Below are 55759 nucleotides of genomic sequence, written 5' to 3' on the forward strand. Positions count from 1 at the left end.
CAAGCGTTTGGTGTCTGCCCGGGGGGTCGACGTCTGTGCCACCAGAAGTGTGGTGGTCATACGATCCCCTCAATCGTCGAAAAGTCCCACACACCACCCCCCCCCGCCCGCGGTGAGCCCGGGCGGGCCGCGATTGGTTGTCGTACTTACTTGACCTCGTATACCCAGATTAGCGATGTGGTGAGTTCACCCTTCGGTGTCCACGAGTACTTGCGGGCAAGACCTGTGCCGTTGTACTTGCTGATGTACTCGAGCAACTTGGGACGGGTGTTGTTGCCCTCTTCGATGCCCTTCATCATGATCGCCGCGATGTCGTACGCCTCGACCGAGTACACGCCCGGCGGCTGGTTGAACGCTGCCTTGTAGTCCGAAGCGAACTTGTCGGGAGCGGGACCACACGGGCACGAGAGCAGCGCGCCCTTGGCAGAATCGCCGGCCTGCGCGGTGAACTGCGGATCGTTCGCACCATCACCCGAGACGAACAGAACATTCGAGTCAGCCGACTTGAGCTGCTGCGCGAGCGGCGCGGCCTCCGCGTAGTAGCCCGCGTAGAAGACCGCATCCGGCTGTGCCGCAGTGACTTTCGAGATGATGGCGGAGAAGTCGCGCTCACCCTTCTTGACGTCACCCGAGCAGTCGGCGTCCGCGGCGGAGCCGAGTGCGCCGGTAACGGCCTTCGCCAAGCCCGCGCCGTAGTCTGTGTCGTCCTTGATGACGCAGACCTTCTTCTTGCCCTTTGCCCCGGTCAGGTACTTCGCGACGGCGGGGCCCTGAATGTCGTCGTTGGCGAGGCCGCGGTAGAAGGTCTTCCAACCATTGTCGGTGAGTGTCGGGTTGGTGGCCGAAGCGGTCACCGAGACGAGTCCTGCCTGGTTGAAGATGCCGCCGGTCGCCTTGGTCTCACCGGAGAACGCGGGACCGATCAATCCGATGATCGAGTCGTCGTTGGTGATGGTCGGTGCAACCTGTGTTGCCTTCTGCGGGTCACCTTCGGTGTCGAAACGCTTGAGGGTGATCTTGCAGTCGGGGTTGGCCTTGTTGTGCTGGTCGACGGCGAGCTGCGCACCGTCGACGATGTTGATACCGAGCGCCGCGTCAGCCCCGGTCAGTGCACCCGCCATTGCGATGGTCGCCGGGTCGCATTTCTGTCCACTCGGCGATGCCGGATCGAGAGCTTCCGCATCCGACGCCTTCGGCTGTTCCTTGCCCTCCGTATCGATCTGGGCGAGAGCCGAAATGGTGAGCCCCGACCCCGCTGATGCCGACCCACTCGATGACGAATCCGAGTCGGTGGACTTACTGCTACATGCCGAAACGGCGAGCACAGCGGCCAGCGTCGCCCCTAGCGCTGCGGTCGTCACGCGACGATGCATCTTTACTACCTCTCGTCCAGCCACCCGACCCCCTGTGGCCGGGAGGTCTACTGAGGAGACCTTGAGAAAACATAGACCGAGATACGAGATCGCGTGCGGCAATGAAAGAGAAATCCGCTAGTCACCGTCGACGCGTTTTCACAGATTTAACGCGGCCGACTTGAGGGTCAGTCTGTGGGTCCCAACGTTTCGACGACGACCTGCGCGACGGCCTTCATCGTGGTACGGCGATCCATCGCCGCGCGCTGAATCCACTTGAACGCCTCTGGTTCTGACAATGACTGCTTCTCCATGAGCAAACCCTTCGCGCGCTCGACCAGTTTTCGCGTTTCGAGTCGGTCCTGCATTGTCGCAACTTCTTTTTCGAGCATCTTCAGTTCGTGATAGCGACTTACAGCAACCTCCATGGCTGGAACAAGATCGGCTTTGGAGAACGGTTTCACCAAGTACGCCATCGCGCCGGCATCCCGAGCTCTCTCGATGAAGTCGCGCTGACTGAAGGCCGTCAACATCACCACGGGCGCCAACCGCTTCTGTGCGATCTCGGTGGCGGCGTCGATCCCGTCGCGCACCGGCATCTTGATATCCATGATGACGAGATCAGGCGAGAGCTTCTCGGTGAGATCGACAGCCGCCTGCCCGTTGGGCGCCTCGCCCACCACGTCGTAGCCCTCCTCGCGCAGCATCTCGATGAGGTCCATCCGGATCAGCGAGTCGTCCTCGGCGACGAGCACCTTGTGTGCAGTCTGCTTGTCCTCGGCCTGGGCCGGAACATTCTCAACCACAGTCACCAATCCCTCCTCCACGTCGAGTTGACCAGAGCGGTCACAACCGGCCGCATCCACACGCTCACGGCCAGCACCAATGCTCCGAAGAGTACCGGCTCACGCGGCTTCCGGCCGATCATCTACAGTTGTCTGTTGCAGCCGCTCGCGGCGGCAGATGCCCTCGTAGCCCAATTGGCAGAGGCAACGGATTCAAAACCCGTCCAGTGTGAGTTCGAGTCTCACCGAGGGCACCACGAAACCCCTGTTCATCAGGGGTTTATTCGTTTCTATGGCTGGTCTCATTGTTGTGCAGCAGCATCCGGCGCCTTAGCCGCTGTCTGATCCAGATCCTCCAGAAGCTGATTGAGACGGGACGCGGCCACGATCGCTTCGCCGCGGGAACTGTCCGGCTCCACGTTCAGCCTGGCGAGCAGTGCGATGACGGGGATGTGGGCGGGGTCGACCGCCGACTCCCCTTCGCCACCGAGGACCGCGCGAGTCACCCTGGCCCGCTCCCGGATTCGGTCCAGTGCCGCATGGACGTCGGTGGCGTCGGTGATCTGATGCTGCTCGCCCACAGTGGTGAGTCCAGTGGCAACGCAGGCGAGGGCGCCGTCCAGGGCGTCGAAGTACTTGGCGATGGAATCGATGAGCATGGGCCGCGAATTGATTGAGAGAATCAAGTAGGCGCACACCACCCCGATCAGGGAGCCCGCCACCGTCTCCTCGATGCGAACGACGAGCAGCCGCATGTCGAAGACACCCAGCAGATCGAACAGTGCAGCGATCATCACGGTGATGAACACCACCAGGTAGGTGTATCGGACCGAGCCGAAGCAACTTGCGAGGAAGACGCAGAGCACGCCGAGGATCAGTTCGGGGATCACGTGATGGTTCACGGCCACCACCACGAGCGCCCCGATCACGACTCCCAGCACAGTGCCGACGATCCGGTCCATCGCGCGAGTCAGCACAGCGGCGCGCGTGCTGGCCTTCATGAAGACGATGAACGCGGTCAGACGGCCCAGTACCAGCGCGAAGCAGCAATCATCTCGCCTACGACGGAAGCCAGTGCGGTGGCGAACATCACCTGAACAGCCAGCCGCGACGTGGGCTCCCAGTCGCGCCAGGGCTGCAGTTTCCAGGGCTGCAGTTTCCATGGCGGTGGCGAGATCCCGAGGGAGGCCAACCCGGGACGTCGCAGGTGGTGCTCCCGATGGACGTCGGCGGGGTCGGTAGGGGGAACCAAGTCCGGTTCGCCAGTCGAAACGATGAGTTCATTCAGCGCATGCCACATACGTACGCAGCGCGAGATCTCCAGGGTGACCAGTCCGCCCGCCTCGCGGATGTCGACGATGGCCTCGATTCGTTTTGCCCGACGTGCCGCGGCGCGGCTTGCTTCGACGTCGATGTCCTTGGCCAGCACGGTGTGCAGATCGGTGATCGCGGCGTCGAGCAATGCGTTTCGTGGGAGTACGCCGTCGTCTGTCGGCGACGCGTTGTCGAAGCGGTCGGCAACGAGCTGATTGCACACCTGCTCCACCGAGATCTGTGCATCCACCACCAGGTCGGCAAGAGTCTCTGGTTCGCAATCCAGATGACGATGCGTGTCGAACCGTGACTGCCAGTTGTTGATCGCGAGCGACATTCCACCGAGCCGGGCGAGGTCGCGCTCGATATGCGGGCGAACGGACCGGCTGGTGGCGCGCTGTGCGGCGAGCAGGGCGGTGTCGGCCGCGCTGCGACACTCCCTGAGCAGCAACGCGATCTGACGCTGCGGCCGCTCACGAAGCGCCACCACACGCAGAAGTATCCCGGCGCACACGGTGAGGGCGATCACCGGCCACAGGACGGGCAGCTGGCTCTGGTCCAGGCGTAGCAACAGAGTGAGGAAGTACGGAAAGAAGGCTGCGAATCCCAGCGCTCCACCCCGTGGACCGAATCGTCGAACCCACACCGCGAGGCCTGACACCGCGACGAAAGCCACAACCGCCGCGAAACGGTACGGCTCGAGCAGCGCGGCAAGCGTCGCAAAAAACAGCGCGACGATGAGTTGAAGACACGCGGTCACAAGTCGCGCCCGGGGAGTGGGGTCCTTGGTCGAGACGTGGCCGAGGAAACTCACGTATCCGCCGATGCCGTACTCCTCGAGCACGCGTCGACCAATACTCGCGAGAACCTGGAGAATTCGCTACGGCTGTTGGCCGAACGGGGAATCAGCTCCACCCAGATGGTCGTCGTCACGAACAATTCCACGTGCGCGCAGCGCATCGCTGAGCCGAGAGTTGGGCATTCCGGGGGCGATCGTCGTCGGTTCACCCACCGCCTGGTATTACCTCCCGTCAGGCTTCCTCCGGGAGTTCGCCGCAACCGTGGTGCATTACCGCAGACAGAATCTGATCATCTGTGCCGCCATTTCCGGGTTGTGGTTGGCCGCGGCGGCGGTTGCACTGATCATCAGCGCGCGCGAGGAATTCGCCGACGACCAGCCGGTGCCACCCGCCGCGCTGGAATTCGTACACAGCTTCGACAGACTCGCGGCCCGAGGTGCGTTAACACCCGACGAAAGCGACTTTTCCGACGGTCGTGCCGTAGCCTCGCACATGTGACCCACAACACGGCGACGCTCTAGATGTCCGATTCTTCCCCGGACTCCTACCGGATCAGTCGGCGTCAGTTGTTGGGTGCGTCTGGTCTCGCCACGGTGGTTCTCGCGTTGTCGCGCACACCTGCGGCACGCGCCGCGCCGTCCCCGCCCGACGGCTATCTCGACATGCCGCCCATCGCAAGACAGGTACTCGGGGGGCTGCGCATATCGTCGCGCGACGCGCTCCGTGGCGTATCGGTCATGGTGATGCCGGGTGACGACCGATACTCGAAGCAGCAGGGCGTCACCGGCCGCGGCCCCGGCGCGATGTCTGACGGCGCCGCCGACGAGTTCGTCGGTCTGGTCGACCGTTTCCTGCCGCAAGGGGACGAGCTTCTCCGGCCACTGGCGGTGGCTCTCTCGGTGACGCTCACCGACCTGGCCGTCACACCGATGCGGCTTCCCGACGACCAGGTGGCCTCGGCGGTCGACCGCGCGCTCGGCGTCAGCGACAACGACCGCACCTTCCCGTTGTCCCTGATCGCCGGACTGGTCATGGATGTCGCAGCGCTACTCGTCGGCGCACCGCTTGCAGGTCCGTTTGCCTCACCCTTCGCCAACGCCGATTTTCACACGAAAGCCCGTGCCTTCCAGTTGGTCGAACAACCTGCTGCCGATCTACTCGCCGTCTTCGACAACGCGCTGCCGCAACCGCTTCGCGGGTCAGGTGCGGGCCTGTTGCGCTTCGTCGGGGGGATCCTGCTCGACGGTTCCGCGTTCACCGTGTGGAGCGAGCATCGGCTCTACGACTACACCTCGCGACGTCTGTCTCGGCGTCCCGTCAGTTGGAACATCACCGGATACCGGCCCGACGGACTGGTCGACGGCAACGACGATTTTATCGGCTATTACAAGGGATTCGAGGAGTTCTGAGTGCGTGACGTCATTGTGATCGGCGCTGGTGGGGGCGGCCCGGTGGTCGCTGCCGAACTCGCCGGACAGGGCCTCGACGTGTTGCTGCTCGAGGGTGGTCCGCGCCATGCGAACCCCGCCAAACAGTGGTCGCATCTCGAGTTCGACGCCAATGGCCCGACGGCTGGTTTCCTCCGCTTCGGACCGGGCGACCGGTCCACACCGTACTGGCATCGCGAGTGGGCACAGAACAGCTTCGTCTGGGAATTGGGTGGTGTGGGCGGCACCACTCAGCACTTCTTCGGTAACAGTCCACGGCCGTATCCCGATGTGTTCGCCGGCTACCGCGGTGCCGACGCCGCCTTGTACGACACCGCCCATCGCTTCCCCTTCACCTACCGCGAACTCGTTCCGTATCTCGAGTGGGTGGAAGCGACCTTGCCGGTCAAGCCTGCCCCGATGGGGACCAAGGAGGCGGTCTTCTTCCGAGGCTGCGAAGGCTTGGGGTTGCCGCTGCAACGATCACGGGACACGACTCGCGCAGCCTTTCGGCCGCAGCCGAACTGTATTTTGCACCCAACCGGAAATGCCGGCCGCACAACAGATTCCAACCTTCTCGTCTACCCGCAGGCGACTGGTTGCACATTCTGTGGCCACTGTTTTCAGGGCTGCTACCAACCAGCCCGCGCACCCCGGAACCTCTTCGCCCGCCGATCCACCGACAACAGTTACGTTCCGCTTGGCCTCGCCGCCGATGCGGTTCGCCGGGGCGGCAAGCCCATGGAGCTGCGTGCGGAGTCATTCGTCGAGCAGATTCACACAGAGGAGCGCCGCGGACGTGTCCGCGCCACCGGAGTGACATGGCGAGACAACGTCACTGGCGTGCGACATCGTGAAGACGCGGAGGTCGTGGTGATGGCCGGTGGTGCCACCGAGAGCCCGCGGCTGTGGTTCAACAGTGGATTGCCGAACCCGAACGGCTGGGTGGGTCGCGGACACACGGACCACTGGTTCGACTGGGTGGTGGGCCTTTTCGATGAGGACACCGGCAACACGCGGGGTGCCAATTCTTGTGCACGGGTCGAGTTCCCCGGATATGGATGCTTGGAGAACTCCGGCGTCACCCCGGCGATCCAGGCATTCACGATGACGTTGTCCAACAGCGGTATTCGCGGCCAGTACACCAACGGCCGTGGGATGCGGGGCGCGTGGGACGGCCCCACTGGACGACTGGCCGGCGACGAACTCCGCGACTTCATGGCCCACGGAATCGATCGGATGCTGAACGTCCTGTGTATCACCGACGACCACGTCGAGCCCGATTGTCGAATAGTGCCTTCACTTTTCCCGGCCGACTCCCACGGCGCTGTCGCGAAAGTCGACATCGACATTCGCAAACGGTCGGCTCCGACCCGGCGCAACCGCGAGTACATCACGACGAAGGCGGCGCAACTCCTACGGAAAGCCGGTGCACGAAAGGTGTATCGGCTGGACTGGGCTCCCCTGCTCCTCCACGTGCACTCGTCGATGCGCATGGGCGAGTCTGCCCGCAACTCCGTGACCCGCCCCAGCGGTGAGGCGCGATTCGTCGACCGGGTATTCATCGCGGACAACTCCGTTCTCGCCAACTCTCTCGGCGGACCCAACCCCACCCTGACCACCCAGGCGCTCGCCACTCGAACCGCGGAGAAGATCATGGCTACCTACTTCGGAGGCGACCCTTGGGTAGCCACTGGCGAACCGATCGCGACCACCGACGACCGGATCACGAAGCGGATGATCGAACTCGGGCTCTGACCCCTACTGCTCTGTCTCGATCAAGGCGGGCGTCTCGATCAAGGCGGGCGTCTCGATCAAGGCGGGCGTCTCGATCGAGGCGGGCGTCGCGGCCAGGTCGGCAAACACCTCGACGTTGTGCGCCAGCAGACCTGGGCCGCGCGCACGATTCATGACACCCTCCACCGTGTTTGAACTGCAGGAACACTCGAATCTGAACCTTGTCCGGCAAACACGACATGTCGCCCAAGCCGCACGTCTGATAGTCTCGCCGTGTCCATTCCGATATCAAAGCGTTACCAACCCCAGAGCGGACGTATAGCAGTGCCTCACCACCGATTGACCGACCGTGACTCGATCCCGAACGCGACGCGTGCGGTCTTTGACTCGCCACCTCGCGCCAGCCGTGGTCAGCACCGCGCAGCTTCCAACAATGCGCACACCCTCAAGCTGAAGACCGCGACCGTCGCCGCGATCACCGGAGTGATCGGCCTCGGTTCCGTTGGCGCAGCGCAGGCTGCCGCAAAGCCGGCTCCCAAGCCCGCAGCACCAACCGTGGCGTTGCCGGAGAACATCAAGCTGCCGGAGAACATCAAGCTTCCACCCCAGCTAGAGGAACTCACCCGCAACGCGTTGCCCCCGAATGCACAGGTCCCAGGCAAGAAGCGTGCCGTTGCACCCACCTCCGGCACCGTGACCTCCGGGTACGGCTCACGGTGGGGGTCGCATCACTACGGCGTCGACATTGCCAACCGCGTCGGCACGCCGATCCACGCCGTCACCGACGGCACCGTCCTCGAATCGGGGCCGGCGTCGGGCTTCGGGATGTGGGTTCGTGTTCGCCAGGACGACGGCACGACCGGCGTCTACGGACACGTGAACGAGAGCTTCGTCAAGGCGGGCCAGAAGGTCCACGTCGGCCAGACGATCGCCACCGTCGGCAACCGTGGACAGTCCACCGGACCCCACCTGCATTACGAGGTCTGGGACAAGAGCGGACAAAAGATCAACCCACAGGTGTGGCTGGCATCGCGCGGAGTAAACCCCTGACTTGCCGGAGCAGTATTCTCGACGATGTGCGCAGATCGGCGCACATCGTCGCAGCCCCCTGGAGATTGCCATGGGATTCGTCTTCTTCACACTGCTCGTCGTTGCCGGCGTGATTGGGCTCATCTACAAGCTCAAGCACGACAAGCCACAGGATCACGACGGGATGATCAGCTACGACGGAACGGGATCGAACCCTTCAAATTCGTGCAACGACTGATCACTTCGCGGGCGCACACTCTGCACCTGAGATGAGTCCCGAGGCACCTGAGATGAGCCGTTAGACGTGATCACTTTCCGACCGCGGCCGGGTCTTCGCTGCCCAACTCGGCGCCGGGTACTGTCGGAAGTCGTTGAGCGACAACAAGTCCGAGCAGCGCCAAGAAGGCGGCCAGCAGGATAGCCATCTTGATTGCCTCCAGCTGCGCGTCGACGTAGTCGTCGACAAGTGTCGACACCTCGCCGGCAGGGATACCGTGCTCCTGAGCGACCACCTCGAGCTGGTCTCGACCCAGGATTTCGACGCCGTTCGACGTCGCGTCGCTGATCTGACTCTTTGTCTGCGCCGAAATCGTCGAGTCTGCCTGAGCTGCCGTGTTGAAACCTGAACTCAGCGCGGCAACAAGTAGCGCACCGAGCAGCGCTACGCCCACCGATGTCCCGATGTTCTGGGCCGTGCCCTGCAATCCGCCCGCCTCACCACGATCACGATTGCCCACCGACGACATGATCACATTGCCGAGTTGTGCTGCTATGAAACCGAATCCGGCACCGAAGATAGCCATGCCGACGGCGAACACAACACTGTTGAGCTCGGGGTCGATGGTGGTCACCAGAAGTACACAACCGACGATCACGAGTACCAGACCGATTCTGACCATCCGCCGCGGCGACTGCGTCGCAGCCAGTTTCGGGCTCGCGAATGCCGCGATCAACATGGCCACCGACATGGGTGCGAGCTTCACTCCCGTCTCGAACGCGTTCATCTGCAGTGCGTACTGCAGGTAGATCGGAATGATGAAGAACATCCCGCCGATGATGGTCTGCTGCGCGAGCAGCATGATCAATCCGTTGCGCAGCTGCAGTTTTCGAAGCAACGCGGGGTGAAGGAGCGGCGTGCCGCCGCGTTCGATGACACGACGCTCCCAGGACACAAGACCGATGAGCACAAAGACGCCGAGCGCAATCATGAACGGCACCACCGAGAAACCGAACGGTGTCACTCTCACGTCGCCGATCGTCAGTGCGCCTCGCGGCCTGATGAAGCCCCAGGTGCCTGCCTGCAGCAGCGCGATCACGATGAGCCCGAGTCCCGCTACCGACAACGCGGTTCCGACCCAGTCCATCCCCCCGGGCTCAGCCTTCTCGTCGTCGGCGATGGCACGCACCGCAAGCACGACGAGGATGCACACGACGGTCTCCGCGGCGAACACCACCCGCCAGGTGAGTGCTTCGGTCACCCATCCGCCGATCAACGGACCGGCCGCCGCGCCGGCTGCGGCGATACCACCGAGTGCGCTGTAGGCCGTCGCGCGATCGCGACCCGAATAGTTCGACGCCGTCAACGAGATGATCGCAGGCATCACCATGACCGCGCCGGCTCCCTCGACAAAGGACCATCCGAACAACAGCATGCCGATGTTCTGGCTGAATGCTGTGATCAGCGAACCGATTCCGTACACGATGAGCCCGATGGCGAAAACCTTCCGCCTGCCGAACATATCGCCGAGGCGACCGCCGAAGAGCATGAACGATCCCATGACCAGGGTGTACAGCGTGATCGCGAGCTGGACCTGAGTCAACGTCGTGCCGAGGTCGGCGACGACCTGCGACACCGACACGTTCATGACCGTGGTGTCGAGCACCATGATGAACTGTGCAGCGCTGAGTATGAGGAGGACCCTCCACCGTCGCATGGCAGCACGATACGCGGAACACCCTGGCCGCACGCGGTTTCTGCCCGGCAGCGGAGGCAAACTCTACTGATCGGTCGACAGCCACGAACTCAGGCCGCGCCGAGTACCGACAGCGAGTACCCCTCGATGAGGGTGGCCAGACTGGACACCGTTAGATTTGGCCTCAGCACGGCTAACCATTGAGGAGACGCCCACCGGCGGCGGAACAGTCGCGAGCAACGTCACGTCAGCCGAGTTGAGCCCACACGAGGTAGCCACGATGAATCCCCACCGACTGACCGTGAACTGCTCGATGCTGTTCACTGACCTTCCGCTGCTGCGTCGACCGCAGGCTGCGCGAGATGCGGGCTTCGACGCCGTCGAATTCTGGTGGCCATTCGACGACGCCGTCCCTGCCGATCGAGAGGTCGACGAGTTCGTGACGGCAATCGACGACGCCGGGGTACGTCTCACCCACCTGAACCTCGCCGCGGGTGACCTCGCGGCGGGCGAGCGCGGGCTGCTGTCGCATCCGCCCAGGACAAGCGAGTTCGTCGACAGCGTCGACGTTGCGGTCGGCATCGGCGCACGACTGCGCACCGTGGGTTTCAATGCGCTCTACGGCAACCGCATGGCAGGACTCGATGTGGCCGAACAAGGCTCACTGGCAGTCGACAACCTTGCCGTCGCGGCTCGTGCCGCTGCGACGATCGGCGCACAGATCCTCCTCGAACCACTCAGCGCGATCCCGGACTATCCGCTCCGCCTCGCCGACGATGCGCTCGCAGTGTCCGACGCCGTTCGACGCGAGCACAGGATGGACAACGTCGCACTCCTCGCCGATCTGTATCACCTGTCGACGAATGGCGACGATCTCGACCACGTGCTCTCGCGCCACACCGGCCGGATCGGCCATGTGCAGATCGCCGACACCCCTGGCCGTGGCGAACCAGGCACGGGCACAATGGAGTTCGCGCGATATCTGGACACGCTCGACGAAGCCGGATACCAGGGATGGATCAGTCTCGAGTATCGACAGACACTGGCCGACCCGTTCGCGTGGCTCGGGTCTTTCACCAACGGCGCACACTGAGACACGGCATTCATATCACCGCACCACGGAGGAGCACCCTCATGGCAACCATCGCGTTCATCGGACTCGGCGTGATGGGCAGTCCAATGTCGATCAATACGGTTCGCGCCGGGCATCGCGTCGTCGGCTTCAACCGCACAGCGTCGAAGGCCGCGGCACTCATCGACGCCGGTGGAACCGCGGCACAGTCCATAGCGGAAGCGGTCGCCGATGCCGACATCGTTGCCACCGTGCTCCCCGACTCCCCCGATGTCGAGCACGCGCTGACTGGGCCCGATGGCGTTTTCACGCATGCCCTGCCGGGCACGGTCATCGTCGACTTCTCGACCATCAGACCCGACGTCGCGGTCCGGTTGTCCGACGAGGCCTCCGCCAGCGGCTACTCGTTCCCCGACGCACCGGTGTCGGGCGGCGAAGAAGGCGCGGTCAATGCGACTCTGTCGATCATGGCCGGCGGCTCGGAGGAGGCATTCGATGCCGCATCACCACTGTTTCATGCTGTCGGTTCGACCGTCGTACTCGTAGGGCCAAGCGGCAGTGGACAATTGGTCAAAGCGGCCAACCAACTGATCGTGGCCGCCAATATCGCCGCACTCGCCGAGGCACTCGTCTACCTTGAGGCCAACGGGGTACAGACCACCGCAGCGGTCGACGTCCTCGGCGGAGGACTCGCGGGGTCGACTGTGCTCGACCACAAGGCACACCGGATGATCGACAGAGACTTCACACCGGGAGCACGAATCGACCTGCACCACAAGGATCTCGGGATCGTCACCGCTTCCGCTCGTGAGGCAGGATTGGCTCTTCCGATCGGCTCCCTCGTCGCGACGCTCATGGCGTCGGCGCGGGCCAACGGCGACGGCAACCTCGATCACGCCGCGCTGTTTCGGACGGTCGAGCGACTGTCGGGCAGGCTCGACCAGCCGTAATGGTCTAGCCCGCGCTGCTGCCCCGCCCTGCTGTCCCCCGCCCGGCTGCAGAGTGCCGCGTTCGAGGCCGAGCTCGTTCTCCATCGCGCGCCGAACGAGACGTCCCCTGTCGGGAGCGCCCGCGTAGTGCACCAGTGCGTGCGAGTTGACGCCGTCGATCATTCCGAGGAATTGCCACGCGACGTCGGCCGCATCGTCGGTGACGAACTCACCCGCGTCGACACCCTCGATGATGAGTTCGGACACCAGTGACTGCCAACGACCCATCACCTCCCGAACTGCTGCGGCGAGAGGGTGATTCATCCTGCCGAGGCTGAAGGCGTCGGCCCAGACAATCGTGACGTCGTCGCGGCCAGGCTCGGTCAGCGTCGTAATCAAGTTCCTCAGCTTCGACGTCGCGTTCGGATCGTCGGCAATGAGTTCGGTGATCTCGTCGACCTCGGCGCTGGTGATTGCCTCGAATGTCGACGCGACGAGCTCGTCCATACTCGGCTCGTAATGCGCGACGAGCGCAGGCGCAACGCCTGCCTGTGCGCCGACAGACCTCAACGTCAGCCCCGGAAGCCCATCGACACGAGCGACCTGACACGCGGCGGAGCGGATTTCGTCGGCCCGTTCCTCAGGCGACTTGCGGGGTGCGCGCGTCCGACTCTTCGAGACCATCACTCAGCGATCATCGTGCCTGGCCATCATGGAGTCAACCGCTATTGATCGCAGGATCAATAATTTGCACGTCCCACTTGACGACCCGACTCGCACCCTTTACCGTTCTAGTTATTGATTGCTCGATCAATAACGAAAGGCTCTGATATGTCCTGGACAATGCCCGCCGAGACGGCCCCCCACGAGCGTGTGTGGATGGCGTTTCCACGGACCAACACCACCCTCGCCGAGAGCGCGGCCGACGCCGAGACCGCGTACGCCGCGTGGAGCGAGGTTGCCAACACGGTCGCGCAGTTCGAGAAGGTCATCATGGTCGTCGACCCGACCGAGACGACGCGTGCGCGCGCCCAGCTCTCGGAGGAGATCGAGATCGTCGAAGCACCGCTCGACGACTCGTGGATGCGCGACATCGGACCAACCTTCGTCATCGACGACGCCGGCCAACTCGGCGCTGTCACATGGACGTTCAACGGCTGGGGCGCACAAGAGTGGGCCGAGTGGACCAACGATCGTCAGATCGGGCGCGTGGTCGCGGGCCGGGCAGGTGTCCCCGTTTTCAGCTCGATGCTCGTCCAGGAGGGTGGCGCCATCCACGTCGACGGCGAGGGCACCGTACTCGTCACCGAGACCGTCCAACTCGACCCACACCGAAACCCCTACGCCACGCGCGAGACGATCGAAGCCGAGCTCGAGCGCACGATCGGCGCACGGAAGGTCATCTGGCTCCCCCGCGGTCTGACCCGCGACTACGAGCGGTTCGGCACACGCGGTCATGTCGACATGGTCGCGACGATCCCCTCCCCCGGAACGCTGCTGCTGCACCACCAGCCGAATCCCGACCATCCCGACCACGCAGTCACCAAGGGCTTGCGCGAGTTCTTCGAAGGCACCACCGACGCAGCCGGACGATCGTGGCACATCGTCGATCTGCCCGCTCCTGACACGATCCGGGACTCCGAGGGCTTCGTCGACTACAGCTACATCAATCACCTCGTAGTCAACGGTGGTGTCGTCGCTTGTGGTTACGGTGAACCGGAGGCCGACGCGCGCGCGGCCGAGATCCTGGCGTCGGTCTACCCCGGCCGGCGCGTGGTGACCATCGACGCGCGCGAAATCCTGGCACGCGGTGGTGGAATCCACTGCATCACCCAGCAACAACCGGCCGTCGGCGTTTTGTCATGACCTCCTCGGCGCAGACCCCACCACTGGTGGAGGCATCGATAGCCGAGCTGAGTGCCGCGCTGGAATCAGGCGCGGTCAGCAGCGTCGAACTCGTCTGCGGGTATCTGAATCGCATCGGTCGATACGATCGACATGGGTTGACGCTCAACGCGATTCCCGTCCTCAACCCGACGATGTTCGACGAAGCGCGTGCATCGGACGAACGCCGTGCCCGTGGTGAGGCGTACGGGCCGTTCGACGGCATCCCGTACACCGCGAAGGACAGTTACCGGGTGAAGGGCCTCACCGTGGCGTCGGGGTCGCCGGCGTTCGCACATCTCGTCGCGGGCTCAGACGCGTTCGCCGTCGAACGTCTGCGAACTGCCGGAGCCATTTGCCTCGGCCTCACCAACATGCCTCCGATGGCCAATGGCGGTATGCAGCGGGGCGTTTACGGGAGGGCCGAGAGTCCTTACAACAGTAGCTATCTCGCGGCCGCGTACCTGTCCGGCTCGTCGAACGGTTCCGGTGCGTCGACTGCTGCGAGCCTGGCGGCTTTCGGCCTCGGCGAGGAGACGTGGTCGAGTGGCCGCTCCCCCGCGTCGAACAACGCGCTCGTCGCGTACACGCCGTCGCGCGGTGTGATCTCGGTGCGTGGCAACTGGCCGTTGACGCCGACAATGGATGTCGTTGTGCCACATACACGTACGGTCGACGACATGCTCGCACTGCTCGATGTTCTCGTCGCCGATGACGCGGACACCCGAGGCGATTTCTGGCGCACGCAGCCGTGGGTGGAGTTGCCCGCGGCGTCGTCGGTGCGGCCAGAGTCGTATCTGGACCTCCGCGATGACAATGCCCTGCGGGGCAAGCGTTTCGGCATACCCCGAGTCATCTTGGGCGACGACCCCGACGCAGGCTGGCCGATCACACCACGACCCTCGGTCATCGAGCTGTGGAACCGCGCGCGGGAAGACCTGGAGGCAGCGGGCGCCGAAGTGGTCGACGTCGACTTCCCCGCCCTGACCAACTACGAACTCGACCGACCCGACGCCCGCGACGGCTATGCCCGCGGAATCCTGCCGGAGGGATTCTTCGACGCCGAGATGTGGGACCTCACCGTCTGGTCGTGGAACGACTTCTTGCAGGCCAACGGCGACCCCGCACTGAACCGCCTCGCCGACGTCGACGGGTCGTTGATCTTCCCGCTGCCCGACGGCGCGATTCCCGATGAGCTGCACGGGTATTACGCGCGGTACAACCTGGACATCAGCGAGTACCCAGAGCGCGCCGCACGCGGAATCCCAACGCTCGAGGAGATTCCGGATCTGGCCGAGGGCGTCCGCGGGCTCGAGGAACTGCGTCGTGTCGACTTGGAGGAGTGGCTCGACGAACTCGGCCTCGACGCGCTGGTGTTCCCTTCTGCGCTCGACGTCGGACCTGCAGACGCCGACATCAATGCGGCATCGCACGAACGTGCCATGGCAAACGGGGTATGGGTGTCGACCGGCAACACCATGATCCGTCACTACGGCATTCCGACTGTCAACGTCACGATGGGCGCGATGAGTGACATCGGAATGCCCGTGAACCTGACATTCGCCGGGCGCGCCTACGACGACAACGCACTTCTCGCCTACGGCTGGGCCTACGAGCACGCCTCTCGACGCCGCACCGCTCCGCCGTCGACGCCGGAGCTGCCACCGCTGAGACGCCCAGGCGTCGTGTCCGACGGCGACGTCCCCGCGCTCGAACTGACAGCGTCCGCTCGACGCGATGCGCAGGTGGCCGTCATCGAGGTCTCGGGCTCGTCCGACGCCGACCTGCTGCAGGTCTTCGTCGACGGAGATGCTGTTCCGGTCGACCGCGAGGGATCGAGCTTCACAGCCTCGATCGAGATTCCCGCGGCTGAGCTCACGCGACAACACTCCGCGTGGCGCATCCCGTACGGCGCACTCGTGACGGCGATCGCGACGTCATCGAACGGCGCTGCCAACGCCGAATATGTGACCGTGGACGGCATCTGACCACACTCCGTCTATCCGGACGCTATTCGAACCTGCCTCGAGCAACCACGTCTGCCCCGCCACCGGGGTGTGGTGGCGGGGTGTAGACGGGTTGCGGCACAACCGGATTCGACGACTCGCCCAGTTCGTCGGGCCAGCGTGTCGGCCGGGTCGGCACACCGGTCAGTTCACGCGGTGGTCAGGCGGCGTCGGCCAGCGGTGGGTCGGCGCCTCCTGGTGGGTCGATGCCGCCGAGCCACCAGGGGCTGGCTGGTGGGGCTGGACCTGTTGGCGCGTCTGGGTCTGTGGGCGAGTCGGGGTCGGGTGGATCAGCGAGGTTCCATTGGATGTCGACGCGCGGGCTAAGGCGCAGGGTATCGCTCAAGGGCAGTGCGCCCACCAGAGCGAGCTCGACCCGCCCGCGGGGCGGGTCCGGCATTGAGGGCGGAGGCACAATCGCGGTAACAGTTGTGTCTGTGGCGATTCCGCTACCGGCCGCGCGTGCTGCGGCGGCGGCCTCGTTGCTGATGTGCTCGGCGGCGAGGTAGTCGTGGAAATCGGCTCTGACGTCGGCGATGCGGTTGATGCGTTCGGGATTCTCGGGCATACCGGGCTTGGCGTTCAATCGCCACGCAACACGCCCGGTATCGGGTCCGTCGGTGATCATGCGGGTGGTGAACTGGCCAGGCTTTTTACCGACCCGCCGATTGTGCACATCACACGCCGGCACCAACTGGTCGATATCGGTCAACCCGCCGTCGGCCCAGTCCTTGGCGGCGTGATGCATCTGCACCCTGCTCGCGGGCTGATTACACCCCGGTGCCGAACACATTTTCCCGCCCGCCGAGGCAAACGACGCCAACCGCTGCCCCAACGACGCGATCCGCTTCGACCGACCCAAATACAACGGGATGCTGGTGTGGTCACCGAACACCGCCAAATACTGACTCGCACCGGCGGAAGCGGCCATCTCGATCACATCGTCGATCGGGAGGAGCGTTCCGGACGTGGTTTGCGCGATCCCTGCTTGTGCTTCCAACTCGTGCAGGCTGGTGGTGACGATCACCTGGATCGGTAATCCCCGATGGGTGTTGCCGAGCATGCCGGATTCCAACACTTGCCCGAGTAGGGCGGAGAAGGCGTCGTGGTTGCGTTGGGCGGGTGAGCGTTGATCCCGCAGCGCTGCCGCCGCGACCTGTTCAGCATTGGCGGTGGTGATCGGCCCGACGGGCGAATCGGGGTCGTCGGGGTTGTTCATGCCGGGTTTGGCCCACGAGTCCAACACGGTATCGAGCCGTGCGCGGGCGATCGGATCCAAATCGGCGGTCAACCGCGACATCAACTGTGCGTTTTGCCGGTTCACCCACAAGCGTCGTCGTCGTTTGCGGTCTTTCGGGTTGGTGAGTGTTCCATCCGGGTCGAGATGGGCGAGTAGCCGTGAACCGAGGTTGGTGATTTCGGCGGGCGTGAACTCGGTCGCGTAGCCGGCCATCTGTGCTTCGGCGGCAGCTTTCGTCTCCGCCGAAATGTCGGCGGGGATCGCCTCCAACACTTCGAGTACCGCGCGGACGTGTGCGCCGGCGACGCGCCCTTCCACGACGTAGCCGGCCAACGTGGGACACGCGGGTAATAGGCGGTCACCGCAGATGGTGGTGAATGAGCCGGTCGCCGCGATCACCCGGTACCGGGCTGCCGGATCACCGATATGCAGGCGCTGGCCCATGAAGTTGCGAATGTCGCGGAAACCCAACGAGTGGGGCAGGTCGCGGTCGGACGCTTCCACGATCAAGCGGTCGGTGACCGCGCCGGCCGTCCGCAGTGCTAGCCGTTCGGCCTCGACGGTGGCTTCGACGAGCACGTCGTCGGACACCAACGACACATCCACCGTCGCCAACTCATCCAACACCGCAGCCAGGCGTGACAGTTTCTCGGCGACCACCGCATCCGCAGACCCCACCGCCGCCGTGGCCAAAGCCGAAGGCGCACGGCCGTTTCCGCCGTCGCTGCTGTTGCGTTTGCTGTTCACGTGCCGCCACCCCCGCCCCAACGTCGTGTCGAATATGTGTTCTACACTACCCGACAATGCGGGCACCGTCGAGGAAAAATCGAAGAAACTTTCGAGCCATCGAAACCGATGACGCCAGGCTGATCGACCAGTTGTCGGCGATTCGGACTCACGCAGAATCCGCGGTACCGATTCAGGGGCTCAACTTCAGGCGCTCAACAAATCGCGCGTTACCTGCAGCTGGCCCAGGTGCTGGGCAAGCTCGTGTACGACATGCAGCACAACCCACTGCGGCGTGACGGTGTCGAGGTCGACACTCGCGCGTGTTCCGCGTGCATCGCGGCCCGCAATTCCGTTGCGCAACATACGCGTCGCCCACACGTCCATGTCGGCGCGGACCTGCGCGATGCGCACGACGAGATCGTCGCGCGTTCCGGTGGCCTCGAACTCCCCCGACCGATCACGGGGCAGGTCCAATCCGCAGCCGAATGTTCCCAGCCACCAGCGGGTCATCTCGATGCAGTGGTGGACAATCGCGTACGGCGCGTTGGAGCCTGCGACCGGCAGTCTGCTGTTGAGGTCGGCGTCGGCCACGCCGTCGAGCGTGGCGAGAATGCCGTCCCAGCATCGATCAGCGGTGTCACGAGCGGCCTCAAACCAGAGATCCATCGCTACAGCGTGTCACGTTCGAATCATCGTGACCTTGCAGGAACCGCCATCTCGGCGCAGTAACGAACTTCGACCCTCGTCGACGAATCCTCGTCAAGAGCGTCACATGTCGACATAGTGGAGTGTGGAGTCCCCAACCGAGTGACTCCCAACGAGGAAAGGGTTTACCCATGGCACTCGACGACGACGACATCACCACCTCCAGCCCAGGGGGCGAAGGTCCTGCCGATGGCGGCTCGAATCCCGGCGGACACGACGGCGGCGCAGACGGCACCGCCTCACCCGGCGAAGGACCAGCCGACGGCGGCTCCAACCCCGGCGGACACGACGGCGGCGCAGACGGCACCGCCTCACCCGGCGAAGGACCAGCCGACGGCGGCTCCAACCCCGATGGGCACGACGGCGGCGCAGACGGCACCGCCTGAGTGACGACAATGCTGAGCCGCTGCATCGCCATCGACCCCGACACGTTCGCGCGTGATCACTGGGGTCGGCGTCCTCTGCTCAGCAGATCGGACGCGCTCCCCCGCGACTTCGACGACCTTCTCTCGCCGCGCAGCGTCGACGAGTTGATCGCCGAGCGCGGGGTGCGTGCACCGTTCATCCGGATGGCCAAGGAAGGCGGCCTGGTAGGCAAAGAGAACTACCTCGGGCCGGCCGGTTTCGGTGCGGAGATGCCCGATCAGGTCGATTCGGCAAAAGTGCTGGCGCAGTTCGCCTCTGGTGCGACGATCGTTCTACAGGGGTTGCACCGACTGTGGCCGCCCATCATCGACTTTGTGCGCGGGATGGTCGACGACCTCGGACACCCGGTACAGGCCAACGCCTACATCACCCCACCCGCAAACCGCGGTTTCGATCCCCACTACGACGTGCACGACGTCTTCGTACTGCAGATCTCCGGCAGCAAGCATTGGCGGGTTCACTCCCCGGTTCACACCGATCCCCTCGCCGACCAACCCTGGACCGACCACCGCGATGCCATCGAGGCGCGCAGTCATGAGGAGCCGGTGATCGACACCGTCCTCGAACCCGGCGACGCCCTGTACCTTCCGCGCGGATGGCTCCATTCGGCAGAAGCTCTCGGCCACACGTCGATTCATCTCACGGTCGGGGTATCGGCTGTCACTGCCTTCGATCTGGTCCGGGCGGTCGTCGACCAACTCGGGACAGTCGAATCGCTACGCGCCGCGCTGCCGATGGGTACCGACTTCACCGATCCCGACGAGTCAGCGGCGCTGGCAGCCAAGACAATTGATGCCGTCATCGACGTATTGCAGGCCAACACAACAGATCTGGCCGAAAGCACCGCTGCACGGTTGTCGACGATCCACGCCGAGCGAACCCGACCCGCGGCAGTTCGACCGCTCGCCACACTCGACGCAGTCAACTCACTCTCCGAACACACGACGGTGAGTCGACGCCACGGCCTCGTCGTCGAAGTCCGTCGTGCGTTGCAACGTACCGAAATTCGCCTTCCCGATCGGACCATCAGCTTCCCCGACTACTGCACAGAGGCACTCGAGGCCGCAGTATCCGGAGCCACCGTCACCGCGGGTGAACTACCGGGACTCGACGCCGCCGACAGCCTCGTGCTGATTCGCAGACTGCTTCGTGAGGGCGTCGTCGTTCTCGAGAGTGGATCGGTTCCAACCGGATGACCCGTCGTCCTCCGTGTAGCGTGCAATCCGCGGAGCGCGGTGATCCGATCTACGGCACAGCCTCGGCGGGAACGTTGTGGGTCCTGCTCGAACTCGGTGGTGCGTGGGGACATTCGGCGTTCCTGCAATCGCCGTCCATCATCGACCCCGACCTCGGTCTGAGCATCGTGCGTCGGGTCGAGAAGCAGCGCATGCGGATTGTCGCGATTCGACGACCGGGACGCCGACCGCAAGCACCACGGTGGCGTTGGTTCATCGTGGACTCCACGCCGGGAGCAGAAAGCGTGCACGCTGGCGAAGTCGACGGTCCCGCAGGCTATCTCGACCTCGCGCTCGACGGGTCCGACGGTGCTCCATCGACCGAACCTCTCGTCGCAGTGTGCGCGCACGGTAAGCATGACCAGTGCTGTGCAGTTCGGGGTCGGGCCGCGACAGCATCGATCGCGTCGGCGTATCCGGAGTGGACGTGGGAGTGTTCACACCTCGGTGGTGACCGCTTCGCCGCGACAGGGCTGATCCTTCCGCATGGTCTCTGTTACGGACGACTCGACACCGCCGTCGACCCAGCGTCCATCGTCGAGCTGTACACCCAAGGGCGCCTTGTGGATTCACTGCTGCGTGGACGTACGTCACTCCCCCACGCCGTGCAGGCCGCACAGCACTTCGCCCGTGTCGAGACCGGAGATGACCGCATCGACTCGTTCGCGCCGATCGACGTCACACACGTCGATGGGCGGATCCGCGTCCGTCTGACGGGCCACGTCGGCCCCGTCGACGTGGTGCTCGGTGAGGAGTTCTCCGAGCCGCTGTTTTCGATGTGTCAAGCGAATGTCGCTGGACGCGTACGGCAGTTCACGCTGGACTCCATCGCCTTCGGACAGGTCGCCGCGACCTGACCGTGACCCTGTATCGATCGGTGGTCGGCGACGTATCGAGCACGCGTCACCCACGTCGACGAGCGCCGTCGGCGTCGGTGAGCGCGCATGCTCGACTCATGGGAATCAACAAGAACGACACCGTCGAATGGAATACGTCCCAGGGACCGACGCATGGGCACGCGAAGGAAAAGCGCACATCGCCATTCACCTTCGACGGTCAGAAGTTCAATGCAAGCGACGACGACCCGTACTGGATTGTCGAATCGTCGAAGACCGGATCGCAGGCCGCACACAAGGAGTCGTCGCTCACCAAGAAGTGAGTGATTCGTACCCACATTCTCGACAGGTCACATATTTTCGAAGGCCCGACCGAGTTCGGCACCGACGTCGATGATGCGAGCAGCTTTGACCTCGGGCTTGTCGATCTCTTCCGCCACGTGCTGGGCGACAAAGCGCTTGATTTCGGTGTCGACCTGACCGACGGCACGAATGAATTCGCCACGCAGGTTGTGTGACGCGACGCCCACGATCACGTCTTTCGGCCGCGGCGGAGTGACGTCGATCCGCAACTCCAGCGGCTCGGCGGCACGAACGGTCAACGGAAGTGTGATCAGCCCGTCGACGTCGTACTTGATGCGATCGACTCGCAGATCCACGACGAGACCGATGGTCAGCATGATCTCAACGGTGAACGTGATCAGTTCGCCGACATTGCGCGCGATACGCGGCTCGCCGATCTCGACGTGCGCGGTCACGCGAGCGAGCCCACCGGGGCCGGACGGGATGGGCCCGACGTCGAAAGATCCACCCGTAATGGAGGAGAACGCCGACCCCACCCGCTCTTCGGTCACGGCGACCTCGAAGAACCGGCGGCCGAACTCTTCGTACGTCAGCTGCGTCATCCCCTTCATCGTGCCATTTCATCGATCGTCATAGAACACGTTCGCCTCGATCCGGCGCGGCGAGTCGTACCCTCGGGACATGTCTTTTCAGGGCTTCCCCGAGGCCGCCCTCGATTTCTACGACGACCTCGAGGTCGACAACAGCAAGGCTTTCTGGGAACAACACAAGCAGACATATCAGAGCGCTGTGGCCGCACCGATGCGTGAGCTGACCGACGCACTTGCCGACGAGTTCGGTGAAGCGAAGCTGTTCCGCCCCTACCGCGACGTCCGGTTCTCGAAAGACAAGTCGCCCTACAAGACCCACCAGGGTGCCTACGTTGCCGTGGCACCGGCGACCGGCTACTACGTGCAGATCGGTGCACCGGGCGTCATGGTGGGTGCCGGCTTCTACGACGCTTCCGCCGAGCGATTGTCCGCGATGCGCACAGCCATCGACGATGATCGACGTGGCCGCGAACTCGAACAGATCGTCGCCGACCTCACCGCGACCGGCTGGGAGGTGGGCGGAGGTCGTCTCAAAACCGCACCACGAGGCTGGGACCCGGGACACCCGCGCATCGAACTGCTGCGACACAAGACGTTCACCGTGTCACACCCCTACGGGTTCGACGCGGTGATCCATACGCCGGAGTTGGTCGACCGCGTGCGGGACGACTGGCGAACGACGGCGTCGTTGATCGACTGGCTCACCCGACACGCTCTTGCGTGACCGCTGGTTGACGCTTACCGCGGAGAAGCGACGCCGTGGCAGCGCAGATCGACAACACGATGGACACACAGAACACGACGACCAGTCCGTCGTGGAACGGCCCGGAGAGCAGTTCCGGGAAGAAGGTATGGCCGGTGAGGGTCGCACGTTGTCCGTCGGTGACCTGGGTGAGCACACCGGTCCCTGCGAGAAGGTGCTCGATCGGGTTGACGCCGAGCAGCGCCGAGAACAGCGACGCGACGGGTGGAAGCTCCGCGACGTCCGTCGCCACTCCCGCCGGAACTCCCTGCCCCTGCAACCCCGTGGACAACGCATCCGGCAGCGTCGCCGAGAGTCCGACGATCATCAGCGAGAAGGACACACCGATCGACAGCGCGGTACCCGTGTTCTGGAATGTCGCGCGCATCCCGGACGCCACGCCACGGTAGCGAGCCGGAACGCTGCTCATGATCGACGACGTGTTGGGCGCGGTGAACATGCCTGTACCTATCCCGTTCAGAGCGATCAACAGCGCAAACGCCCAGTAAGGGAACATGATCGGCAAGAACAACAAGCCGACGAAGCTCGCCCCGAACAACACCATGCCGACCGTCGCGAAGCCGCGGGCACCGAACCGGTCGCTCATCGCACCGGTCAACGGACCCGAGATGAAGAAGCCGATTGTCAAGGGCAGCATGAAGATTCCCGCCCACAGAGGTGTGTCGGCGTAGTCGTATCCGTGGACCGGCAACCAGATCCCCTGGAGCCAGATGATCAACACGAACTGCAGGCCGCCCTGCGCCAACGAGGCACACAGTGCCGCACCGTTTCCGGCGACGAACGGTCGGATTCGAAACAGTGAGAGTTCGATCATCGGTTCGGCGACACGACGTTCGACGATCACGAATCCGACGAGCAGCAGCACTCCTGCGACGAGCAGACCCACCACGACCGGGTTGGTCCATCCCATCGTGTGACCGCCGTAGGGCTGTAGGCCTATCGTGATGGCGATCAGCAACGACGACAGTCCGATCGCGAAGCTCCCGTTGCCCAGCCAGTCGATCCTTCCGGGATGGCGTTCGCCGCTGTCACGAAGTTTGCGGTAGGCCCACACGGTGAAGAACAGGCCGACGGGCACGTTGACCCAGAAGACCGCCCGCCAATCCCACGCTGCAAGCAGACCTCCGAGAACCAGCCCGGTGAGCTGCCCCGCCAGTGCAGCAACCTGATTGAGCCCCAGCGCGAACCCGCGTCTGTCGGGAGGGAACGCGTCGGTCAGGATGGCCGCTGAGTTTCCGGTCAGCATCGAGCCGCCGAGGGCCTGCAACACCCGCCACCCGATCAGCCAGATCGCTGCGTTCGCTGCGTGAAAGGGGTCGAACGACAACAGGATCGACGCGACGGTGAACACCGCGAATCCCATGTTGTAGATGCGGACGCGGCCGAACATATCGCCCAGCCGACCCAGCGTGGTCACGGCGACAGCCTGGACGAGCCGGTAGCCCATGATCATCCACAGCAGGAACCCGATGTTGGCAGGTGCGAGCGGGTCGAGGCCGATGCCCCTGAAGATCGCGGGTAGGGAGATGATGACGATCGAGCCGTCGAGAGCCGACATGAACACGGCCGCAGTCGTATTCGAGAGCGCCACCCATCGGTATCGCGAGTCGGGTTCTTGCTCTACCGGCGTTAGGGTCGTCGACGCCGCGCTCACAGCGCGTCCGCGAGCCGGTCGAGTAGCGGCATGACGTCTCGGAGTTGCGCGATCTCGTCGTCGTCGAGCACCTGGCCCATCGCCTCCGCGATCGCTCGCGTCCGTTGACCGCGACGACCACGCAGCGCCTCGGCCCCAGCATCGGTCAATGCCAGCACGATTCGTCGTCCATCTTCGGGATCTGTTGCGCGACTGACAAACCCACGCCCCTGCAGCCCAGACACAGTGACACCCATCGACTGTGGGCTGACGTTCTCGCGGCGCGCCAGTTGCGCCGCCGTCGCCGGACCTTCCCGCTCGAGACGCGCGAGCACAGCCGTTTCGGGAGCGCTCGGATCGTCGGTCGCACGATGCTGCCGCAGTCTGCGCAACAGCGATCCGAGGATGATCCGGAACTCGGCCGCCACCTCGACTGTGGCATCGTCGAGGGTCGCCGACTGCGTGGTGGCATCGCGTTCAGGCATAATCATCAATCTATATTGATCAATTCAGGTTGATCAATTGCCACAAATGCGACCAGGCGGGTGCTCGTGCGCTGACCAGCGCCTATGTGCACGGCTTGTATGCACCGGTTCTCCCGGACGCACTGCAGGGGCCAAGCTGCGCTACTCGACCGTCCCGTCGACGTAGACCCAGGAGCCGTCGAATCGGCTGAATGTCGAGAGTTCGTGCATCTGCCCTCGACGTCCATCGGCCCGATAGAACGCCGTGAATTCGACCGTGCCTGTCGTATCGAAAGGACCGCCGCCGTTCACCGATTCGATGTCGAGACGCAGCCACCGCATGCCGTCATCGAGTTCCAGGTCGCCCGGTCGGGTGTCGGGATGCCAGCTGCGCAGCAGGTGATTTCGGTCGCCGACGGCGAACGCGGTGAATCGGGATCGCATCAACGCTTCGGCAGTCGGGGCACGACGCTCTCCGCGCAGGATCGGCCCGCAGCACTCGGCGAAGGTCAGACCGGTTCCGCACGGGCAGCGCGCATCGTCGTCGATCATCGTGCTCATGGCGGCCCAGCATATGCGGCCACGACCAATGGTCCCAGCCGACTGCCAGCGTCCGCCCATCACGGTGGCAGCGTCGGCGACTGTGATGGTGACATGACAACGATCACTCACCAACCATCAGTCATCCGCACCGCGCACGCCGACACCGTCGTGCTGATCATGGACGGCAGCGTTCGAGCTCACTCGCTCGCCCGACAGATTCTCGATCGGGGGAAGAACCTCGCCATCGCAGGGACCCGTGGTCACGATCTCGTCCCCTACGTCGATGCGGCCGTGCGCGATCGGGTCGTGACGGTCATCGCCGATCCCGCAGATCCGACGCAGATCGACGCGGTCATCGAGCGCGCGAGCGACACCCTCGGACCCGTGATCATGGTTGTCGATCCCGGCGGATTGCTCGCCGATGTTCGCGCCGCCGACCGTCACGCCGCCTGACACGCGCCGCGCCGGGCGACAGTGGTCAGGGGTAAGAAGCCGGTCTGGGGTAAGAAGCAGTCTGCGGTAGAGCTACGTCAAGAACCGCCCGGTCGGCGTCAAATTCGCGTCAGAGACGCTCGCGCACCCATCCACCAGCGATACAACGTCCTTCGTGGCATTACCCGGAACACTTACGCGAGCATGGGCGCGCGACGAGACATCATTGTCGAACTCCTCGGCTGACCAGCCAAAAGCTTCACCTCAACGCGACAAGCGTCGCCTGACCGCGACGACGGGGCTGGCAGCTCTCTCGTTGGATGCGATGGCGTCGGTCGCCTACGGGCCCGAGGCAATCGTCCTCGCACTCGCCGCGGCAGGTGGCAACGCGTTGGGACTCACGCTTCCCGTCAGCGCCGCGATCGTCGTACTCCTGGCGGTGTTGGTGCTCTCCTATCGACAACTGATCGCCGCGTTCCCCGACGGTGGCGGCGCCTACGCTGTCGCGAAAGCCCATCTCGGGCGCCGCGCATCATTGGTCGCCGCGGCGTCGCTCGTGATCGACTATGTCCTCAACGTTGCCGTATCGGTGACTGCCGGAACCGCCGCACTCACGTCCGCATTTCCCTCCGCTGGGCGCTACACCGTCTGGATCGCGCTCGCGGTGCTCGCACTGATCACAGCCGTCAATCTGCGCGGAATCGTCAGCAGCGCCAGGGCTTTCATCACCCCGACCGTTGTGTTCGTGGTGAGCATCGCGTCGGTGATTGTCGTCGGCCTCGTCAGCGGCGGCAACCACAGTGCCCGCAGGTCGACTCACAGACCGTCGGCACGATCGGAATCCTGTTGGTACTCAAGGCATTCTCCAACGGCTGTGCGGCTTTGACCGGAGTCGAAGCCATCGCCAATGCGACGCCGCAGTTCAGAGAGAATCGGATCCGTCGCGCGCAGCGTGCGGAGGTGGCGCTCGGTGTACTCCTCGGTGCGATGATGCTCGGCATTGCCGCCCTCGTGGAGCGTCTGCACATCCACCCGCAGGCAGGCGTCACCGTGCTGTCACAACTGACAGAGAGCGTATTCGGCCGCGGCGCAATGTATTACGTGGTGCAGATAGCCACAATCGTGCTGCTCGCTCTGGCTGCGAACACGTCATTCGGCGGGTTGCCGCAACTGATGAAAGTTGTTGCGAGCGACGATCACCTACCGCATCGGCTCACCCGCAGGACTCGCAACGGCGTGTACCGCAACGGGGTGCTGATCCTCGCGGGGGCATCCGCGCTACTGATCGTCGTCTCGGGTGGAGACGTCAATGCCCTCGTCCCGTTGTTCGCCATCTGCGTGTTCATCGGCTTCACGCTCGCGCAGGTCGGGCTGGTGCGTCACTGGTCGGTGACGCGTTCACACGGTTGGCGACGACGCGCGGCTCTCAACGGCTTCGGCGCCGTGCTCACAGCCGTGGCGGCCGTGGTCCTCACCGTGATGAAAGCCGGCGAGGGTTCACTCTGGGTCATCCTCGTCCTGGCACTGCTCGTGGCAGCGATGGAGTTGCTGGCCAGAAGTTATCGACGCACACGGGAACTCGACATTCGCACAGCCGCCGACACGTCACACTCCGGCGAACACCGTCGACACTCCTTCGCCGGCCAGGGCCTCGCCGTCGTACCCGTCTCGTCACCGCTGTGCTGTGCCACCAACGACGCGCTGCACGCTGCACGCGCATTCGGTCGCGAGGTCATGGCGCTGCACGTCGTCATCGACGGTGACGCAAGAGAAGGGGCTACCGACGGGGAATCGACTCGCGGGCACGATGACTTCGCCGCGGAGTGGCGGCGGTTTCACCCCCTCGACCACCTGGTCGAACTGCGTGCGCCGGACGAGGACTCTGTCGTCGACATCCTGGCCGACCATATCGCCGACCTCGCGCGTAACGACGATGTGCTCGTCATCATCCCCGACACCGCTTCGGACGCGCGCGCACGATTGTTGTCCTCGGGACGCGCCGACGACCTCGAGCGCACCCTGAAGCGCACTACACCCGCGTTGGTCACGAGGACCCGCACGAGCGTCGACGCGCGCCATGCGATGTCGTCGTGAATGTGCACAGGTCGCAGCAGGGGTGAGTAGCGGGGTAAGGCGTGAGGCGCCCCTTCTTCGGTGGACTAATCTGATCGAATGCCATCGTTGTCGACGACCCGCCGTATCACCGCGGGAATCCTCATCGCACTGGCCGGCATCTGCTACTCCTCGTGGGTGCTCGAGTTCTTCTGGTCGAGTCCGCTCGACCCGCTGAACAGCTTCCTCAGCGAACTCGACGCCGCTCACCGTCCCCATCGGGCGGTGTACGAGACGGGCGACATCCTCACCGCGATCTTCGCGGTGTCCTCGGCGCTGATCCTCTTCCTTCCGCGTCCGATCGTGAGTGGGGTGTACGCGCGGATCGCTGTGATCTCGTTCGGCGTGTTCGGCGCAGCGACATTGGCCGACGCGCTCGCGCCCATCGATTGCATACCCGGCGTCGACAAGGACTGCCCGTACGAACCGAGCGGGCTTCTCCCCCAGCTGCATCACATACACGCGTTGACCAGCACGATCGCCGTGTTCGCCATCTTCATCACGATGATCGCGGGCGTGGTGGCGGCTTACCGGCAGCGCCCGCGGATCTGGCCACTACTCCGGACGGCCGGGCTCGGCGTGCTCGTCGTCGTCGCGGTGACCACCGCGTGGATGTTGATCGCCGACAACCTGCACGGCGACTACTACCTCGGTCTGGCGCAGCGAATCCAGGTCGGAGGTATGTCGGTGTGGCTGATTCTGTGGGGCTTCGCGGTGTGTGCGCAGCGCACTCGCAGTCAGGCCAGCGCCGCAACCAGCACGCCGGCTCAGGTGAGTTCGACCTCGTAGACGACGAAGTCGTTCGACGCGATCGTGTCGTACAGCGAACGGGCCGTCGCATTGTCACGTGCAGTCTGCCAGTAGACCTTCGGTAGCCCCTGGTTGCGAGTCCACTCGAGCACGTGATCGATGAGCGCACGCCCAGCGCCGCTCCGACGGACGTCGGGCGCCACGAACAGGTCTTCGAGGTACGTGTAGGGCGCGTCGCTCCACGTTGACGCGTGCGTCAGCCAGTGCACGATGCCGATCGCCCGTCCGGTCTCGTCGCGCGCGATAGCACCGAACATCGGGTAGTCGGGGTCGAGGATTCGGGCGAACGTCAGGTCCGACTGTTCCTCGCTCAGTTCGTGCTCGTAGAACGTCAGGTACCCCGCCCACAGCGGAGCCCAGTCCCGTCGATCTGCCTGGGTCAGCGGCGCGATTGTCGTGGTCATCAGTCGTCTCACTCTCGGGTGTTCATCGGTGTCGCACATTCGGCGGGCCAGGCACGGGCCTGAAGCATCTGCAGTGGGAGGCGCATCGTTCTCACGTGGCGCCAGGCGTCATGACGTGGGGCGGAAAACCACTCCACGCTCCAGCGCCGAACCCGAAACCGGTTGCGCGAAGGTGTCTCCCAGGTGCACGACATAGCCGCTCTTGTCGGCGTCGACACCCTTGGCAGAGAACCTCAGGACGCACTGCTGCTGCTCTGTGCTGTGGCGCTCAAGCGGTGCTGTCGCGAGTTTTCCGCCCGTTTCGCTGTAGATGGTGACAACCGTTTTGTCGGAAATGGTGCCGCCATTGGCGGTGGTCTCCCATGACGCGCAGCTGACCGGGACACCTCCGATTGCAGTGAACTGGGGTGTGTAGTTGACCCCGAGCACAATCGCGGACACGGCGAGGCCAGCGAACACGACCATCGCGATCGACGTCCCGACGATGACCGGTACGCGAGTCTTGTGCTGCCACTCGCGTCGCGGCAGCGCGGCACCCGAGTCGAGCCAGAATTCGGTTGTCCCCTGCTGCGCGTCAGTCGGGTACTGCGGCTGCTGGAACGTCTGCGGATACTCCTGCTTGTGGGAGTATTGCTGCGCCTCTGGATGTTCCTGCGACTGGGGATATTCCTGCGACTGGGGATATTCCTGCGACTGGGGATATTCCTGCCCGTGTGGGTGTTGCGGTGCCTGTGGGTGTTGGCCCGACCATGATCCCGGCTGCACTACGTGTCACTCCTTCGGAGGGAAGTATTTGATCAGGGCTTCTTGCACGACGGAGGTCGCAAGGGTTCCGTCCCGCTTCCAGAATCGGCCCGAGCCCATCCCGCGCGAGCCGGTGGCGACCGGCGATCGCGTGGCGTACAGCATCCACTCGTCGAACCGGAAGTCACGATGGAACCACATCGAGTGGTTGACAGTTGCCGCAAACAGTCGGTCGATGCCCCAGGAAAGCCCGTGCGTCGTGATGATCGAGTCGAGCACCGTGGTGTCCGATGCGTAGCACATCGCCGCGACGTGGAGTAGCGGATCGTCGGGCATGACGCCGTCGGTCTTCATCCATACTCTGTTGTCGCGCAACGTCTCTCCGGCTTCGCGCATCTTCCATGACGGATCGTTGGCGAAGCGGATGTCGATGGGATGCAGTGCGTTGACGAAGGTGGCAATGCGGTCTTCGAAGCCCTTGAAGTGCTCGCCAAGCGGCGGCAACTCTTCCGGGTAGGGCACCTGGGGAATCTCGACGGCGTGCTCGAGGCCCGCGGCGTTGTCCTGGAATGCGACGAGCATGGTGAAGATGACCTCGTCGTCTTGCATCGCGGTCACCTGCCGGTTGGCGAATGACTTGCCGTCGCGGAAGCGGTCGACGTGGTATTCCATGGGCTTCTTGACGTCGCCGCCGCGGATGAAGTGTGCGTGCAATGCGTGGACGGGAGGGTTCCCGCGCGTGAGGGTGCGTCCCGCCGCGACGACGCCCTGCCCGAGCATCTGCCCGCCGAAGGTGCGCGCGGTCTTCTGCTCGGGGTGCTGCCCGATGAACAGGTCGTCCTCACGTCGTTCGACGTCGAGCAGGTCGAGGAGTGTGCCGAGATCCTCGGACACGTCGGTTGTCATGCAGATCACCCTATGCGGTCAGCCGCAGAGGAGGTGCGGCCGGTGCACGAGCGAGGAGCGAAGCGACGATGGCGGCAGCGTCGAAGAGCGAGGAGCGAAGCGACGATGCGATCTGGCGTCGGCTCGTGGATGCGCCACCCCGTTCTGCACGACGAAGAGCGAGGAGCGCAGCGACGATGCGGGCAGCGTCGGCTCGTGGCTGCGCCGCCCCGTTCTGCACGACGAAGAGCGAGGAGCGAAGCGACGATGCGATGAGGAGGAAGAACGGGGCAAGAGGCGCAGCCACGAGCCGCGCAGATAACTCAGTGGTCCTGCTCGCCGATGCGGTGCACGTGAATCATGTTCGTCGAGCCGACGGTGCCGGGGGGCGCGCCGGCGACGATGACGACCACGTCGCCGTCGCGCAGCCTGCCGATGCGCAGGAGTTGCAGGTCGACCTGGTCGATCATGTTGTCGGTGGTGTCGACGCGGTCGACGATGAACGTCTCGGTGCCCCAGCTCAGGGCGAGTTGGCTGCGCACGGCCTGGGTGGGCGTGAACGCCAGGAGCGGGAGCCGTGAGTGCAGGCGCGCGAGTCGTCGAACCGTGTCACCGGACTGGGTGAACGCGACGAGGGCTTTGACTTCGAGGCGTTCGCCGATGTCGCGTGCGGCGTAGGAGATGATGCCGCGCTTGGTGCGTGGGACGTGCGACAGCGGCGGGACGTCGCGGGAGCTTCCCTCGACGGCCTTGCAGATCCGGTTCATGGTGCGAACCGCCTCGATGGGCCATTTGCCGACCGATGTCTCGCCGGAGAGCATCACGGCGTCGGCGCCGTCGAGCACGGCGTTGGCGACGTCGGATGCCTCGGCGCGTGTGGGGCGCGAGTTCTCGATCATGGAGTCGAGCATCTGCGTTGCCACGATCACCGGCTTGGCGTTCTCGCGGGCCATCTGGATGGCACGCTTCTGCACGAGCGGCACTTCTTCGAGCGGAAGTTCGACGCCGAGGTCGCCGCGGGCGACCATGATCGCGTCGAAGGCGAGGACGATGGCCTCGAGGTTGTCGATGGCCTCGGGCTTCTCGAGCTTGGCGATGACGGGTACGCGGCGGCCGACACGGTCCATGACCTCGTGGACGAGTTCGATGTCGGCGGGGCTGCGCACGAACGACAGTGCCACGAGGTCGACACCGAGGCCGAGGGCGAATTCGAGGTCGGAGATGTCTTTCTCGCTCATCGCGGGCACCGAGACGTTCATGCCGGGCAGTGAGAGGCCCTTGTTGTTGGAGACCGGGCCACCTTCGGTGACGGTGCAGACCACGTCGTTGCCTTCGACGTCGGTGACCACGAGGCCAACCTTGCCGTCGTCGACGAGCAGCCGGTCGCCGGGGACGGCGTCGTCGGCGAGTCGCTTGTAGGTGGTCGACACGCGGTCGTGCGTTCCGACGATGTCGTCGGTGGTGATGCGCACGGTGTCGCCGGTGTTCCACATGACTTCGCCGTTGAGCGCGCCGTCGTCTTCGAATTTGCCCAGTCGGATCTTGGGTCCCTGGAGGTCGGCGAGGATGCCGACGGCCTTCTCAGCGTTGTCGCTGGCCTTTCGCACTCTTTCGTAGACCACTTTGTGGTCGTCGTGCGTGCCGTGGCTGAAATTGAGTCGCGCGACGTCCATTCCGGCGTCGACGAGTTCCTTCAGCCTCTCTTCGCTATTGGTAGCTGGACCCAGGGTGCAGACGATCTTGGTTCGGCGTTCCACTGTGCTCACCTTAGTCCGCTCGTTTCGGCATAGCCATCGTTACACCTGAGTTGTCATCGGACGTCTACGCGACGTTGCTTCGCGCAGTGTTGCGCGGTGGTCAGCGAACCGACAGCGGGAGTTGGGCTGGTTTTACCGGTGACGGTAAATCCGAGGCACCCATGAGGAATTCGTCGACGGCGCGTGCTGTCGAACGTCCCTCGGCAATCGCCCACACCACCAACGACGCTCCGCGATGGGCGTCGCCGCACACGAACACGCCGGGCGCGTCGGTCTGCCAGTCGCTTCCGCACGAGATGTTGCCGCGGCGGTTGGGCTCGATCCCCAGATCGGTCAGAAGCGCCGTGTCGCGTACGCCTTCGAACCCGATCGCGAAAAGTGCCAACTCGCAAGGGATCTCGAACTCGTCGCTGACCGGGGTGATCACCCGTCGGCCGTCGGGCTCGCGTACTACCTTCACTTCGGCGAGCACCATCGTCGTCACGTTGCCGTCGGCGTCACCGACGAATCGTTGCACCGCAACCTGGTATTTGCGTTCGCCGCCCTCCGCGTGCGCACTCGACGTCCGCATGACAAGCGGCCAGGTCGGCCACGGTGAACGGTTGTCGTCACGGTCGCTGGGTAGTTCGGCGTTGTAGTCGAGTTGGACCACCGACGCTGCGCCCTGGCGATGCGCGGTTCCGAGGCAGTCGGCTCCGGTGTCGCCGCCGCCGATGATGACGACGTGTTTCCCGGCCGCGCTGATCGGCGACGGCCCGTCTCCCTCGCACTCCTTGTTGGCGGGGACGAGGTGTTCCATCGCGAGGTGCACTCCGTTGAGCTCACGTCCCGGGACCGGGTTGTCGCGTGCCTTCATCGCACCGATCGCGAGCACGACGGCGTCGTGCCTGCTGCGCAGTTCGTCGACCGTGAGATCGATACCGACGTCGCAGTTGACGACGAATTGTGTTCCCTCAGCGCGCATCTGGGCAACGCGCCGCTCGATGTCCGACTTCTGCAGCTTGTACTCGGGGATGCCGTAGCGCAGGAGACCACCGACGCGGTCGTCTCTCTCGTAGACCGTGACGTCGTGGCCTGCGCGGGTCAGCTGTTGCGCTGCCGCCAATCCGCCGGGACCGGAGCCCACAACGGCAACCGACTTGCCCGACTTCGCATCCGGCGCTTCGGGGCCGATGATGCCCTCTGCCCACGACTCGTAGGCGATCGTCTTCTCGATGCGTTTGATCGTCACGCTGCCTCCGGTCGTCGGCTCGGAGATCGACAGCACACACGCCGCCTCACACGGTGCGGGACAGACCATTCCGGTGAACTCGGGGAAGTTGTTGGTCGCGTGCAGACGCGCGCTCGCCGCATCCCACCGACCACGACGCACGAGGTCGTTCCACTCGGGAATCAGATTTCCCAACGGACAGCCCGCAGTTCCGGAGTGGCAGAACGGGATTCCGCAGTCCATACACCGACGGGCCTGCTCGGACACCTCGTTGAGCGACGCGACAGGGTCGAAGCCGTGCGCGTACACGTCTTCCCAGTCCTGCACGCGCTCGGCGACCGGACGATACTTTGCTTCCTTCTTCCCGATTTCCAGGAATCCGCGTGGGTCAGCCACGTGCCGCCTCCATGATCGCTGAATCAACGTCTCGCCCTTCGGCTTCGGCCATCCTGGCCGCGTCGAGGACGCGCTTGTAGTCGGTGGGCATCACCTTGGTGAAGGCCAGGCATCGCCGTGGCCAGTCGGCGAGCATCGACGCGCCGATCGCCGATCCGGTGAGCTCGGTGTGCTTCGTGATGTGTTCGTGCAGCCAGCGCAGGTCGTCGGGGTCGGGTCGGAGAAGCTCGACCATCGCGCCGTTGACCTTGGTTTCGTCGAGGTCGTAGACGAAGGCGATACCGCCGGACATGCCCGCTGCCATGTTGCGGCCGGTGGGTCCGAGGATCACGACGCGACCGCCGGTCATGTACTCGCAGGCGTGATCGCCGACGCCTTCGACCACCGCGGTGGCGCCCGAGTTGCGCACGGAGAACCGCTCGCCGACCTTGCCGCGCAGGTACACCTCGCCCGACGTCGCGCCGTAGAGAATGGTGTTACCCGCGATGACCTGGTCTTCTGCGATGAACCAGGCATCCTCGTGCGGAGCAACCACGATCTTGCCGCCACACAGACCCTTGCCGACGTAATCGTTGGTGTCACCGGTGAGCTTGATGGTGACGCCCGGCGGCAGGAACGCGCCGAGCGACTGCCCTGCCGAACCCGTGAGTTCGACGGTGATGGTGTCCTCGGCGAGCCCTTCAGCGCCGTAGCGTCGGGTCACCTCCGAACCGAGCAGCGTGCCGACGGTGCGGTTGACGTTGCGGACCGGAAGTTCGAGCGTCACCGGGTGCGCATCTTCGAGTGCACCTTCGGCGAGTTGGATGAGCGTCTGGTCGAGCGCCTTGTCGAGGCCGTGGTCCTGACCGCGCACGCGGCGGGTCGGTCCCTTGTCCTCGATGCGACGGAAGATCGGACTGAGATCGAGTCCCTTGCTCTTCCAGTGGGCGACGGCGGTGTCGGTATGCAACCGCTGCGACTGTCCGATCGCGTCGTCGAGCGTGCGATATCCCAACTGCGCCAGGTACTTTCGCACGTCCTCCGCGATGAATCGGAAGAAGTTGACGATGTGCTCGGCCTGGCCGGTGAACCGCGAACGCAACACCGGGTTCTGCGTCGCGACGCCGACCGGGCAGGTGTCGAGGTGGCAGACGCGCATCATGATGCACCCGGACACGATCAGCGGTGCGGTCGAGAAGCCGTACTCCTCGGCACCGAGCAACGCCGCCATGATGACATCGCGACCCGTGCGGAGGGCACCGTCGCACTGCACGGTGATGCGATCGCGCAACCCGTTCAGCATCAACGTCTGCTGGGCGTCGGCGAGGCCGATCTCCCAGGGTGTGCCCGCGTGCTTGAGCGAGGTGAGCGGCGACGCTCCCGTTCCTCCGTCGTATCCGGAGATGAGCACGACGTCGGCGTGGGCTTTGGAGACGCCGGTCGCGACGGTGCCAACGCCGACAGCACTCACCAGCTTCACGTGGATCCGCGCGTCGGAATTGGCGTTCTTCAGATCGTGGATCAGTTGCGCGAGATCTTCGATGGAGTAGATGTCGTGGTGCGGCGGCGGCGAGATGAGCGCGACGCCCGGCGTCGAATGTCGTGTCTTCGCGATCCACGGGTACACCTTGTACGCGGGGAGCTGACCGCCCTCACCGGGCTTGGCACCCTGCGCCATCTTGATCTGGATGTCGGTGGCGTTGGTGAGGTAGTCGCTCGTCACGCCGAACCGACCCGACGCGACCTGCTTGACCGCGCTGCGTCGTTCAGGATCGTAGAGACGGTCGGTGTCCTCGCCGCCCTCACCGGAGTTGGACCGACCACCGATGCGGTTCATGGCGATCGCGATGGTCTCGTGTGCCTCGGCGGAGATCGAGCCGTAGCTCATCGCGCCCGTGTTGAAGCGGGTCATGATCGACTCGATCGGCTCGACCTCGTCGAGCGGCACGGGGTCGCGACCCGAGAAGTCCAGTTCGAACAGTCCGCGCAGCGTGCCGCCTTTACGCGACTGATCGTCGACCTTGTCCGAGTACGCCTGGAATACGTCGTCGCGTCCGGTCTTGGTGGCGTGCTGGAGCAAGAACACCGTCTCCGGGGTGAACATGTGCAACTCGCCCTCGCGGCGATATTGGTACTCGCCGCCGACCTCGAGTCGTCGATAGACCTGCTCGGTCGGGTTGTGCGGGAACGCGCGGTGATGCCGGATGCGGACTTCCTCGGCGAGTTCGTCGAGCCCGACGCCCTCGATCCGCGAGACCGTTCTGGTGAAGTACTCCTTGACGACCGCAGACGAGAGACCGACGGCCTCGAACGCCTGCGACGCCGTGTACGAGCTGATGGTCGAGATGCCCATCTTGCTCATCACCTTCAGCACGCCCTTGCCGAGCGCCTCGATGTAGTTGCGCTTGGCCTTCGACGGCCTGACACCGGTCAGCTCGCCCTCGGCGATCAGGTCCTCGATCGATTCGAGTGCCAGATAAGGGTTGACCGCCGCAGCGCCGAACCCGATAAGCAGTGCGATGTGGTGCACTTCGCGCGCGTCGCCCGACTCGACGATGAGCGCGATCTTCGTGCGCTCCTTGGTGCGGACGAGATGGTGATGCACTGCAGACGCAGCCAGCAGTGAAGGAATCGGCGCGTGCTCACGGTCGGAGTGCCTGTCCGAGACGACGAGCGTGCTGTGTCCCTCCGCGATCGCCTGGCTGGCGCGGCGTCGAAGATCTTCGAGCGCATCGGCGAGGCCCTCGCCGCCACGGGCCACCTCGTAGAGGCCGTGGAGAACTTTCGCGGAGAGTCCCGGGTTGTCGCCGTCGTCGTTGATGTGGACGAGCTTGGCGAGATCGTCGTTGTCGATGACCGGCCAGTGCAGCATGATCTGTCGACACGACGCCGCAGTCGGTGCGAGCAGATTCTGCTCGGGTCCCATCACGCGCGCCATCGAGGTGACGATCTCCTCGCGGATCGCATCGAGCGGCGGGTTGGTGACCTGGGCGAACAGTTCGACGAAGTAGTCGTAGAGCAGTCGCGACCGCTGCGACATCACGGCGACGGGCGTGTCGGTGCCCATCGAGCCGAGTGGTTCGTAACCCGACGCCGCCATCGGGGTCAGCAAGACCCGCAGGTCTTCTTCGGTGTAGCCGAACGACACCTGGCGTCGCACGACAGTGTCGTGGTTGGGCTTGTAGACCGGGCGCGGCGGGAGTGTGGCGATGTCGAGGAGGCCTGCGTGCAGCCATTCGTCGTAGGGTTCCGAACGCATGAGATCGCCCTTGATCTCTTCGTCGGGGATGATCCGTCCCTGCGCAGTGTCGACGAGGAACATCCGACCCGGTTCGAGGCGTCCCTTGGAGACCACGTCGTCGACCGGAACGTCGAGGACGCCGGACTCTGAGGCGAGGATGACCCGTCCGTCGCGGGTCTGCCACCAGCGTCCGGGGCGCAGCCCGTTGCGGTCGAGCACGGCGCCGACGACGGTTCCGTCCGTGAACGTGACACATGCGGGACCGTCCCACGCCTCCATCAGTGACGCGTTGAACTGCAGAAACGCGCGGCGCTTGGGGTCCATCGACGGGACGTTCTCCCACGCCTCCGGCACCATCAGCATCACCGCGTGCGGCACGCTGCGTCCACCGAGGTGGAGGAGTTCGAGGACCTCGTCGAGCGACGCCGAATCGGAGGCTTCGGGTGTGCAGATCGGGAACGCGCGCTTGAGGTCGCCGGGAATGAGGTCTGTCTCGAGCAGAGCCTCGCGGGCCCGCATGCGGTTGCGGTTGCCACGCACGGTGTTGATCTCACCGTTGTGCGCGACGAACCGGAACGGGTGCGCGAGCGGCCACGACGGGAAGGTGTTGGTGGAGAACCGCGAGTGGACGATGGCGATGGCACTCAGGCAACGATCGTCGCGCAGGTCGGGGTAGTAGAGCGGCAACTGCATCGTCGTGAGCATGCCCTTGTAGACCATGGTGCGACTCGACAGCGACGCGACGTACAACCCGGTGCCTGCGGCCTCGAACTCGGGTGTGATTCGCTCGGCCTGCTTGCGGAACGGATAGATGTAGCGGTCGAGGTCGACGCCGCCGAGCCGTGGTTGTCCCGGTTCCGGTTCGACAGTGACGAACAACTGCGCCATGAAGGGCATGCAGCCGACTGCGGTCTCGCCGATGTCTGCGCCGTCGACGTCGACCGGGAGGTCACGCCACCCGAGGATGGTGATGCCCTCTGCCTCGGCGAGCGCCGAGACGCGGTCCATCGCATCGCGCCGGGCCGCCTGGTCCATCGGCAGGAAGCAGGTGCCGGCAGCGTAGGTGTTCGCGCCGGTCTGCGACGGCGCCGGAAGCGCGAAATCGACTGTCCCACGGAACAATTCGTCGGGCAGCTGGATGAGGATGCCTGCGCCGTCGCCGCTGTTGGGCTCAGCGCCTGCCGCACCGCGGTGTTCGAGGTTCTCGAGCGCGAGCAGACCGTCGGCGACAATCGAATGCGACCGTCGACCGTGGATGTCGGCAACCATCGCGACGCCACACGAGTCCACTTCTGTCTCTGGGTCGTACAGGCCCTGTTTGGCCGGGAGCGCAGAAAACAACATCACGAGCCTCCACTCGATTCGCGTGAATCAAATGCTGAAGTCCTCAGGGACAGCGCTGGCCCGTGGAGCAGGTGTCAGGACACGACGCCGTTGGGGACGCGTGTTCCCGGGTGAGATCTCACTCTATCCGACCACCGCCCGCCGCGTGGTCTTCGACGCCGCGCGGGGGTTGGGGTTCGGGAGGTCGGGCCGTCGGGCCGGTGCGCAGAATCTAGGGGAAAGAATCCTTCCCCTACTCCCAGACCTCTCCCCTAAAAACTTCGCGGGGACACGCAAAAAAGCCGCGGAAAGAACCCTTCCCCTACTTCCTGCAGCCCACACGAGGCCGACGACCCGGTACCGGGGCAGGCGCCCGAGTGAGTCGAGCTACTGCGAGTTCCCAGGCTTCCACGGCTTGGCGTCGGCCGACTCGCCGGTGCCCGGGATGATCTTGGCGTCGATCTCTTCGTTCTCGTCGACGACGGCGTCGGGGCCGCCCGCGTTCGTCATCTGGCCGTCGGCGAGAACCTCTTCGGCCTCGTCCACACCTTCTGCAGTCGCGGCGCCGTCGTCATCGGCAGCGGCCTCGGCATCCTCGGCGATGCTCTCGGCGACCTCTTCGGCGTCGATGTCGGCGCTGTCGCCGGGGGTCGTGTCGGACTCTGAATCGGACTCCTCGAGAAGCTCCGACTCGGTGATCACGCCGTCAGGTCGAGCCGGATCGTTTTCGGGGTTCCACGGTTTCGCATCAGCGGATTCGCCGGTCCCCGGGATGATCTTGGACACGATCTCCTCGTTCTCGTCGAGAACGGGATCGGGGCCACCCGCGTTGATCTCCTGCCCGTCGGCGAGTTCGGCCTCATCCTCGTCGACGCCCGACGGGCTGGTGTCGCCCTCGTCGTCGGCTTTGTCCTCGATGTCTTCGGACAGGCCCTCCGCGATCTCGTCGGCTGTCACGGCTTCGTCTTCAGCGCTGCTCATCGGAACCCCTTCGTCGGTCGGATCATCCGCCGCATCGGACCGAGCAGGTTCGGCGGCACCGGACTCTGCGTCACCGGCCTCTGTCACACCGGACTCTGTGGCATCAGACTCGGTGGCATCAGACTCGGTGACATCGGACTCGGTGGCGGCGGAGTCACTTCCATCTTCCACGGCTTCGTCGCCCGCGGGGGTGTGCTCATCAGGATCAGCGTCCGAGTCGGGCTCAGCGTCCGAGTCAGCTGCGGCGCTCGAGTCCGTCTCGGTCTCGCCGGCGTCGGACTCAACGTCATCTCCGACATCCGTGGCTTCGGCCTCCCCATCAGCGTCGACCGGCTCTGAGTCGACGTCATCCTGCTCGACGTCGGCGTCGTCGCGGGCCGGCTCTACGTCGGCATCGACGTCAGCCTCATCGACGTCAACATCATCTACTTCTTCGACGTCAGCCTCGTCGGCGTCAGGCTCTGTCACCACGCCGTCCGACGGCTCGTCGTCTGCGCCGGCGGCAGCGACACCGCCAACGGCAACCGCGCCCGCCGCGACCCCAGCGGCCGCGACCGGGATCGCCTTCGACGACGAGTCGTCCGACTCCTCATCGCGAGCCGCTACGCCGTTTTCGAGCTCGTTCTTCTCGGTCTTGTTCTTCTCGGTTTCGTCGTTCTCGGACTCTTCGTCGTCGGACTCATCGTCGTCGTCGAAGAAGTGCTCGCCGTCGTCCTCGTCGTCGATGTCGTCGTCGAAGTAGGCGCCCGTGTGGCCGAGTTCTTCGAGCTCGGCGGCCCGTTCGGGCCAGTAGACCTCGAGCCCTTGCTCCCGCCCGCGGGGCGCGACGATGAAGTAGATCGCACCGCAGACGATGCCGAGTGCCGCGGTGAATACGTTGATGCGGACGCCGGCGATGTGGGTGAAGGCGGGGTCGGAGCGCATGAGCTCGACGCCGAATCGTCCGATGCAATAGCCGACGACGTACAGCGCGAACAGTCGGCCGTGGCCGATGCGGAAGTAGCGGTCGACAAGCACGAGAATGACGACGACCAGCAGGTTCCACAGGAGCTCATACAGGAACGTCGGATGCACAACCGCGACGACGTGCCCGTTCGACACTCCCGTGATCAAGCCCGGGTCGGCTTGTCCCGATGAGTCGACGCGCTCGTAGATCTCCAGACCCCAGGGAACGTCGGTCGGTCGGCCATAAAGTTCCTGGTTGAAGTAGTTGCCGAGGCGCCCGATGGCCTGGGCCAGCAGAATCGCAGGCGCGATGGCGTCGGCGAACGGTGGCAACTTGATGCCCATGCGCCTGGTGCCGATCCACGCACCGAGGCCGCCGAACAACACGGCACCCCAGATACCGAGACCACCGTCCCAGATCTTGAAGGCGTCGATCGGAGTCTTTCCGCCGTCGCCGAAGTAGATCTGCCAGTCGGTGAGCACGTGGTAGACGCGACCACCGATCAAACCGAACGGGACCGCCCAGATCGCGACGTCGAGAACCTCGCCCGAGCGCCCACCGCGGGCAATCCACCGGCGATTTCCCCACCAGACGGCGACAATGATGCCGACGATGATGCACAACGCGTAGGCCCGGAGCGGAAACGAACCGATGTACCACACGCCCTGCGGCGGGCTGGGGATATAAGCGAGCATCGTCGTCGTCGGCGCTGTCACGCTGCCACCCTAACGGACGCTGCCACCCCGACGAACGAAGCCACCGCGGCGGTCAGAGGTCTGCTCGCGGTTCCCGCACACCTGCGGCGAGTTCCGTGACCAGGTCGGCCAGATGGTCTTGGCCTGCCTTGGCCGCTGTGACCAGTGCCGAACCGACGATCACGCCATCGGCGTAGCTCGCGATCTGCGACGCCTGCTCACGATTTCGGACACCGAGTCCGACGCCGAGCGGGATGTCGGAGTACTCATGCACGCGTGCGCACAGTTCGGGCGCGGCGTCGGAGACCGCGTCACGCGCCCCCGTGACACCCATCGTCGAGGCCACGTAGACGAACCCGCGCGACGCGTCGACGGTCAGCGCGATGCGCTCGGTCGTCGACGACGGTGCGACGAGGTAGATGCGGTCGAGGTCGAACTCGTCGGACGCCGCGTGCCAGGCGGCCCCCTCTTCCGGGATCAGGTTGGGCGTGATCATGCCCGCGCCGCCCGCAGCCGCCAGGTCACGCGCGAACTTGTCGACGCCGTACTGCAGCACGGGGTTCCAGTAGCTCATGACGACCGCGTTTCCGCCCGCAGCGGTGATCGCCTCGACAGCACGGAACACGTCGCGGACCCACACCCCGTTCGTCAGCGCGAGGTCGGCCGCCTCCTGGATCGTCGGTCCGTCCATGACCGGATCCGAATACGGCACACCGACTTCGATGATGTCGCAGCCCGCGCGGACCATCGTCTCGAACGACTCGATCGACTTCTCGACGGTCGGGTAGCCAACGGGGAGATACCCGATGAGCGCGGCACGCCCCTCGGCGCGGCACTTCTCGAAGACCGGACCCAACTTCGACGGTCCCGCGTGCACGGGTGCCTTCGGCTGTGTCATTGCACGTCCCCCCTGGTGCTGGCAGCCGCGGTACCGGTCGTCACGCCGACCTCGTTCTCCGACGGTGGCGGGTCGAAGAGGTGGAACCAGCGCGCAGCGGTGTCGACGTCCTTGTCGCCGCGACCGGAGAGGCTGACCAGAACAATCGCGCCCTCCCCCAGTTCCTTACCGAGCTTCAACGCTCCGGCGAGTGCGTGTGCCGACTCGATGGCGGGGATGATGCCCTCTCGACGACTGAGCAGAGCGAGCGCGTCCATCGCCTCGGTGTCGGTGATGGGACGGTACTCGGCGCGGCCGGTGTCCTTGAGCTGTGCGTGCTCGGGCCCGACGCCCGGGTAGTCCAGGCCCGCCGAGATCGAGTGCGATTCGATGGTCTGGCCGTCTTCGTCCTGAAGCAGGTACGAGTAGGCGCCCTGGAATGCGCCGGGCGTGCCGCCGGTGAACGTCGCGGCATGTCGACCGGTCTCGACGCCGTCGCCCGCGGCCTCGAAGCCGACGAGGCGCACCTCGGAGTCGTCGAGGAAGGGGTGGAAGATGCCGATGGCGTTGGACCCGCCACCAACGCAGGCGGTGACGGCGTCGGGCAGACGACCCGCCTGGTCCAGGATCTGCGCGCGCGCTTCGAGTCCGACGATGCGTTGCAGGTCGCGCACCATCATCGGGAACGGATGCGGACCGGCCGCGGTGCCGAAGCAGTAGTAGGTGTTGTGCGCGTTGGTCACCCAGTCGCGCAAGGCCTCGTTGATCGCGTCTTTCAGAGTCGCCGAACCGTTGTCGACGGCGACGACCTCGGCACCGAGCAGTCGCATCCGTGCGACGTTGAGTGCCTGTCGGTCGGTGTCGACGCGCCCCATGTAGACGATGCACTCCATACCGAAGAGTGCGCAGCCGGTGGCGGTGGCAACACCGTGCTGACCAGCACCGGTCTCGGCGATGATGCGGGTCTTACCCATGCGCTTGGCGAGCAACAACTGCCCGAGCACGTTGTTGATCTTGTGCGACCCGGTGTGGTTGAGGTCTTCGCGCTTCAGGAAGATCCTTGCGCCACCGGCGAATTCGCTCAGTCGCGTGGCTTCGTAGAGCGGCGAGGGACGTCCGACGTAGTCGCGCTGCAGTCGATCGAGCTCGCCGAGGAACTCGTCGTCTGTGCGCATCTTCTCGTAGGCAGCGGTCACGTCGTCGATGACCGCCATCAGCGCCTCGGGAACGTGACGTCCGCCGTACACGCCGAAGTGTCCGCCCGCGTCGGGTTCCGACGACGTACGCGTGCTGACTCCGACACTCGCAGTGGGGAACTCGGCCTGGAGTTGATCGTCGGATCGGGATTCGGTGGTCACGGAACTCTCACAGACATCTCGTCGTCCGTGACACGCAAGTCGACGCTAGATCGAAAGCGAGTGTCAGCGAACGGGTTTCGGACAGGAAGGATGGGTACCGGCGGTCACGAGTTCGGAGACCGCTGTGCGCGGGTCTCCGCTGGTGACCAGGCCCTCGCCGACGAGCACCGCGTCGGCACCCGCACCGGCGAATGCCAGCAGATCTGCAGTGCCACGCACGCCCGACTCTGCGACCCGGATGGTCTCGGTGGGCAGACCCGGAGCGATACGCGCGAACGTATTGCGGTCTACCTCAAGGGTTTTCAGATTGCGATTGTTCACACCGATGACCGACGCACCGGCTTCGAGTGCGCGGCTGGCCTCGTCCTCGGTGTGTACCTCGACGAGCGCGGTCATGCCGAGACTCTCGGTGCGGTCGAGCAGCGAGGCGAGCACATTCTGCTCGAGTGCCGCGACGATCAGCAGGATGACGTCCGCACCGTGGGCGCGGGCCTCGTGGATCTGATACGGCCCGACGATGAAATCCTTGCGCAGCACGGGGATGTCGACACGGGCGCGGACGGCGTCGAGATCGGCGAGCGACCCACGGAACCGACGTTCCTCGGTGAGGACACTGATGATGCGTGCACCGCCCGCTTCGTATGCGGCGGCGAGGTCTGCTGGATCAGGGATGTCGGCGAGCTCGCCCTTGGAGGGACTCGCTCGCTTCACCTCGGCAATGACGCCGATTCCGGTCTTGCGCAACGCAGCCATCGCATCGCGAGGAGCCGGCGCGGCAACGGACGCCTTTTTGACGGCCGCATAGTCGACGATCGCCTCACGTGCGGCGACATCGGCTTTCACTCCCTCGAGAATCGAATCGAGGACGGTGGGCGTGCTCACGACAGCTGGCTCCCTTTCTGTTCGTGCTCTCAGGGTAGACGGCCGCCTTCGAAGCGCCGGGAGCGGGTTGTGGTTTTCGTCATCGTTGATCTGTCGGGTCGATCCCGGTGTCGAGAGCGTCCCAGAGCATGCGCTCGTTGGGAGCATCGGGCGCATCGGGTTGATCGCCCGTCGAGCCGACTGACTCCGCCGAATCGTCTGCCGCAGCGCCCTTCTGCACTGGCGACGACCCCTCCGACGAGGCAGCGTTCGCGGTCCGGGCATCCTTGCCGGCCTGGGCATTCTTATCGGTCTGGGCTGATTCGGCTGCCTGGCGACGCTTGTGTTCTGCGAAGATCTCGCGCTCGATGTCTTCGCGTCGCGCGGCGGGGGTCTTGTACTTCGACGACATGCCCGCACCGGACGCGACACGCATGAGCAGAACCCCTGCTGCGACGGCACACAGCGACCCGATGAGGACAACCACGGCGACCCAGTTGTGCGTGGTCACCAACTGCACGACGTATCGATCGTTCAGACCTGCGGCAGTGGCGGCATACGTGTCGTTCGTTCCGCCCATGACAAGCGAGATCGCTGGGAAGGCAGCGAGCACACCCGCTGCGGCAACGAGGAGCGCCAGGATGCGCAAACCCCACCCGCGCAGCGACATCGCCGCGAGGATCGCCGCAAGCAACACCAGCGCGAGTGGCGTGAGCCACGGGCTCCAGTCGCTGCCCTTGACGTCGAAGGTCCGCGCCGGAGACAGCCCGTCGGCCGCGAGCACCGTTGCCCACGTCAGGCGCGAGGCGATCCAGAATGCGAGTGCCGCCGCGGCCAGGAGTATCGACCCGAGGAGCTTTGTTCGACGCTGCGCCCGCGCCGCCTGCTTCTCTCGGTCCGCGGCACTTACTGCCTCAGCACCCTCGACACCGGGCCCTTCAGCGCTGGGATTTCGTTCAGGATCAGGAACGGTCATCGGTCACTCTCCCCGCCGACACTCTCCACGCCGCCACTCTCCACGCCGACGCGACGCATCGTCGTGGCCGCCGCGATCGCGTTGAGAACAGCGGTGGCCTTGTTGCGGGCCTCGTTGTACTCGTAGTCGGCTTCACTGTCGGCCACCACGCCGCCACCCGACTGCACGTACGCGATGCCCGTGCGCATCAGTGCGGTGCGGATCGCGATGGCGGTGTCGGCGTTGCCCGCGAAATCGAGGTAGCCGACGATTCCGCCATACAGGCCACGTCGTGTCTTCTCGATGGCCTCGATCAGTTCCATTGCCCGCACCTTGGGTGCACCGGTCAGCGTTCCCGCGGGGAAGCACGCGGTGACAGCGTCGAGCGCATGCTTGTCGTCGCGCAGCGTCCCCGACACCGTCGACACGAGGTGCATCACGTGGCTGTACCGCTCGATGTGGCGGTAGTCGCTGACCTTGACGGTGCCCGGGGCGCACACGCGACCGAGGTCGTTGCGGCCGAGGTCGACGAGCATCAGGTGCTCGGCGTTCTCCTTCTCGTCCTCGCTGAGTTCCTTCCCGAGGAGTTGATCTTCCTCCTCGGTGGCCCCGCGCCAGCGCGTACCGGCGATCGGGTGCGTCGTGGCAACCCGGTCGGTCACCGTCACCAGCGCCTCTGGGCTCGATCCGACGATCGTGAAGGGCTTTCGAGGTGCACCGCTGTCGTCGGTGCCCACGCCCGGCATGCGCAGCAGGTACATGTACGGACTCGGGTTGGAGGCCCGCAGGATGCGGTAGACGTCGAGCGGGTCGGCGTCCGTGTCGATCTCGAAGCGCATCGACGGCACCACCTGGAACGCCTCGCCCGCCTCGATCTCGCGGACCAGGCCGGTGACGATCTCGCCGTACTCCTCACGGGTGCGCTGCACACGAAAATCGGGTGCAGGCCTGTCGAAGCGCGACACGGTCGACGGTGCGGGTGCGGCCAACGCCTGCGTCATCGCATCGAGTCGGGCAACGGCGTCGGCGTACGCCTCCTCGGCACGTTCGGCACTGCCGTCCCAATTCACCGCATTCGCGATGAGGGTGATACTCCCCTCGTGATGGTCGACGGCGGCAAGATCGGTCGCCAACAGCATCATCAAGTCGGGAAGGCCGAGGTCGTCGACGGTTGTCTCCGGCAAACGCTCGAGTCTGCGCACCATGTCGTACGCCATGAAGCCGACGAACCCACCGGTCAGCGGCGGCATGTCGGGGAAAGGATCCGTGGCGAGCAAGCGCAGCGACTCGGCGAGCACGGTGAGTGGATCGCCGTCGACGGGAGCGCCTGCGGGAACAGTCCCCCACCACGCGGCCTTGCCGTCGACAACGGTCAGTGCCGACGGCGCGCCGACGCCGACGAACGACCACCGCGACCACGATCGGCCGTTCTCCGCGGATTCGAGCAGGAAGGTGCCCTCCCGCTCACCCGCCAGTTTTCGGTACGCCGACAGCGGCGTCTCCGAATCGGCGAGCACCTTACGCGTCACGGGCACGACGCGATGGTCGGACGCGAGATCGAGGAACTGCTCGAGCGTCGTCGTATCAGCGTTCGTATTCGACGCCGAGCTGCTCCGCGACTCGTCGGTCGCGGCCGCGAGTGTGTGTTCGCCGCTCATCCGAGGGGCTCGCCGCCGACGCCCCACTGTGAGCGGGGCACCTCGGTGATGGTGACCCATACCGAATCCGGGTTCTTGCCGGTGGCCTTCGCGTACGCCTCGGTTACCGCCGCGATGGTCTCGCGCTTGACCCGGTCGGATAGACCTGGGGTCTGCGAGATCTGGATCAGTGGCATGACTGCGTCACCGCCTTCCGTCGGCTGGTCCGCGTCGGGTTCGAGGCCGCAGCGTCGTGCGACCTTCGAGCTCGTGGAGTGCGGAGCTGTGGGGAGAGCTTCTCCCCGACGATTGTCCCAGGCATCAACTCGACGCCGCGCCCGCCCCGTCGATTTTCTGGTCCTCGCTGCGCTCGTCGACGTGCTGGTCGTCGGTCTGGTCATCGTCGACGTCGAAGGCCAGCGACGGGGTGTCGAAACAGCTGTGGTTACCGGTGTGGCAGGCGGCCCCGACCTGGTCGACGATCAGCAGGATCGTGTCGCCGTCGCAATCGAGACGAGCGTCGTGCACGTACTGTGTATGTCCGCTGGTATCGCCCTTGACCCAGTACTCCTGGCGTGAGCGTGAGTAGTAGGTGGCACGACGAGTCGCGAGTGTCCGCTCGAGCGCCGTGTCGTCCATCCACGCGACCATCAACACCTGCCCGGTGGAGCGTTCCTGGGCAACGGCGGCGAAGAGTCCGTCTGCGTTGCGTTTGAGCTGTGCGGTCAGTTCCGGCGCGAGTGCCATGCGATCAGACCTGCCCTTCCGTGTCGCGTTCGGTACGTACGACGATGCCTTCTGCTGCCATCGCACCCTTGACCTCTGGGATCGTGAGCTCACCGAAGTGGAACACCGATGCGGCGAGCACTGCGTCAGCGCCCGCCAGCACCGCTGGCGCGAAGTCGACAGCCTTGCCTGCTCCACCACTGGCGATCACGGGGACGTCGACCACCGCGCGAACCGCGGCCAGCATCCGCAGATCGAAGCCCTGCTTGGTGCCGTCGGCGTCCATCGAGTTCAACAGGATCTCGCCGACGCCGAGTTCCTGACCGCGCTGCGCCCACTCGACGGCGTCGATTCCGGTGCCTTTGCGTCCGCCGTGTGTGGTGACCTCCCACCCCGACGGCGTCGGCTCTGCGTCGTCGGGAACCGTTCGGGCGTCGACCGAGAGCACAATGCACTGCGATCCGTACCGTCGACTCATCTCGGCGAGCACCTCGGGGCGCGAGATCGCCGCGGTGTTGACGCTCACCTTGTCGGCGCCTGCACGCAGCATCGCGTCGACGTCGTCGACCGTGCGGATGCCACCTCCGACGGTCAGCGGGATGAAGATCGCGTCGGCGGTGCGGTGCACCACGTCGATCATCGTGGCGCGCCCCGAACTCGACGCGGTGACGTCGAGGAAGGTCAACTCGTCGGCGCCCTCGGCGTCGTATCGCGCGGCGAGTTCGACGGGGTCGCCCGCGTCGCGGAGATTCTGGAAGTTGACGCCCTTGACGACCCGACCGTCGTCCACATCGAGGCACGGGATCACGCGAGTTGCGAGGGTCATCGAGAAGTCCTGTCGTCTGCGCCGGGGCGCTCGGGGCTGCCGTGCTGCGCTGTGCGGGGGTCGGTAGTGGTGCTGGTGATGTCGCTGCCGGACCACACGCCGACGTCGTCGATCACGGCCATCAGCTCGCGGTGCACGTCGGGCATCGCGGTCACCAGCGACGGTGACGACGCCGTCCACGGGTTGCCCGCGAGGTCTGTGGCGAGCCCGCCTGCGGCACGCACCAGGGCGGCGCCGGCGGCATTGTCCCAGGCATGTGCACCGAAAGCTATTGCGGCACCGAAGATTCCGGAGGCTACGTACGCCATGTCGACGCCGGTGCTGCCCGTCATACGCAGTCGGGCCGCTCGCACGCTCAGCGCTTCGAGTAGTTGCGCTCGACGAGCCCCGGGGTAGCGACCGCCGTGACTGACGTTGAACGGTCCGAACGCGACGGCCGTCTGGGCGAGCGTCGTCGGAAGATGCGCGGCCATCGGGACGCCGTTGCGGTACAGCGGACCTCCGACGTGACCGGCGTAGCGCAGTCCGGTCAGCGGCAGCCATGTGAGACCGAGTACCGCCTCACCGTCGACGAGCAGTCCGAGCAGGATGCCTGTGAGCGGCATGCCCATCGAATAGTTGTACGTTCCGTCGACCGGGTCGAGGACCCACACGGCACCGTCGGTCACCGGAGGTCCGCCGAATTCTTCGCCGTGCACGTTGATTCCGGTCCGGTCGGTGAGTTCTCGTCGGATGCGTTGTTCGAGGTCGAGGTCGACCTGGGTCGCAAAGTCGGTCGCACCCTTCACAACCGCACTGGGCGCGCCGAGTCCGGCGACGAACTCGCCGGACACACCGTCGAGAATGCTGCCCGCCACCTCGAGGAGTGCGGGCAGATCCAGGCCGGAACCGGTGGTCACAGGTTACCGACCGCCGCCAAAGCGTCAGGCAGGGTGAATCGCCCCGCGTACAGAGCCTTGCCGACGATCGCGCCCTCGACACCCTGGTCGGCCAGGCCTGCGATGGCGATGAGATCGCCGAGCGCCGACACACCACCCGACGCGACGACAGGCGCGTCGGTTGCCTTGGTGACCTCGGAGAGCAAATCGAGGTTCGGCCCGCCGAGCGTGCCGTCCTTGCTGACATCGGTGACGACGTAGCGCGCGCAGCCGTCGCCGTCGAGTCGCGCGAGTACCTCCCACAGATCACCGCCGTCGGTGACCCATCCCCGACCACGCAGTCGATACGAATCACCGTCGGCGACGACGTCGAGTCCCACGGCAATGCGGTCGCCGTACGTGGCGATCGCGCGCCTGCACCACTCGGGGTTCTCGAGCGCAGCGGTACCGAGGTTCACGCGGGTACAGCCCGTCGCCAGTGCGGCCTCGAGGGACTCGTCGTCGCGGATGCCACCGGACAACTCGACCTTCACGTCGAGTTCGCCCACCACACCGGCGAGTAGTTCGCGGTTGTTGCCCCGACCGAACGCGGCGTCGAGGTCGACGAGGTGAATCCACTCGGCACCGTCGCGTTGCCATGCCAGCGCGGCATCGCGGGGCGAGCCGTAAGCGGTTTCGGTGCCCGCCGCACCGCGGACGAGCCGAACGGCCTGTCCATCGGCAACGTCGACGGCTGGTAGGAGTTCGAGGGTCTTCCCCATGACGTGAGGTCTTTCCTGTCTGTTTGTTCTCGTACGGGTCTGTAGTTCTCGTACGGGCTGGTGATCTCGGACTGTTTAGTGGGTGACCGCGCTCGCGCGCCGGGTCAGGGGCTTGCGTTTCCCTCGTCGAGGGCGCGCACCTTGCGCTCGTAGTTGCCGATGATCCGCCGCGACATCCAGCCGATCGTCCCGATCATCGCGAGCACCACGAGCAGCGCGGCGACCAAACCTGCCACCGGTGACCAGTGTGCCAGCGCAAGAATGATCGGAATGCCGATCACCAGCACGAGCACTCCGGAACCCAAGACGAATGTCACGAACCGCCCGTAGGAGAAGTGTGGGCGCTCGGGCACACCGTCGGACGCGCTCATGCGATGCTCCCGACCCAGTTACGCAGCAATTCTGCTCCCGCGTCGCCCGACTTCTCGGGGTGGAACTGTGTGGCGCTCAACGCGCCGTTCTCGACCGCCGCGAGAAAACGGCTGCCGTGTTCGGCCCACGTCAGGGCCGGTGCGGCCAGTGGCGATCCGACGTTGTCCATCTCCCACGTCTGCGCCGCGTACGAGTGCACGAAGTAGAAGCGGGTGCCCGGGTCGATTCCCTTGAACAGCGTCGAGTCCGTCGGAGCCTCGACGGTGTTCCAGCCCATGTGCGGCAGCACGGGAGCGTCGAGCCGCGAGACCGTTCCCGGCCACTCTCCGCAGCCGTCGGCTTCCACACCGAATTCGACGCCGCGCTCGAACAGGATCTGCATGCCGACACAGATGCCGAGCACCGGGCGTCCACCCGCGAGGCGTCGTCCGATGATCCGGTCGCCGTGGACCGCGCGCAACCCGTCCATGCAGGCCGCGAACGCACCGACACCTGGCACGACCAATCCGTCGGCTTCCAGCGCTGCGGTGAAGTCGCTGGTCACGGTGACGTCGGCGCCCGTGCGCTCCAGTGCGCGCTGGGCCGAGCGCAGATTGCCCGAGCCGTAGTCGAGGACGACGATGTTCGTCGTACTCATAGAGCGCCCTTGGTGGATGGCACTCCACTGACTCTCGGGTCGGCCTCGGTCGCCGCACGAAGCGCGCGTGCGACCGCCTTGAACTCGGCCTCGGTGATGTGGTGCTGGTCGCGGCCGTAGAGCACACGCACATGCAGCGCGATACGTGCGTTCAGCGCGATGGACTCGAAGACGTGCCGGTTGATTACCGTCGAGTAGGCCACGCCGGGGTATCCGCCGATGACCGCGGTCAACATGTGCTCGGGTTCGCCCGTGTGGACGCAGTACGGTCGGCCCGACACGTCGACGACGGCGTGCGCGAGCGTCTCGTCCATCGGGATGTACGAGTCGCCGAAGCGTCGAATGCCCTTCTTGTCGCCAAGTGCCTGACCAAGTGCCTGACCGAGCACGATCGCGGTGTCTTCGATGGTGTGGTGCCCCTCGACCTCGACGTCGCCCTTCGCCTCAACGGTGAGGTCAAAGCTGCCGTGAGCGCCGAAAGCGGTCAACATGTGGTCGAAGAACGGGATGCCCGTCGAGATCGCCGTCACGCCGGTGCCGTCGAGGTTGAGTTCGACGACGATCGACGACTCTTTGGTCGTCCGCTCGACGCGCGCGATACGCGGTGCCGGGGTGGTCACTGTGACTTCTCCAGATCTGTGGTGGCGAGCTTTCTGCTGACGTCGAGGAACGCATCGTTCTCGTCAGCCAATCCGATCGTGACACGCAAATGCGCGGGAATTCCGACGTCGCGGATCAACACGCCGTTGTCGAGGTATCGCTGCCACGATGCCGGAGCGTCGGCGAAGCGGCCGAACAGCACGAAGTTGGCGTCGGAGTCGACGACGTCGAATCCGGCCTTCTCGAGGTGGGCGACGACGCGTTTGCGCTCGGCGATGATCTTCGCGACTCCGCCAAGCGTCTCGTCGGCATGGCGCAACGCCGCTCGCGCAGCGGCCTGCGTGAGCACCGACAGGTGATACGGCAGCCGTACCAGCTGCAGGGCGTCGACGATTGCCGGCGACGACGCGAGGTACCCGAGCCGACCGCCCGCGAAGGCGAACGCCTTGCTCATCGTGCGGCTGACGACGACCTTCGTCGGGAACTCGTCGATCAACTCGACAGCGCTGCGCTGCTCGGAGAACTCCGCGTACGCCTCGTCGACGATCACGATCCCGGGCGCGACGTCGACGATGGCCCGGAGCCCGTCGTTCGAGATCGACGCTCCCGTCGGGTTGTTGGGAGAGGTCACGAAGACAATGTCGGGGCGTCGTGCGGAGATCTCGCCGACCGCGTAGTCGATGTCGAGAGAGAAGTCGGAGCTGCGCTTGGCCTCGAGCCAGGTGGTGTCGGTGCCGTCCGAGATGATCGGATGCATCGAGTAGCTGGGCACGAAGCCCAACGCCGCACGACCAGGGCCACCGAAAGCCTGCAGGAGCTGCTGCAGGATTTCGTTGGAACCGTTTGCCGCCCAGACATTTTCGACGCCGAGGTGGGTTCCGGTGGCTGCGCTCAGGTAGGCGGCGAGGTCGCTACGCAGCGCGACGGCGTCACGGTCTGGGTAACGGTGCAGTTCTGCCGCAGCGGCGCCGGCCGACTCAGCGACGTCTGCGATCAGTTCTGGCGACGGTGGGTGCGGGTTCTCGTTGGTGTTGAGAACGACAGGCACCTTCAATTGCGGTGCGCCATAAGCACTCTTACCGCGCAGATTGTCGCGCAGCGGAAGATCATCGACGGTGATCTGGGCTCCGGGAATCTGGGCTCCGGGTACTTGAGCGCCTGTAGCTGCGGGCGTCACTTGGCGGCCTCAGCAACAACCCCCGAGAACCTGCGGGTGATCGCATCGCCATGTGCCGGAAGGTCTTCGGCCTGCGCCAAGGTGATCACCTGGTTGGAGACGTCGCGCAGCGCCGCCTCGTCGTAGTCGATGACGTGCACGCCACGCAGGAAGGTCTGCACCGAGAGACCCGACGCGAACCGGGCCGAACCCGATGTCGGCAGAACGTGATTCGATCCCGCGCAATAGTCTCCGAGACTGACCGGCGCGAAGTCGCCGACGAAGATCGCGCCGGCGTTGTGCACGCGATCGGCGACCTGCGCGGCGTCGCGCGTCTGGATCTCGAGGTGCTCGGCCGCGTATGCGTCGACCACGGCAAGACCGGCCTCGACGTCGTCGACGAGCACGACGCCCGACTGCTTGCCGCTGAGCGCCGTGGTGACCCGCTCGCGGTGTTTGGTCTCGGCGACCTGGCGGTCGAGTTCTGCGTCGACGGCGTCGGCAAGGGCGACGCTGTCGGTCACGAGCACCGACGCCGCGAGAACGTCGTGCTCCGCCTGGCTGATGAGGTCGGCGGCGACGAAGGACGGGTTAGCCGAATCGTCGGCGAGGATGGCGATCTCGGTGGGTCCGGCCTCGGCATCGATGCCGACGAGTCCGCGACACAATCGCTTGGCTGCCGTGACGTAGATATTGCCGGGACCGGTGATGAGATCGACCGGATCGAGGACCGCACCGTCGGTATCCGTACCGCCGTAAGTGAGGAGCGCAACGCCCTGCGCACCACCGACGGCCCAGACCTCGTCGACGCCGAGTAGTGCGCACGCCGCGAGGATGGTCGGGTGCGGCCAACCGCCGAAATCCTTCTGCGGAGGTGACGCAACCACGAGCGATCCGACGCCCGCCTCCTGCGCAGGGACGACATTCATGATGACCGACGACGGATAGACAGCGTTGCCGCCGGGTACGTACAGGCCGACACGCCTGACGGGAATCCACTTCTCGCTGACGGCTCCCCCGTCGACGACCTGTGTGCGCGACGTCGTACGACGCTGGTCGGCGTGTACGAGCCGGGCGCGGGTGATCGACTCACGCAGCGCATCAGCGACGGCCGGATCGAGTTTCGCCAGGGCATCGGCGATCACATCGGCGGGAACCCGGACACTCGACGGACGCACGCCATCGAACTTCTCGCCGTACTCGAGTGCTGCCTCGACGCCGCGGTCGGCGATCGCATGCACCACCGGCGTCACCGTATCCAGCACGGCATTGACGTCGGTGCCCCCACGGGGCAACGCGCGACGCAACTCAGCGAGCGTCGGCGAGCTACCGCGCAGGTCGGTTCGGGCGAGCATGGGTGTCTCCTGATCGGTCGGGTTGATGTGTCCAGGATATGCGGCGGCACCACTGGTTTCCGAATGCGGTCCGTCGGCAGTACGGCAGTAGCGAGGCAATACGACCCGGGCGACCCGATCACAGGGTGTCGAAACTTCTTTCGATTTTTCCTCGACCGTGTCCGTATTGTCGGGTAGTGTAGAACACATATTCGACACGACGTGGGGCGGGGGTGGCGGCACGTGAACAGCAACAGTAAACCGAGCGACGGCGGAACCGGTGGCGCGCCTTCGGCTTTGGGGTCGTCTGCGTTGGCCTCTGCTGCGTTGGCCTCTGCTGCGGTGGGGTCGGCGGATGCCGTGGTCGCGGAGAAACTGTCACGCCTGGCAGCAGTGTTGGATGAGTTGGCGACGGTGGATGTGTCGTTGGTGTCCGACGACGTTCTGGTGGAAGCCACGGTTGAGGCGGAACGGTTGGCGCTGCGGACGGCGGGTGCGGTCACGGACCGTTTGATTGTGGAAGCGTCTGACCGGGATCTGCCCCACGGTTTGGGTTTCCGCGATATCCGGAATTTCATGGGGCAGCGTTTGCATATTGGTGATCCGGCCGCTAGGTATCGGGTGATCGCGGCGACCGGCACGTTCACCACAATCTGCGGCGACCGCCTGCCACCCGCGTGCCCGACGTTGGCCGGCTACGTCGTGGAAGGACGCGTCGCCGGAGCACACGTCCGCGCGGTACTGGAAGTGCTCGAAGCGATCCCCGGTGAGGTGTCGGCCGAGACCAAAGCGGCCGCCGAAGCACAGATGGCCGGGTATGCGGTCCAGTTCACGCCCGCCGAAATCACTAATTTGGGTTCACGATTGTTGGCGCATCTGGATCCGGATGGGACGCTGACCAACCCGAAAGACCGCAAACGTCGACGCCGCTTGTGGGTGAACCGGCAAAACGCACAACTCATGTCGCGGTTGACCGCCGATCTCGATCCGATCGCCCGAGCCCGGCTGGACACCGTGCTGGACTCGTGGGCCAAACCCGGCATGAACAACCCCGACGACCCCGACTCACCTGTCGGTCCGATCACCACCGCCAATGCTGAGCAGGTCGCGGCGGCGGCGTTGCGGGATCAACGCTCACCCGCCCAACGCAA

54 protein-coding genes, 1 tRNA gene and 1 pseudogene are annotated in these 55759 nt (G+C 65.1%); 20 read left to right on the forward strand and 36 right to left on the reverse strand.

Annotation, left to right across the window (positions count from 1 at the left end; translation table 11 throughout):
* Positions 1-146: 146 nt before the first annotated feature.
* Both A5766_RS07040 and A5766_RS07045 read right to left on the reverse strand, forming a co-directional pair.
* On the reverse strand, positions 147-1373 hold the full coding sequence (locus A5766_RS07040) for a branched-chain amino acid ABC transporter substrate-binding protein (RefSeq protein ID WP_005208747.1): 1227 nt from the start codon (positions 1371-1373) through the stop codon (positions 147-149).
* Positions 1374-1540: 167 nt separating this feature from the next.
* Positions 1541-2164, reverse strand: coding sequence for an ANTAR domain-containing response regulator (locus tag A5766_RS07045; RefSeq protein ID WP_005208748.1), 624 nt, complete (start codon positions 2162-2164; stop codon positions 1541-1543).
* A 153-nt stretch (positions 2165-2317) separates the two neighbouring features.
* Between A5766_RS07045 and A5766_RS07050 the strand changes: the two genes are divergently transcribed.
* A tRNA-Leu gene (locus A5766_RS07050) sits at positions 2318-2394 on the forward strand.
* Positions 2395-2439: 45 nt separating this feature from the next.
* Here the strand turns inward: A5766_RS07050 and A5766_RS07055 are convergent.
* Positions 2440-3270: an FUSC family protein gene (locus tag A5766_RS07055; protein WP_267625577.1), complete on the reverse strand. Its 831-nt coding sequence runs from the start codon at positions 3268-3270 to the stop codon at positions 2440-2442.
* On the reverse strand, positions 3156-4295 hold the full coding sequence (locus tag A5766_RS24655; protein ID WP_005208794.1) for a hypothetical protein: 1140 nt from the start codon (positions 4293-4295) through the stop codon (positions 3156-3158). The genes A5766_RS07055 and A5766_RS24655 overlap by 115 nt, the downstream gene beginning before the upstream one ends.
* Between A5766_RS24655 and A5766_RS25510 the strand changes: the two genes are divergently transcribed.
* The 3 genes from A5766_RS25510 to A5766_RS07075 are packed head-to-tail and all read left to right on the forward strand — an operon-like array spanning position 4248 to position 7436.
* Complete coding sequence (locus tag A5766_RS25510; protein WP_168431333.1) at positions 4248-4772, forward strand: ElyC/SanA/YdcF family protein; 525 nt, start codon at positions 4248-4250, stop codon at positions 4770-4772. The two genes, A5766_RS24655 and A5766_RS25510, sit on opposite strands and share 48 nt — an antisense overlap.
* On the forward strand, positions 4773-5660 hold the full coding sequence (locus tag A5766_RS07070) for a hypothetical protein (protein ID WP_064904033.1): 888 nt from the start codon (positions 4773-4775) through the stop codon (positions 5658-5660).
* Positions 5661-7436, forward strand: coding sequence for a GMC family oxidoreductase N-terminal domain-containing protein (locus A5766_RS07075; protein WP_064904035.1), 1776 nt, complete (start codon positions 5661-5663; stop codon positions 7434-7436).
* A gap of 3 nt (positions 7437-7439) precedes the next feature.
* Here the strand turns inward: A5766_RS07075 and A5766_RS24335 are convergent, their stop codons facing one another.
* Positions 7440-7589 carry a hypothetical protein gene (locus tag A5766_RS24335; protein WP_156527400.1) on the reverse strand — a complete coding sequence of 50 codons (150 nt, stop codon included), beginning with the start codon at positions 7587-7589 and terminating at the stop codon, positions 7440-7442.
* A 150-nt stretch (positions 7590-7739) separates the two neighbouring features.
* Between A5766_RS24335 and A5766_RS07080 the strand changes: the two genes are divergently transcribed.
* Entirely contained in the window at positions 7740-8465 is a 726-nt protein-coding gene (locus tag A5766_RS07080; protein ID WP_082965471.1) for a M23 family metallopeptidase, read from the forward strand.
* Between the two features lie 70 nt (positions 8466-8535).
* Positions 8536-8682 (forward strand): hypothetical protein, encoded by a 147-nt coding sequence (locus tag A5766_RS24340; RefSeq protein WP_156527401.1) that lies wholly within the window; start codon positions 8536-8538, stop codon positions 8680-8682.
* 70 nt (positions 8683-8752) lie between these two features.
* Here the strand turns inward: A5766_RS24340 and A5766_RS07085 are convergent, their stop codons facing one another.
* On the reverse strand, positions 8753-10378 hold the full coding sequence (locus tag A5766_RS07085) for an MFS transporter (protein ID WP_064904037.1): 1626 nt from the start codon (positions 10376-10378) through the stop codon (positions 8753-8755).
* A 259-nt stretch (positions 10379-10637) separates the two neighbouring features.
* Here A5766_RS07085 and A5766_RS07090 point away from each other — a divergent pair, with 259 nt between their 5' ends.
* Both A5766_RS07090 and A5766_RS07095 read left to right on the forward strand, forming a co-directional pair.
* A complete protein-coding gene (locus A5766_RS07090; protein ID WP_064904039.1) occupies positions 10638-11450 on the forward strand; it encodes a hydroxypyruvate isomerase family protein in 813 nt (270 codons plus the stop codon).
* Positions 11451-11491: 41 nt separating this feature from the next.
* Positions 11492-12379, forward strand: coding sequence for a 2-hydroxy-3-oxopropionate reductase (locus A5766_RS07095; RefSeq protein WP_064904041.1), 888 nt, complete (start codon positions 11492-11494; stop codon positions 12377-12379).
* A gap of 153 nt (positions 12380-12532) precedes the next feature.
* On the opposite strand, the pseudogene A5766_RS25420 reads toward A5766_RS07095, so the two are convergent.
* Positions 12533-13042 (reverse strand): annotated as a pseudogene (locus A5766_RS25420) (TetR/AcrR family transcriptional regulator); the annotation flags it as partial.
* Positions 13043-13189: 147 nt separating this feature from the next.
* On the opposite strand from A5766_RS25420, the gene A5766_RS07100 reads away from it, so the two are divergent.
* Together A5766_RS07100 and A5766_RS07105 are read left to right on the forward strand one after the other, a co-directional pair.
* Entirely contained in the window at positions 13190-14224 is a 1035-nt protein-coding gene (locus tag A5766_RS07100) for an agmatine deiminase family protein (RefSeq protein ID WP_064904043.1), read from the forward strand.
* Complete coding sequence (locus tag A5766_RS07105; protein WP_064904045.1) at positions 14221-16230, forward strand: amidase; 2010 nt, start codon at positions 14221-14223, stop codon at positions 16228-16230. Before A5766_RS07100 ends, A5766_RS07105 begins: the two co-directional genes overlap by 4 nt.
* A gap of 178 nt (positions 16231-16408) precedes the next feature.
* On the opposite strand, the gene A5766_RS07110 is transcribed toward A5766_RS07105, so the two are convergent.
* Positions 16409-18235, reverse strand: coding sequence for an HNH endonuclease signature motif containing protein (locus tag A5766_RS07110; RefSeq protein ID WP_064904047.1), 1827 nt, complete (start codon positions 18233-18235; stop codon positions 16409-16411).
* Positions 18236-18421: 186 nt separating this feature from the next.
* The gene (locus A5766_RS07115) at positions 18422-18883 is read right to left on the reverse strand and encodes a mycothiol transferase (RefSeq protein WP_064904049.1); all 462 of its coding nucleotides are present in this window, start codon (positions 18881-18883) and stop codon (positions 18422-18424) included.
* Positions 18884-19053: 170 nt separating this feature from the next.
* Here A5766_RS07115 and A5766_RS07120 point away from each other — a divergent pair, with 170 nt between their 5' ends.
* From A5766_RS07120 to A5766_RS07135, 4 genes are all read left to right on the forward strand, one after another.
* Positions 19054-19308 carry a hypothetical protein gene (locus tag A5766_RS07120; RefSeq protein WP_005208825.1) on the forward strand — a complete coding sequence of 85 codons (255 nt, stop codon included), beginning with the start codon at positions 19054-19056 and terminating at the stop codon, positions 19306-19308.
* A 9-nt stretch (positions 19309-19317) separates the two neighbouring features.
* Positions 19318-20544, forward strand: a complete 1227-nt coding sequence (locus A5766_RS07125) for a cupin domain-containing protein (RefSeq protein ID WP_064904068.1) — start codon at positions 19318-19320, stop codon at positions 20542-20544.
* Positions 20541-21440: a sucrase ferredoxin gene (locus A5766_RS07130; protein WP_039856937.1), complete on the forward strand. Its 900-nt coding sequence runs from the start codon at positions 20541-20543 to the stop codon at positions 21438-21440. Before A5766_RS07125 ends, A5766_RS07130 begins: the two co-directional genes overlap by 4 nt.
* Before the next feature lie 98 nt (positions 21441-21538).
* A complete protein-coding gene (locus tag A5766_RS07135; protein WP_005208831.1) occupies positions 21539-21742 on the forward strand; it encodes a DUF2945 domain-containing protein in 204 nt (67 codons plus the stop codon).
* A 27-nt stretch (positions 21743-21769) separates the two neighbouring features.
* Here A5766_RS07135 and A5766_RS07140 read toward each other — a convergent pair whose 3' ends face one another.
* Complete coding sequence (locus A5766_RS07140; protein WP_039856949.1) at positions 21770-22324, reverse strand: hypothetical protein; 555 nt, start codon at positions 22322-22324, stop codon at positions 21770-21772.
* A gap of 79 nt (positions 22325-22403) precedes the next feature.
* On the opposite strand from A5766_RS07140, the gene A5766_RS07145 reads away from it, so the two are divergent.
* Positions 22404-23036 (forward strand): DUF2461 domain-containing protein, encoded by a 633-nt coding sequence (locus tag A5766_RS07145; protein WP_064904051.1) that lies wholly within the window; start codon positions 22404-22406, stop codon positions 23034-23036.
* Here the strand turns inward: A5766_RS07145 and A5766_RS07150 are convergent.
* The 3 genes from A5766_RS07150 to A5766_RS07160 all read right to left on the reverse strand — a co-directional run bounded on the left by A5766_RS07150 (position 23014) and on the right by A5766_RS07160 (position 25733).
* Complete coding sequence (locus A5766_RS07150) at positions 23014-24729, reverse strand: MFS transporter (RefSeq protein WP_064862017.1); 1716 nt, start codon at positions 24727-24729, stop codon at positions 23014-23016. The two genes, A5766_RS07145 and A5766_RS07150, sit on opposite strands and share 23 nt — an antisense overlap.
* On the reverse strand, positions 24726-25193 hold the full coding sequence (locus A5766_RS07155) for a MarR family winged helix-turn-helix transcriptional regulator (protein WP_064862018.1): 468 nt from the start codon (positions 25191-25193) through the stop codon (positions 24726-24728). Before A5766_RS07155 ends, A5766_RS07150 begins: the two co-directional genes overlap by 4 nt.
* 141 nt (positions 25194-25334) lie before the next feature.
* Complete coding sequence (locus A5766_RS07160) at positions 25335-25733, reverse strand: YchJ family protein (RefSeq protein ID WP_064862019.1); 399 nt, start codon at positions 25731-25733, stop codon at positions 25335-25337.
* Between the two features lie 93 nt (positions 25734-25826).
* Between A5766_RS07160 and A5766_RS07165 the strand changes: the two genes are divergently transcribed.
* The 4 genes from A5766_RS07165 to A5766_RS07175 all read left to right on the forward strand — a co-directional run bounded on the left by A5766_RS07165 (position 25827) and on the right by A5766_RS07175 (position 29048).
* The gene (locus A5766_RS07165) at positions 25827-26168 is read left to right on the forward strand and encodes a hypothetical protein (protein ID WP_064862020.1); all 342 of its coding nucleotides are present in this window, start codon (positions 25827-25829) and stop codon (positions 26166-26168) included.
* A 154-nt stretch (positions 26169-26322) separates the two neighbouring features.
* On the forward strand, positions 26323-27033 hold the full coding sequence (locus tag A5766_RS25285; protein WP_267625413.1) for an amino acid permease: 711 nt from the start codon (positions 26323-26325) through the stop codon (positions 27031-27033).
* Positions 26994-28241, forward strand: a complete 1248-nt coding sequence (locus tag A5766_RS07170) for an APC family permease (RefSeq protein ID WP_269449446.1) — start codon at positions 26994-26996, stop codon at positions 28239-28241. The genes A5766_RS25285 and A5766_RS07170 overlap by 40 nt, the downstream gene beginning before the upstream one ends.
* A gap of 78 nt (positions 28242-28319) precedes the next feature.
* Entirely contained in the window at positions 28320-29048 is a 729-nt protein-coding gene (locus A5766_RS07175) for a DUF998 domain-containing protein (protein ID WP_064862021.1), read from the forward strand.
* On the opposite strand, the gene A5766_RS07180 is transcribed toward A5766_RS07175, so the two are convergent.
* From A5766_RS07180 to hisD, 23 genes are all read right to left on the reverse strand, one after another.
* On the reverse strand, positions 29027-29473 hold the full coding sequence (locus A5766_RS07180) for a GNAT family N-acetyltransferase (RefSeq protein WP_064862022.1): 447 nt from the start codon (positions 29471-29473) through the stop codon (positions 29027-29029). The two genes, A5766_RS07175 and A5766_RS07180, sit on opposite strands and share 22 nt — an antisense overlap.
* A 108-nt stretch (positions 29474-29581) precedes the next feature.
* Entirely contained in the window at positions 29582-30238 is a 657-nt protein-coding gene (locus A5766_RS23795; protein ID WP_082933566.1) for a hypothetical protein, read from the reverse strand.
* Positions 30239-30244: 6 nt separating this feature from the next.
* Positions 30245-31123, reverse strand: a complete 879-nt coding sequence (locus A5766_RS07190) for an acyl-CoA thioesterase (RefSeq protein WP_064904070.1) — start codon at positions 31121-31123, stop codon at positions 30245-30247.
* Positions 31124-31133: 10 nt separating this feature from the next.
* Entirely contained in the window at positions 31134-31409 is a 276-nt protein-coding gene (locus A5766_RS07195) for a hypothetical protein (RefSeq protein WP_064904053.1), read from the reverse strand.
* A gap of 16 nt (positions 31410-31425) precedes the next feature.
* Positions 31426-32859, reverse strand: coding sequence for a pyruvate kinase (pyk, locus tag A5766_RS07200; protein ID WP_064904055.1), 1434 nt, complete (start codon positions 32857-32859; stop codon positions 31426-31428).
* Between the two features lie 100 nt (positions 32860-32959).
* Entirely contained in the window at positions 32960-34465 is a 1506-nt protein-coding gene (locus A5766_RS07205; protein WP_064863640.1) for a glutamate synthase subunit beta, read from the reverse strand.
* Positions 34458-39029: a glutamate synthase large subunit gene (gene gltB, locus A5766_RS07210; protein WP_064904057.1), complete on the reverse strand. Its 4572-nt coding sequence runs from the start codon at positions 39027-39029 to the stop codon at positions 34458-34460. The genes A5766_RS07205 and gltB overlap by 8 nt, the downstream gene beginning before the upstream one ends.
* Positions 39030-39395: 366 nt before the next feature.
* Positions 39396-41630 carry a prolipoprotein diacylglyceryl transferase gene (lgt, locus tag A5766_RS07215; RefSeq protein WP_064863677.1) on the reverse strand — a complete coding sequence of 745 codons (2235 nt, stop codon included), beginning with the start codon at positions 41628-41630 and terminating at the stop codon, positions 39396-39398.
* A 73-nt stretch (positions 41631-41703) separates the two neighbouring features.
* Positions 41704-42528 carry a tryptophan synthase subunit alpha gene (gene trpA, locus A5766_RS07220; RefSeq protein WP_064904059.1) on the reverse strand — a complete coding sequence of 275 codons (825 nt, stop codon included), beginning with the start codon at positions 42526-42528 and terminating at the stop codon, positions 41704-41706.
* Positions 42525-43865: a tryptophan synthase subunit beta gene (gene trpB / locus A5766_RS07225; RefSeq protein WP_064863643.1), complete on the reverse strand. Its 1341-nt coding sequence runs from the start codon at positions 43863-43865 to the stop codon at positions 42525-42527. The genes trpA and trpB overlap by 4 nt, the downstream gene beginning before the upstream one ends.
* A gap of 63 nt (positions 43866-43928) precedes the next feature.
* Positions 43929-44747, reverse strand: coding sequence for an indole-3-glycerol phosphate synthase TrpC (gene trpC, locus A5766_RS07230; protein ID WP_049698191.1), 819 nt, complete (start codon positions 44745-44747; stop codon positions 43929-43931).
* A gap of 79 nt (positions 44748-44826) precedes the next feature.
* The gene (locus A5766_RS07235) at positions 44827-45702 is read right to left on the reverse strand and encodes a TIGR02234 family membrane protein (RefSeq protein ID WP_064863644.1); all 876 of its coding nucleotides are present in this window, start codon (positions 45700-45702) and stop codon (positions 44827-44829) included.
* Positions 45699-47339, reverse strand: coding sequence for an anthranilate synthase component I (locus A5766_RS07240; RefSeq protein WP_064904060.1), 1641 nt, complete (start codon positions 47337-47339; stop codon positions 45699-45701). The genes A5766_RS07235 and A5766_RS07240 overlap by 4 nt, the downstream gene beginning before the upstream one ends.
* The gene (locus tag A5766_RS07245) at positions 47336-47515 is read right to left on the reverse strand and encodes a tautomerase family protein (protein ID WP_005179191.1); all 180 of its coding nucleotides are present in this window, start codon (positions 47513-47515) and stop codon (positions 47336-47338) included. Before A5766_RS07245 ends, A5766_RS07240 begins: the two co-directional genes overlap by 4 nt.
* Before the next feature lie 124 nt (positions 47516-47639).
* Positions 47640-48065, reverse strand: a complete 426-nt coding sequence (gene hisI, locus A5766_RS07250; RefSeq protein WP_005208459.1) for a phosphoribosyl-AMP cyclohydrolase — start codon at positions 48063-48065, stop codon at positions 47640-47642.
* A gap of 4 nt (positions 48066-48069) precedes the next feature.
* Positions 48070-48870 carry an imidazole glycerol phosphate synthase subunit HisF gene (gene hisF / locus A5766_RS07255; protein ID WP_005208458.1) on the reverse strand — a complete coding sequence of 267 codons (801 nt, stop codon included), beginning with the start codon at positions 48868-48870 and terminating at the stop codon, positions 48070-48072.
* On the reverse strand, positions 48867-49769 hold the full coding sequence (locus A5766_RS07260; protein WP_064904062.1) for an inositol monophosphatase family protein: 903 nt from the start codon (positions 49767-49769) through the stop codon (positions 48867-48869). Before A5766_RS07260 ends, hisF begins: the two co-directional genes overlap by 4 nt.
* On the reverse strand, positions 49766-50509 hold the full coding sequence (gene priA / locus A5766_RS07265) for a bifunctional 1-(5-phosphoribosyl)-5-((5-phosphoribosylamino)methylideneamino)imidazole-4-carboxamide isomerase/phosphoribosylanthranilate isomerase PriA (RefSeq protein WP_064863646.1): 744 nt from the start codon (positions 50507-50509) through the stop codon (positions 49766-49768). Before priA ends, A5766_RS07260 begins: the two co-directional genes overlap by 4 nt.
* Before the next feature lie 104 nt (positions 50510-50613).
* A complete protein-coding gene (locus A5766_RS07270; RefSeq protein ID WP_005208455.1) occupies positions 50614-50880 on the reverse strand; it encodes a hypothetical protein in 267 nt (88 codons plus the stop codon).
* Positions 50877-51518, reverse strand: a complete 642-nt coding sequence (gene hisH / locus A5766_RS07275) for an imidazole glycerol phosphate synthase subunit HisH (protein WP_064863648.1) — start codon at positions 51516-51518, stop codon at positions 50877-50879. The genes A5766_RS07270 and hisH overlap by 4 nt, the downstream gene beginning before the upstream one ends.
* The gene (gene hisB / locus A5766_RS07280) at positions 51515-52138 is read right to left on the reverse strand and encodes an imidazoleglycerol-phosphate dehydratase HisB (RefSeq protein ID WP_064863649.1); all 624 of its coding nucleotides are present in this window, start codon (positions 52136-52138) and stop codon (positions 51515-51517) included. Before hisB ends, hisH begins: the two co-directional genes overlap by 4 nt.
* Positions 52135-53295 (reverse strand): histidinol-phosphate transaminase, encoded by a 1161-nt coding sequence (locus tag A5766_RS07285; protein WP_064904064.1) that lies wholly within the window; start codon positions 53293-53295, stop codon positions 52135-52137. The genes hisB and A5766_RS07285 overlap by 4 nt, the downstream gene beginning before the upstream one ends.
* On the reverse strand, positions 53292-54629 hold the full coding sequence (hisD, locus tag A5766_RS07290) for a histidinol dehydrogenase (protein ID WP_064904072.1): 1338 nt from the start codon (positions 54627-54629) through the stop codon (positions 53292-53294). Before hisD ends, A5766_RS07285 begins: the two co-directional genes overlap by 4 nt.
* 222 nt (positions 54630-54851) lie before the next feature.
* Here hisD and A5766_RS07295 point away from each other — a divergent pair.
* Positions 54852-55759 (forward strand): DUF222 domain-containing protein (locus A5766_RS07295; RefSeq protein ID WP_156527402.1); only part of this gene is annotated, 908 nt, incomplete at its 3' end.

Source organism: Gordonia sp. 852002-51296_SCH5728562-b (assembly GCF_001665475.1).
Classification (GTDB): domain Bacteria; phylum Actinomycetota; class Actinomycetes; order Mycobacteriales; family Mycobacteriaceae; genus Gordonia; species Gordonia sputi.

Excerpts from the sequence above, each read along its gene's own strand:
- hisD (WP_064904072.1), bottom strand. The coding sequence starts at position 54,629 with ATGCTCGCCCGAACCGACCTGCGCGGTAGCTCGCCGACGCTCGCTGAG.
- A5766_RS07070 (WP_064904033.1), top strand. The coding sequence starts at position 4,773 with ATGTCCGATTCTTCCCCGGACTCCTACCGGATCAGTCGGCGTCAGTTG.
- A5766_RS07120 (WP_005208825.1), top strand. The coding sequence starts at position 19,054 with ATGGCACTCGACGACGACGACATCACCACCTCCAGCCCAGGGGGCGAA.
- A5766_RS07145 (WP_064904051.1), top strand. The coding sequence starts at position 22,404 with ATGTCTTTTCAGGGCTTCCCCGAGGCCGCCCTCGATTTCTACGACGAC.
- gltB (WP_064904057.1), bottom strand. The coding sequence starts at position 39,029 with ATGTTGTTTTCTGCGCTCCCGGCCAAACAGGGCCTGTACGACCCAGAG.
- A5766_RS07160 (WP_064862019.1), bottom strand. The coding sequence starts at position 25,733 with ATGAGCACGATGATCGACGACGATGCGCGCTGCCCGTGCGGAACCGGT.
- A5766_RS24335 (WP_156527400.1), bottom strand. The coding sequence starts at position 7,589 with ATGAATCGTGCGCGCGGCCCAGGTCTGCTGGCGCACAACGTCGAGGTG.
- A5766_RS07135 (WP_005208831.1), top strand. The coding sequence starts at position 21,539 with ATGGGAATCAACAAGAACGACACCGTCGAATGGAATACGTCCCAGGGA.
- A5766_RS07085 (WP_064904037.1), bottom strand. The coding sequence starts at position 10,378 with ATGCGACGGTGGAGGGTCCTCCTCATACTCAGCGCTGCACAGTTCATC.
- A5766_RS07270 (WP_005208455.1), bottom strand. The coding sequence starts at position 50,880 with ATGAGCGCGTCCGACGGTGTGCCCGAGCGCCCACACTTCTCCTACGGG.
- hisH (WP_064863648.1), bottom strand. The coding sequence starts at position 51,518 with ATGAGTACGACGAACATCGTCGTCCTCGACTACGGCTCGGGCAATCTG.
- lgt (WP_064863677.1), bottom strand. The coding sequence starts at position 41,630 with ATGCTCGCTTATATCCCCAGCCCGCCGCAGGGCGTGTGGTACATCGGT.
- A5766_RS07175 (WP_064862021.1), top strand. The coding sequence starts at position 28,320 with ATGCCATCGTTGTCGACGACCCGCCGTATCACCGCGGGAATCCTCATC.
- A5766_RS07165 (WP_064862020.1), top strand. The coding sequence starts at position 25,827 with ATGACAACGATCACTCACCAACCATCAGTCATCCGCACCGCGCACGCC.
- A5766_RS07115 (WP_064904049.1), bottom strand. The coding sequence starts at position 18,883 with ATGGATCTCTGGTTTGAGGCCGCTCGTGACACCGCTGATCGATGCTGG.
- A5766_RS07235 (WP_064863644.1), bottom strand. The coding sequence starts at position 45,702 with ATGACCGTTCCTGATCCTGAACGAAATCCCAGCGCTGAAGGGCCCGGT.
- trpA (WP_064904059.1), bottom strand. The coding sequence starts at position 42,528 with ATGACACAGCCGAAGGCACCCGTGCACGCGGGACCGTCGAAGTTGGGT.
- A5766_RS07155 (WP_064862018.1), bottom strand. The coding sequence starts at position 25,193 with ATGCCTGAACGCGATGCCACCACGCAGTCGGCGACCCTCGACGATGCC.
- A5766_RS07100 (WP_064904043.1), top strand. The coding sequence starts at position 13,190 with ATGTCCTGGACAATGCCCGCCGAGACGGCCCCCCACGAGCGTGTGTGG.
- A5766_RS07245 (WP_005179191.1), bottom strand. The coding sequence starts at position 47,515 with ATGCCACTGATCCAGATCTCGCAGACCCCAGGTCTATCCGACCGGGTC.
- A5766_RS07040 (WP_005208747.1), bottom strand. The coding sequence starts at position 1,373 with ATGCATCGTCGCGTGACGACCGCAGCGCTAGGGGCGACGCTGGCCGCT.
- hisF (WP_005208458.1), bottom strand. The coding sequence starts at position 48,870 with ATGACCCTCGCAACTCGCGTGATCCCGTGCCTCGATGTGGACGACGGT.
- A5766_RS07125 (WP_064904068.1), top strand. The coding sequence starts at position 19,318 with ATGCTGAGCCGCTGCATCGCCATCGACCCCGACACGTTCGCGCGTGAT.
- A5766_RS07105 (WP_064904045.1), top strand. The coding sequence starts at position 14,221 with ATGACCTCCTCGGCGCAGACCCCACCACTGGTGGAGGCATCGATAGCC.
- priA (WP_064863646.1), bottom strand. The coding sequence starts at position 50,509 with ATGGGGAAGACCCTCGAACTCCTACCAGCCGTCGACGTTGCCGATGGA.
- hisI (WP_005208459.1), bottom strand. The coding sequence starts at position 48,065 with ATGGCACTCGCGCCGGAACTGACCGCACAGCTCAAACGCAACGCAGAC.
- A5766_RS07095 (WP_064904041.1), top strand. The coding sequence starts at position 11,492 with ATGGCAACCATCGCGTTCATCGGACTCGGCGTGATGGGCAGTCCAATG.
- A5766_RS07140 (WP_039856949.1), bottom strand. The coding sequence starts at position 22,324 with ATGACGCAGCTGACGTACGAAGAGTTCGGCCGCCGGTTCTTCGAGGTC.
- A5766_RS07240 (WP_064904060.1), bottom strand. The coding sequence starts at position 47,339 with ATGAGCGGCGAACACACACTCGCGGCCGCGACCGACGAGTCGCGGAGC.
- A5766_RS07090 (WP_064904039.1), top strand. The coding sequence starts at position 10,638 with ATGAATCCCCACCGACTGACCGTGAACTGCTCGATGCTGTTCACTGAC.
- A5766_RS07180 (WP_064862022.1), bottom strand. The coding sequence starts at position 29,473 with ATGACCACGACAATCGCGCCGCTGACCCAGGCAGATCGACGGGACTGG.
- A5766_RS07130 (WP_039856937.1), top strand. The coding sequence starts at position 20,541 with ATGACCCGTCGTCCTCCGTGTAGCGTGCAATCCGCGGAGCGCGGTGAT.
- A5766_RS24340 (WP_156527401.1), top strand. The coding sequence starts at position 8,536 with ATGGGATTCGTCTTCTTCACACTGCTCGTCGTTGCCGGCGTGATTGGG.
- A5766_RS07190 (WP_064904070.1), bottom strand. The coding sequence starts at position 31,123 with ATGACAACCGACGTGTCCGAGGATCTCGGCACACTCCTCGACCTGCTC.